This window comes from Gemmatimonadota bacterium (assembly GCA_009692115.1).
GTDB lineage: Bacteria > Gemmatimonadota > Gemmatimonadetes > Gemmatimonadales > GWC2-71-9 > SHZU01.
The window spans coordinates 1-55,869 of the sequence record SHZU01000009.1 but is presented as its reverse complement, the minus strand read 5'-3'; the positions used below and the strand labels follow the sequence as shown (position 1 = coordinate 55,869).

Sequence of the window (55,869 nt, the reverse complement as noted above, 5' to 3'; positions counted from 1 at the left end):
ATATCGGGCCCGAGGGACGCCTCTTCCTCGATGCGGTGAACCGCGGGTTCGTCCCGAACACCCCTGAAGGCCTCGGGACCCTGCTGACCTACCTCTGGATGGGGTCCGCCGCCACGGCAGCCCAGCCGGCCAGGCCGGCCGCCATCTCGCAGTATTTCGGGGCCTGGTTCTCCCGTGGGGCCGTCAACGTCTGACCCCGAACACCATGACCTGACGAAGCGGCCCCGCCCGGTACGGCGGGGCCGCTTCGTTGAGGGAGATCGGGACAACGCGGGGCCTCAAATATCCCGATCCCCCCGAAAAAGACGAGCCCCCGCCTTTCGACGGGGGCCCGCTCACAACACTGCCCTGATCGGTTATTAGCTTGGATCCGAGAAGAGTACCGACAGGAGAACGGCGTTGCCCTTCACACCGCCGACGTACCAGTCAGTGGCGCCGTAGCAGTCATCGCCGTCCTCCGGTTCAGCGACCGAGTACTGCCAGGTGCGGTAGACACCGTTGTCCGCCATGGTCGCCGTGCCCATCGAACCGCAGTTCACCAGCTCACCGCTGAGGACACCGTAGAGGGTCACGGAAGTGAAGTACGCTGCGGTGACGCCGAGGCCCGTCCTCTGCGTCGCGACGAGATTGTCGCCACTAACCACACCCGACCAGGTGCGATTAGAAGCAGCATCGAAGATGCCCGAGGTGAGCTGCCAAGCCGCCACCGTTTTCGCCGAGAACTGCGTCAGCGAGTCGAGGGCGATGCCGATCGGGGTGGCGTCCACCTGAGAGCCCACGTCACGCAGGTTGGCATACACCGAGTCCGGCGCGGCCTTCCCGCCAGTCGCGTAGCTGGCAAGGGCGAACGGGAGGCTATCGGTTACGTCCACCGAGTCGACCCGCCCGATCAGGGACGCAATCGTCAGCTCCGAGCCGGTAATAGTCGTGGTGAGGCTAGCGTTCCACCGTGTCCCAATCGGGAACAACGAGTACGGATAGCGGATGGAATGCTCAACAGTCCCGTCGTTGTCGTTGTCGTAATTGACGAGGAGGCTGCCCTCGATGACTTCGAGGTCATCCGAGCCCCAGACCTTGAAGATGGCCGCCGCGCCCGGCGTAAGGGTCGCCTGGCCCAGCGCGAGGGCGGTGATGTTGGGCCGCGCCAGGTCGTCCTTGGCGAATTCCCGGGTAAAGGTGCTGCTCACGTTGCCGGCACGGTCGGTCACATACCCCGACCAGGTGTAGTAGCCCAGCGTCGTGGCCGCATTGTCGCTGCAGTTCGCGTCGGCTTCGACCGACCGGATGTAGCTGTCGGCCAGCACGGTCGGCAGCGTCGCATTGCCCACCGTACAGGTGGTCGCGGCGGCGGCGGCGGTGTTGAGGCGAGTCCGGGCCATGGTCGTCGGGAAGCCCACGACGGCGCTGCCCTGGTGGAAGCCGGACCTGCCGTCGATCGCCTCAATGGCGAATATGTTGGCGGTGGTGTGGGTGGACCCAATTTTGTAGATCCTGGTGTCCGCGGTGTCGGTTCCCGTCGAGATGGAACCGGACGTCGCCGGGCTCGCGGAGGTCACGTACCGGGCGGTCGGCGCAGTCTTGTCGACGCCAAAGAAGGCGAGGCCGGGAATGAGCTCCGAGGTGTTCCCAAGGCTGTCCGCCCCTTGGATGCAGATGGAGTAGCCGGACTCATCGTCCGACGTCGCGGTCTCGGCAAGGTCAGCGCCCGTGGAGACCGCGGTGGTCGCCAGGTCGCAGTCATCCATGACGTCAATGGCGGCGGCGCCAGCGAAGGCCTTCCTGGTCGATGCCTTCGCGCCAGAGCCGCCATCCGTAAACGAGGCGAACGCGTTAACGAAGTCGTACGATGCTTTGATCCACTTATAATCGGCGCCGGCGTTGAACCGCACCTGGGCCGCTGTGACGGTCGGCGCCTTGAGGTCGATGTAGACGGTGTCGCCGTAGGCGAGCGACCCTTCGCTGACCAGGTTGTACCGCGAGGTGCCGTCGACCGTGTACGCAGAACCAACCAACTCGGTCTCACCGACTTCGTGCGCGACATAAACGACGTCACCGGGAACGGTCGGGTCGGTGCCCTTTGTCACGTGGAAGCTATCGATCGAGACGGCGTCCTCGAAGGCATCCTCGCCCTCGCAATCGAACTCCCCGCCGAGGGCGTAGCCGGTCAAGTGAGTGCCGGTCAGATTGCTGCCATCCGAACCACAGTTGTTCGAGAAAGCCTCGATTGTCGGGGTCCGCGGGAAGAATGAGACGTAGTTCGGTCCACCCGTCCACTCGACGTTGCCCGTGTACCACGTGATATCGCTCCCGTCGTCGGCGGTGTCCGCGGCGGACGGGGTCGTCGACAGCGGGGTCAGGACCGGGTCCGACCCTTCCGTGAACGCGTCCTTGTTCCGGAAGGTGGCGGTGGCCGCGGCCGACGAAATCGGAGCCGTGATGCCCTCCACGTAGATCCGGGCGGTGATCGAGTTCGGGCCGTTGAAGACGAGCGGCACAGGTTTGTCGCTGACGAGCTTAACCTGCCGGGTGTTCACGCTCAGCACGATCGTCGACGGGGCCGCTTCCGGCGCCGCGTTGGCCGATCCAGAAGCGAAGGTCTGCTCGGCGAGGACGGTAGCGCCGTTGACCAAAACCTGGGCCTTGGTGATCGTGTACGCGCCGTTGTCGACGTTCAGAGTGACTTCAATCTGGCCGCTGACGGAGCTGAGGGTAACCGGGGTGTTGAGGCCGCCGGTGGTGATCGACTGGATCGAGATCGTCGCGGGCTGCGGCGTGGCGACCGTCACCGACAGGGTGCCGGCGATCGACGAGTTCGCGTTCGAGGTTGCCTTGATGACGGCAACACCGGTTGCCACGCCGGTCACGACGCCGCCCGCGGTAACCGTGGCGATGCTCGAAGCGAGCGAGGACCAGGTCACGGCCTGCGACGGGCTGTTGGTGCCCTGGACGGTCGCGGTGGCGGTGATCTGCTGGCCGATGACGAGGGTCGCGGCCGACGGCGTCACGGTCACATCGGTGACCACGGCAACCGGGGAGGCCACCACGGTGACGGTCGCGACACCGCAGACCGACGTGTTGACCGTGGAGCAAGCCCGGACCCCGACGGCGCCAACCGCGACGCCTGTGACGACGCCCGTGGCACTGACGGACGCCTTGGTGGCGTCGCTGGAGGTCCAGGTGACCGTGGTGGCCACGCCGGCATCGGCGTTGACGGCCGCAGTCATGTTCAACGTGGCGCCAACGGTGACCGACGCGCCGTCAGGACCGACGGTGATCGAGCGGACCGTCGGGGCGGGCGGCGGCGTCGGCGGCGGCGGCGGCGGCGGCGCGGTGATGGTGACATCGTCACCACAACCAGCCAGAACCGCGGCGAGGCTGCCGGTCAGCAACAAGGAACGGTAAAGCTTGTTCATTCACTCCCCCTATGATCGATGAACCTGCGAGGACAAAAACCCGTGTGCCTGCAATACTCTGCAACCCACCTGAATCCACTGCTTCGACACTACGATAGCGGCAAGACCATTCGGCCGCTGTGAGCCAGCGCACATTCGCGCCGCCCTCGCCGCCGACTTCCCGGTCTCGCCGCCCTGGTCCGGGGCCTCATGATGTCAATGCCGAGGAGTTCCGGCTTCGGGCAAAAACCCCGAAAACCCAACCCATCAGCCCAGGACAACCGAGTGACCCGACTGGAAAATAACGTATCAAGTTAGCCATTGCTCGCCTTCAGGTCAATACCTAAACCTTGTTCCATCCTTGGGTTGGACCCTCCGGGGCCGATCAACCATCTCCGGTGATTCAAAACCGTGCAACTTCGGTCGAACCCGTCAGGGCCTCGGCCGCTCGCCGAGCAACCACCGTGCCGGAACTGATTGGGGCAGCGCAAGTTGCTGATTCTCGCATCGTTGCGGGCTGGGTCGCGGAATCGACCGGCACCGCCGCCAGCGGGCCGGAGACCTGACCGCAAGGACTTGAGGAGGTTCGCCAGCCCGAAATTGCGTCACTGGCCCCTGGCCCCGAACAGGAGCCGTAACTCACCGGGCGATCGCCCCGGCCACGGCTAACCACCATTTGCCGTCGGCCATGGTGGCGAACCGCTCCAAGGCTACCAAGGTCCCGTCGTCCGCCGCGACCACGATCGTCCAGCCCAGATCCCGGTCGCTGACGCCGAATTGGCGATGGACCCGGCCCCCACTGTCCGTCAGGACTTTGAGCGACCCGCCCAGAGACCCGCTCAGCCCTTGAACCTCAGACATCCCGGCTCGCGCCACCCCGACCAGAACGATCCGCGGGCTCTTGAGCGAGTCGGCCCGCCTCGCGAGCGCGGCCCAGTCGATCCGAAGGGCGGGTTCGGGCCGCCCGCCAAAGGCGAGGACCACGACCCGGCCGAGTTCGCTGGTGCTTCGGAACTCGGCGCTCGGCATTGGGGGTGGGATATGGGATAGGGGAGAACGATGGCGGGGGCGGGGCGGCCGGGACGGGGGGCGCCCATCAGTTTGGCGCGGATCGGTTCCTGCGACTGGGCCGCGGAAGGCAGGCAGATCAGGGCGGCGACCAGCCACATGACGGACTTCATCGGGGGATGGCCTTGGCCACTGCGGCCACCAGGTCTTGGTCCGAGCCGGAGCCGGTGTAGACCACTGTGCCCTTGGCGTCGAGGACCACAATATAGGAGGTGATTGGGACGTCGAAGGCCCGACTACTGACCCCGGTGTCGTCATAGAGGGCCAGGAACGGCGGCTTGTGGACCCCCAAATACCGGCGGACCCGGTCGCGGGAGTCGTTGACCGTGACGTTGACCCCAATCATCTGAACCCGGTCACCATATCGTGTCCGAACCGCCTCAAGCTCCGGCAACAGGTCCTGACAAACCGAGCACCACGTGGCCCAGAACTCGATCAGCACCGGCTGCTTGCCCACCCAGGCCCCAAGATCAACCGGCTTCCCGTCCATTCCATTGACCGCAATGACCGGCGCCTTGGTCCCGATCGGAATCCCCGCATCAAACTGCGCCGCCACCGGCCCCCCGAACCCCACCCCCAGAACGATCAACCCGCACCTGCCGAGTGCCGAGCTCATATCACCTGCCCCATCTTGACGAAGTAGTATTCGGCCATCGCGAGCATCAAGACGCCCGCGGCCCATTTGATCCACCCAGTCCACCGCCCCGGCTTCGGTAGCGCCGCCACCGTGCCGGAAAAAATCCCGATCCCGATCAGCAGCGCCGTCATCCCCAGACTGAACACGAAAAGATACAGGAACCCAAGCCCGGCACTCTGAGTGGCGCCGACGAAGGTCAGGACGGCGGCAAACGCGGGGGCCCCGCAGGGCGCCGCCACCAGTCCGGACGTGGCGCCCATCAGAAACACCGCACCTAACGATTGGCTTCCGAACCGGCCGGCCCAGGTCAAGAATCGCTCCGGTACCAGGATCGGAATCGCGTCGAGCATGGCGAGGCCGGCCAGCAGCAGGAGATTGCCCATCGCAAAGTAGGCCCACGGGTTCGAGCTGATGGTCCCGAAGAGGGTTCCGGTCAGGCCTGCTATCAGGCCGAGCGACGCATAGACGGTGGCCAAGCCGAGCGCATAGACCAGACTCATGACCACGGTTCGGCCCCGCGACCGTCCAACGGCACCGGCGCCGCCCAAAACCCCAGCCGTGATCGGAATCATCGGATAAATGCAGGGAGTCAGGCTGGTGACCAGGCCGGCGCCGAAGAGCAGCGGGAGCGCGGTGAGGGGGCTGCCTAGGAATTCGGCGCTCGGCACTCGGCACTCGGCGGGAAGCGGGTGGCGACGTAGTCGTCGAGGATGGCGAGGAACTCGGCGACGATCGCATCGCCTTTCAGGGTCTTCCGGAGGGCGCCGTCGACGAAGACCGGGGCTCGGGGGTCCTCGGCGGTGCCGGGGAGGGAGATCCCGATGTTGGCGTGTTTGGACTCGCCGGGGCCGTTCACGATGCACCCCATGACCGCCACCTTCATCGTTTCGACGCCCGGTCGGGTGGTTTTCCACGCCGGCATTTGGTCGCGGAGGTAGTCTTGAATTTCCTGGGCCATCGACTGGAAGAAGGTGCTGGTGGTGCGGCCGCAGCCGGGGCAGCTGGTGACCTGGGGCAGAAAGCTCCGGAGACCTAACGATTGGAGAATCTGCTGGGCCACCCGGACCTCTTCGGCCCGGTCGCCGCCGGGGGCCGGAGTCAACGACACCCGGATGGTATCACCGATGCCCTCCTGCAGGAGGACGGCGAGGCCGGCGGTACTGGCCACGATACCCTTCATGCCGAGGCCGGCTTCGGTCAAGCCGAGATGGAGCGGGTAGTCCGACCGGGCGGCCAGCATTCGGTACACGTCGATGAGATCCTGAACCCCGGAGACCTTGGCTGACAGGATGATCCGGTCGTGCGCCATCCCGAGTGACTCGGCCTGGGCCGCGGAACGCACCGCGCTTTCGACCATCGCATTCATGGTCACGTCGCGAGCCTCGAGCGGGTCGGGCCGGGCGGCGTTCTCATCCATCAATTGAGTCAGGAGCTGCTGATCGAGGGAGCCCCAGTTGACCCCGATCCGGACCGGCTTGTCGTTGGCGAGGGCAACGTCGATGATGGCCTGGAAATGTTCGTCGTGGCGCTTGCCGCCGACGTTGCCGGGATTGATCCGGTACTTGGCCAAGGCCCGCGCACATGCCGGATACCGGGTCAGCAGCAGGTGGCCGTTGTAGTGGAAATCACCGACGATCGGCACGGCGAGCCCCAGCCGGTCGAGCTCCTCGACGATCGCCGGGATCGCGGCCGCCGCCTCGTCGTTGTTGACCGTGACCCGAACGACCTCACTCCCGGCCCGGGCCAGCACGGCAACTTGCCGGACGGTGGCCAGGACGTCGGCAGTGTCGGTGTTGGTCATGGACTGAACCATGACGGGATGGGCGGAGCCAACCGGCGCCCCGCCGATAACGACGGTCGGGGTGACTCGGCGGGAGGCAATGGCCATTGGGCGACCTACGAAAGGATCAAGCCAGCCCGAGTTGCTTGACCAGCCGCATCCAATCAGTGTCCGTCACCGTGCCGTCGACCTTGAGGGGCGTCAGGGTGGCCATGATCTCAGCCCTGGTTCCGGAAATCCGCCGGTCGCGGAGTTCGGAGATCATCCGGGAGAACCGGTGCTCGTACTCGTTCTCATTGAATTTGCCGGCCTTCCGCCCATCGCTCAGCGCCTTGAGTTCTTGGGCCACGCGGGCGGGCGCGATCGGGGTCTCGTTTTCGTCAGCCATCGGGTTGGTCAACTCCATCACTCGTGAGGGTAGCGGATCGCTCGGGTGCCGGAGGTCGGCGGGCCCAGCGAGGGTGTTACGCTCGCGCCATTGGCGGCGTTGCACAAGTGGTCGGAGGCAGGGCCGGTTCGACTGGGTCCTCCGTTCGGGGGGACCCGGCATCTAGGCGCTGAACCAGGACCTCCGTGACCATCTCGGAAAAGGCCCGGACGATCTCGGGGTCGAGCTCCCGTCCGGCCTGCTCGAAGAGGTAGGTCAGCGCCTGTTCGGGCTCCCATGCCTGGCGATAGGGCCAGTCGGGACAGAGGGTGTCGTAGATGTCGCAGGCATGAACGATTCGGCTGGCATAGTGGCAGGCCCGGGGGAACCGCATCGCGGGATATCCCTCGCCGTTCAGGAAGATATGATGCTCGTACGCCACCACCGCGGCCAGACCGAGCCCCCGTTCCCGCTCGAGAATCAGCCGGGCACCGTCGATCGGATGCCGTTGGACGATGGCCCGTTCTTCGTCGGATCCGCGGGCGGCGTATTATCGATCGGATCCGGCGTCTAGATCGGCCGGCTTCAGCCGCATTCACTAAAGCCGCAGACATGGCACTTCGCGCACCCCTCGGCATACTCGAGTTGCGACCCGCAGTCCGGGCAGGAACCAGCCAACGTCTGGGGCATTCCTCCCAGCGACATCTGCTCGTTGCCGACGACGACGGACTGACTGACCGGCTCCGCCATCGAGCCGGCGGCCGGCCCCGGGAGCAACTCCTGTTGAATGCCCTGTTTTTCCTGCATCCAGCGTTCGAGCGCAATCCCGACGGCATCGGGCACGGACATTACCTTGTTGGCGCCGAGGCCCATCGTCCGGTCGGAGCTGATGCCCCGGAGCTGACGATGGATTTCCTTGATCGGAATGCCCGACCGGAGGGCCAACGAAATCAGCCGGCCGAGTGCTTCGACGTCGGCCATCAGGGCGCCGCCCGCTTTTCCGAGGCTCATGAAGACCTCGAACGGCTGATTCTTGTCGTCCTCGGTCAGGGTGACGTAAAGGGTGCCGAGGGGCGTTTCGATTCGGCGGACCGAGCCTTTGAGCAACTCCGGCCGAGACCGTTTTTGGCGCCGTTGGAGATTCTCGGACTCGAGCTCGTGCACCAGTTTCCGAAGCCGGTCGTTTTCCGCTCGGATTTCCGCGAGTTCACCATGGAGGTCGGCGCTGTCGATCCGCGGGCCACCGAGGTTGACGACCGCGGTGGCCGCCGGTTGTTCGGCCGTCAGCATCATGGCGTTGAGATCGCCGCGGGCTTGAGCTTTACCGGACTTGGTGGCGTCCTCCTGAACTTTCTTCGCGGTGGAGCCGGAGGAGAGCACCTGCATGTCGCGGCTCCCGTCGCGATAGACGGTCACACCCTTGCAGCCAAGTTCGAACGCCATCCGATAGATCTGCGCCACCTCGGCTTCGGAGGCGTGATTCGCAAAATTGACGGTCTTGGAAATGGCACTGTCATTGGCTTCCTGGAACGCGGCCTGCATCCTGACATGCCACTCGGCCCCGATGTCGTTGGCGGTAATGAATACCCGCTGCCACTTCTCGGGCACTTCCGGGTGGCGGGCATGACCGGTCTCGGCCACCCGTCGGAGCAATTCGTCGGTGTGCCAACCCTCTCGCTTGGCGATGGCCACGAAGTCTTCGTTCACGTCGGGCATCAGGACGCCGGCCTGATTCCGCATGAAGGCGACGGCAAACAGCGGCTCAATGCCGGAACTGCAGCCGGCAATGATCGAGATCGTGCCGGTCGGGGCAACGGTGGTGACGTTGCAGTTGCGCAACCGGCGCATCGGCCGAATTCGCTTGCCGTCGTGGTCGCGAGCGCAGGTGGCATCCGGACCCCAGATGCTCCGCTCCCATTCCGGGAACGCGCCGCGCATGGCGGCCAGCCGCTCGGACTCGACCTTGGCCTCGTTGTCGATGAAGCGCTGAATCTTCCGGCCCAACTCGACCGCTTCGGCCGAGTCGTAGGGCAATCCGAGCCGGACAAAGACATCGGCGAGCCCCATGACGCCAAGACCGATCCGGCGGATTTTTTGGGCCAGCGCGGTGATGTCCGGCAGCGGGTAGTGGTTGGCGTCGATTACGTTTTCGAGGAAATGGGTGCAGAGATGCACCACCCGGCGGAGCTCCACCCAGTCGAGATCGTCGTCGGCCACGAACTCGGCCAGGTTGACCGAACCGAGATTGCAGACGTCATACGGCAGCAACGGCTGCTCGCCGCAGGGATTGGTGGCTTCGTACAATCCGAGGTGCGGCACCGGGTTGTAGTGGTTGGCCCGGTCAATGAAGAACACCCCGGGCTCGCCGGTCTTCCAGGCGCCGTGAATGATCCGATTCCAGACGGTGCGGGCGCTGAGCTTGCCGGCCAGCTTGCGGGTAGCCGGGTGGAAGAGCTCGTACTCCTCATCCAACTCGACGGCCTTCATGAAGGCATCGGTGACGGCCACCGAGATATTGAAATTGGTGACCTTGGTGGTGTCGTCCTTACAGGTGACGAAATCCATGACGTCCGGATGATCGACCCGGAGGATGCCCATGTTGGCTCCCCGGCGGGTGCCGCCCTGTTTGACCACGTCGGTTGAGGCGTCGAACAAGGTCATGAACGACACCGGCCCGGAGGCTACGCCCATGGTCGAGCGGACAATGTCGTTCTTGGGCCGGAGCTTCGAAAAGCTGAAGCCGGTGCCGCCGCCCGACTGATGGACCAGCGCCATCGCGGTCAAGGTATCGTAGATGCCGCTCTTCCCATTGGAGAGCGCGTCATCGACCGGGAGGACGAAGCACGCCGAGAGCTGACCGAGCGGACGCCCGGCATTCATCAGCGTGGGGGAGTTCGGCATGAACAACCGTTTGGCCATCAGTTCGTAGAACGCATCGGCCAGCTCTTCGACGGCGCCATCCGACGCCCCGTAGCCCCGATCGGCAGTCGCGATGGTCCTGGCAACACGCCAGAAAAGTTCTTCAGCGGGTTCCGCCGGCTGGCCCAATTCGTCCCGGATCAAGTAGCGCTTTTCCAGGACCGTCATGGCGTTGGGCGACAGTTGTAGCGGAACCCGTGGCGTGGCAGAACCCATGGGCAACCCTCGACGGCTTGAGTTGTGGTTGCTAAGAGAACGAGTGGAACTTCTCAAGTTGTCCCGCACTTCAGTTTCAACCGTTGAGACTGAAGGCGGGAGGAATAAAGTAGGGGGTTTTCGAGTTGAGCACAATATGCTGCAAACTCAAGGAACGACGGCACTAAGGCGTATTCACATCACAAATCTGATCGAGTCACTTTTCGTCGTCCGTCACCACGAACCGGACCACCCGTCGCGACACCTCCCGAACCCCATCCACGATCCCGACCTCGACCTCCTGGAGCCCGACCCTGAGTTTCCGAAGCGGCAAGGCAAGCGCCAATCGGACCCGGCCACCCGCGCCATGAGTCCACCTTACCGTCGGAGCGCACCGAACGAACCCGAACTCGGGCTTCGGTTGGGACCGACCCGGCCCGGTCGTCCGACACGGTGCCGGTGATGACCGTGTCGACCACCACCGCCGGCACGCCCAGGGAATCCCACGCCACCGCCCGAAGCCGGACCCGCCGGGTGCCCTCGGGTACCGACCCGCCACTATCGGTCGCAAACAATGGGGATGGCAAAGATACGGTCAAGGTGGTTGATTTGGAGATCGCGAAGGTCGGCACCGGAGACGGCGCCCAACGGGTGACCCGGACCGGCCTCGTGGTCGGGACGCCGGCATGCATGAGTCCCGAGCAGCTCTCGAGCGACGAAATTGACCGGCGCAGCGATCAGTACTCGCTGGCGGTGCTGTTCCTTCGGATGCTCACCGGTTCCTTGCCCTTTGCGGATGCCGCCGCCGCGGCGCTCGCGCCCGACGGTTTCGAAACCGAACCCTCCCTGCCCCGGACCGAGGTGGTGGCGTCGAAAGCCCGGTCGTGGCGGGGGGCGGTTGGAGCGGGGGGCGGACTGGCACTCGTGGGCGCGGCCTTGCTGGTGTGGCGAACGTCCGGCGGACCGGCAGTGAGTCCGGCCATCCCGGCCCCGAGCCCGCCGAGTTCCCAGGCAGCCGGCAATGCGGCACCTCCGTCCGATTCGGCAGGCCAGGTCGCTCCGCCCCCAGGGGCCCCGTCGCGGGCCATCCCGGAGCCGGCGCGGGCATGCCGAGGCCGTGGCGGTTGCCCGCTCGGCCAAGTATGGTGATGCTCTGCGGGCCGAGATGGGAGTGCTCACCGCGCTGCACCTCGCCGACACGGACCAACGGGCCGAAGCCGCCACCGCGGTGCGACCCACCTGCGGCCTCTACCGGCTGACCAGCTGTGACCGCCTGCTGGCTCAGAATTATAAGGATGTCCCATGAGGGCCAACCGTAATGTGATCGTCCGGGTTTCGGCTCAGACCGACGTGGGCCGGACCCGAGATCACAACGAGGACACGTTCCTGGTCGCCGACCTGACGAAAGGCACCACCGACTTTCTCGATGGCGGCACCGCCACGGTGGGTCCGAAGGGGTCGCTGTTTCTCGTCGCCGACGGCATGGGCGGCGCGGCGGCCGGTGAAATTGCGAGCGCCATGGCGGCCGACGCGGTGTTCCAGCATCTCCGCTCGACCTGGACCGCGTCGGGCACCGACTCCCCCGATGACTTTACCAGGCACCTCAGGGAAGCGGTGGAAGTCGCCAACGAGCGGATTTACCGGTATGCGCTCGAACATCCCGACTCCCGGGGGATGGGAACCACCGCCACCGTCGTCGGCGTGTTTGGCGGACGGCTCCATTTGGCGCAGGTGGGAGACAGCCGCGCCTACTTGGTTCGCCAGGGTTTGGCGGTCCAGCTCACCAAAGACCAATCGCTGATTCAACGGCTGATCGACGCCGGCGAGCTGACCGAGGAGCAGGCTGCCCAGAGCGAGCGGCGGAACATCATCCTGCAGGCACTGGGACCGGACGCCACGGTCCGCGTTGACGTCACCTACCAAGACATCCGGCGCGGCGACTTACTCATCCTCTGCTCCGACGGCCTCTCGGGGCTCGTGAAGCGCGACGAGATCGCCGCAGTGGCCACCGGGCAGCCGGACGTTCAGGCCATCGGAAGCCGGCTCATCGGCATGGCCAATGAACGCGGCGGCCCGGACAACATCACGGTCGTCGCGGTTCGCTTCGAGGGTCCGGGCCTGGCCGAGCCCGATGGCGTGGCCGACCTCGGCTACCACGCGTACCCCGTGCCGGACGCGGAAGCCCCGGGCGAAGTCGCGGCGGTCGAGCCCCCGGCCGACGACCTTCCGCCGGCCAACGATCCGGCCGAGACCGCGATCGACCCGGTCGTCCGGCGCACCGGGTCCCCGGTCGTGATGGCCGCGGTCGGGATCGGCATCCTTCTGATCCTGCTTGCCCTCTTCCTCCTGACCCCGTAACGTTAGGCGTCCATGTACGCCCACTTCCGATACCGTGACGGGCCCCGGCAGGGCGAGACCGTGGTCGTGCCGCACGACTTTGCCACCATCGGCCGCCATCCTTCATCCGACCTTCCCTTCGACGCCACCGACGAGATCCGAGTCTCCGTCCGGCACGCCGCGGTGTTCAGGCAAGGCGGCGGCTTCCTGGTTCGGGACCTCGGCAGCACCAATGGCACCTATCTGAACAGCAAGCGGGTCCGGGGCGACCGGCCGCTCGAGCCGAACGACATCCTCCAATTTGGACCAACCGGTCCGACAATCGAATTCACCCTCGTGGCCACCCTCCCGGCCGGGTCCCGGATCCGACCGGCGGTCGCCAATCCGGCCCCGGCCTCGGACATCATCCGCCCCTCCGGCCGAACGATCGAGCGGATCCGGGCCGAGGTCGTTCGTCAGACCAAGCCGTGGCGATGGATCGCCGCGGTGGCGGTGGTCGTGGCCGGCGGCGCCGGTGGGTTAATGGCCTGGCAGTCGTACCAACTGCGGCAGGAGCTCGAGCAGGAACGGTCGACCCTGCTGGCCCGGGTCGACGGCCTCTTGGCGCGGATGGAGCAAGCCACCGGGCCGATCGCCGGCCTCACGACGGCGCTGTCGGACGCTCGACGAGGAATCGACTCCCTGAAACAACGGATCACGTCGGAGCGGGTATCCGGAGCCGCACTCGACTCGGTGACCCGGACCCTTGCCGCGGCCACCGGCCGGCACGAAGCACTCCTCAACGCCGCCGCGCTCGACCCCGCGGCCGCGGCCCGGGCCAGCAGCGGCGCCGTGGCGGTGATCGTCGCGGAGTTCGGGAGCGGCCGGGTCACCTCCGGAACCGGATTCGGGATCCGGCGGCAGGGCGACACCGTCTGGGTCGCCACCGCCCGTCATTTGGTGGAAGATTCGCTTGATAGTCCGGCCACCCGCATTGCCGTGATCTTCAACGGCACCGGCCAGGCGTTTCAAGCCCGAATGGTCCGGCGGCACGATAGCGCGGATGTGGCGGTCGTGGCCGCCTGGATTCGGGGCGGCAGACTGGTGGTGGCGAGGCTCTCCGATTCCGCCAAGGTCGGCGACCCGGTGGCCATCACCGGGTTTCCCTTCGGGCTTGATTCGTTAGGCGACTGGCGAACGACCGGGACCGCCGCCACCTCGGCGACCGGAACGATCACCGAGTTCGGTCCCGATCTGCTGAGCGTGGACGGCTATGGGACCCACGGATCAAGCGGCAGCCCGATCTTTGCCCCAAACGGAACGGTCGTCGGACTGGTTTCGGGTGGGGGTCGGCTGGCGACTCAGCGATTGATCGCGGTGCCGGCCCGCCACCTCGCGGCGCTGCTCCGGCCCTAGTTGCCCCTGGGGGGCTTGGCCTCGACTTCCGTTACCCCTCCCGCCACCAACCACTCGGCCACGGCGTCCTGCATCAAGCGTTGGCGGTGCCAGGCCTGAATGACGGGAATGCCGGCGGGGAGTTCCGGACGAAGCCGGGGATGCCCGAACAACACCGCCGCATCGGCCCGAGTGGCTGGATCCGCGAAGATGCTCCGGCACCGGGGTCCGAACCCGGCCCGGCCCTTCGAGGCCCTCGGCTCGGCAAAGGCCAGCAGCAGCCGACTCCCCCCCGCGCCTAACGCGAGGCCCGCCGCCCGGAGCGCGTCTTCGAGGTAACTATTGGGAGAGGGCGGATAGGCCCCGTCCTGATCGTCATCGGCGACGATGAGTTCGAACGGTTCCTTGAGGGCCATCGGCTCGGCGCCCGCCATCACCAACCGGCGGGCAATCTCACCGGCCACCGCCCGATCGAGCGGCCGCCCGACCGCCATGGTCGTGGCCCGGGCCAGCGCCCGATCATAGCGGCGGAGTGACTCCGCCAACCGATCGGCCCCGGCGGCGTCATCGCCCGCGGCGTCGAGGGCGGCGACCACGGCCGCCACATCGGGGGGGTAGAGCATCAGGTCCACCCCGGCAAGGAGGGCGACTCGGGAGGCCTCCGCCGCGCCAGCGGCCGCCGAAAAACCCTCCATGATCATCGCGTCGGTCACCACCAGTCCGTCGAACCCCATCCAGATTCGAAGCCGGTCCAGAATCAGCGCGGACCCGGTGGCCGCGCGGCCGCTCGGATCCAGGGACGGGAACGCCACGTGACCGGTCATGATCGCGTCGGTACCGGCCGCGATGGCCGCCCGAAACGGGACCCAATCGGTGCGCTCCAGTTCCGCCGCCGAGGTGGTGACCACCGGCAACCGGTCGTGGGAGTCGGCCGCTGCCCGGCCGTGTCCGGGAAAGTGTTTGGCACAGGTCAACACCCCGGCATCGTGGGCCCCACCAATCCACGCGGTGACCTGCTCGGCAACCCGGGCCGGATCGGCGCCGAACGATCGGGTCTGGACGATCGGGTTGTCCGGTTCCAGATCGAGATCCGCCACCGGGCCCAGGACCCAGTTGATCCCGACGGAACGGGCCTCGGCGCCGGTCAACTGGCCGGCCGCCCGAGTCGGCCCGAGGTCGCCTAACGACGCGAGCGCCCGGGGCGGCGGCAGTTCGGTGAGCCCGGCCACCTGCTGGCCGGCCCCGCGTTCGAGGTCGGCCGAAATCAAGAGCGACCGACCCGCATCTTCTTCGAGCCGCTCGGTGAGCCGGGCAACCGCCTCCCGGGTCCCTCCGAACACAATGAAGCCCCCGACCCCCAACTCCAATGCCCGGTCGATCGGACCCCGCTCCTGCTCAAAGCCGGGACCGGCCTGCCACCGAATCGCCGGCATGACCAACCGGGCGGCACTCATGCCGGCGTCACCGCCCCAAGCACCCGGGGGCCCCGCGCGCCCGTGGCGGCGGGCAGGTTGCCGGGTTGGCCGTGAATCGTCAGGTAGCCAAGCAGCGCGAAGGCCACCGCTTCCTTGGCATCGCCGGAAAAATAGAGGTCGTCGAACAACCGGACGGTTCGTTGGGCGCCGAGGTGACGCCGGAGCGAGGCCATCACCCCCGGATGGTGCCGGCCACCGCCGGACACCAGGACCTCGGTGCCGGCAGGGGCCCACCGGTCGATGGAGCGAGCAATACTCTGGGCCGTCAGTTCGACCGCCGTGGCCACGCCATCCGGGCCCGGGACCCGAGCCGCCAACTCGGCCGAATAGGCCGAGCCGAATCGCTCCCGGCCAGTGCTCTTTGGCGGTGGCGCGGCGAAGAACGGATCGCCTAACAGATCGGCAAGTGCGGCCTGGTTCGGCACTCCCAGAGCGGCCAGCCGCCCGTCCCGGTCGAACGGCAGGGCGGGATCGACCAGGCGGGCCACCGCGTCGACGACGGCCATGCCGGGCCCGGTGTCGAAGGCCACCGCGCCCCGCTCCTCCGCGCGATGCGGCACGAACGTCAGGTTGGCCATACCCCCGAGATTGAGGAGGATCCGCGGATGATCGGCGCCGAAGAGGAGGACATCGGCCACCGGCACCAGCGGGGCGCCCTGCCCGCCCGCGGCCACGTCTCGGGTCCGGAAGTTGTGTACCACCCGGACACCAAACGCCTCCGCCAAGACCGCCGGTTCCCCGAGTTGCCAGGTGACCGCCGGCGGCTCATGCCAGATGGTCTGGCCATGAAACGCAATGAAGTCGAGTTCGGACGCCTTGCGATGTCCGAGGGCCAACGCTTGCTGGGTGGCCTCGACCGCCCAATTCGAGAGCGCGACGTTGAGCAGCGCCAGTTCCCGGGTGGTACCCTGGGTCATTGCATGTTCGAGCTGATGGCGGAAGTCCGCCGTGTACGGGAGGTGGGCAAAGGCCACCAACTCGACGCGGGTGGGCCCGGCCAACCGGACCAGGGCGGCATCCATCCCGTCGAGGGACGTGCCCGACATCAAGCCGATCGCCAACGTGGGTCGTTCCGTCATGAGTTTCGCACCGGTGGGGGATCGCCAAGGACCGCGCGAACCCGGTTGTCGTTGGCAGCGAGCAGGGCCATCGCTTGCTCGAACCCGTTTCCCGTCTTGATCATCACAATCGCGGCGCGGACGCTCCCGGCGGCGGCATCGATCGCGGCCCGGGCGGCGGGGCGATCGACACCCGTCACTTCCATCACGATCCGATCGCCCCGGTCCACCAACTTCCGGCTCCAGGCCTGGAGGTCCACCATCAAATTGCCATAGGTCTTGCCCAGCCGAATCATCGACGCTGTGGTGAGCGTGTTCAACACCAGCTTGGTGGCCGTGCCTGCCTTCATCCGAGTGGAACCCGTGACGACCTCGGGACCCGTGTCGATCACAATGCTCACGTCGCAATTCGCTCGGACCTCAGTCGGCGGCTCGGCGCAGGCCACCAGCACGGTCTTCGCTCCGATGGCACGGGCCCGTCCCAAGGCCGCTCGAACATAGGGGGTGCCCCCGCTCGCCGTGATGCCGACGACCGTGTCGCGGTCCGACACCCCATGCGTGTCGATGGCCGCCGCGCCCGCCGCCAGGTCATCCTCGGCGCCTTCCGCCGGGCTCATCAACGCCGCGGAGCCTCCTGCGATGATGCCGACCACCAGGGCCGGCACCGTCCCGAACGTCGGGGGACACTCCGAGGCGTCAAGCACGCCCAACCGGCCGCTGGTGCCGGCTCCGACGTAGAGGAGCCGGCCGCCCCGACGGAACGACGCCTCGATCAAGGTCACCGCCGCGGCAATGTCGTTCCGGCACGCGGCGACGAGCCCCGGCACGGTGGCGTCTTCCGCGTTGATAATGTCGACCAGGGTCAACGGATCGGCGATATCGATATCGGCCGAGCGGGGGTTGCGTCGCTCGGTGGGCCGGAGCGGCGGTGCTGACAGATCGGGTTCGGCCATGTCGTCGTTCGAACGGAGTTGGTTAATTTAGACTGGTCCCCATCAGCCATGGCAACTCCCGCGAGGCTCCCGGAATGCGACTCGGCATCGTTTTGGTCGGTTTCTGGCTCCTCCGGAGCGCCAGCCTGCCCGCCCAGGAGGGTCTGAATCCCGGGTGGCCGCTCCGGGACTCGATCCGAACCGTCGTCGGCTCCCGCGCCATGGTCGTCTCCGGTTCGCTGCTCGCCAGCCAGGTCGGGCGAGACATCCTCGAACACGGCGGGAACGCGGTCGATGCGGCCGTGGCGGTCGGGTTTGCGTTGGCGGTGGTTCACCCCGAGGCCGGGAACATCGGGGGCGGTGGGTTCATGCTGATCCGACAACCCGACGGTTCGGTGTTCTCGCTCGACTACCGGGAAACCGCCCCGGCGCGCTCGACCCGGTTGATGTTCGTCGGGCCGGACGGCAACCCGACCGACCGGAGTTGGACCGGCCACCTGGCGTCGGGGGTACCCGGCGCCGTCGCGGGCCTCGTCGAAGCCCATCGGCGGTTCGGAAAACTGCCGTGGGCCGCGCTGGTGGAACCGGCCATTCGGTTGGCCCAGCACGGGTTTCTGGTCGACGAATACCGCCATCGATCGATCACGAGTGACTCGAGCCGGCTCTCCCGGTTCCCGGCGTCGGCAGCCCAGTTTCTTCCTGGTGGCCGGGCGCCGATGCCCGGAACGACCTGGACCCAGCCCGACTTGGCCTCGACCCTCACCGCCGTCCGGAACTCGGGGCGGCGGGGCTTCTATGGGGGCCGGGTAGCCGATCTGATCGTGGCCGAGATGCGGCGCGGCAGAGGGATCATCACCAAACGGGACTTGGCGGGGTACCGGGCCGTGTGGCGGGAACCGCTCAAGTTCGGGTACCGGGGCCACACCGTCTACTCGATGCCGCCGGTATCGTCCGGCGGGGTGACCCTTGCGCTGATCATGAACATCATGGAAGGCTTCGACCCGCTGCCGGCCTTCGGATCACCGGCGCTCCTCCACCGCGAGGCCGAAGCGATGCGACGGGCGTTCATGGAACGGAACGCCTCGTTAGGCGACCCGGCGTTCGTCACAAATCCGATCGCCCGGATGACCAGCCAAGCCCACGCCGACCGGCGGCGAACGGAAATCGACCCGGCCCGCGCCACCCCGACCAGCGGGGTTCGGATGCTCAAGGACGGCCCCTCGACCACCCACTACTCCATCGTCGACCCCGAGGGCGCGGCCGTCAGCGTCACGACCACCCTCAACAACAGCTTCGGCAGCGCGGTGACCGTTCTGGGGGCCGGCTTTCTCCTCAACGACGAGATGGATGACTTCACGACCGCGCCCGGCAAGCCCAACAATTATGGCCTGGTCCAAGGCGCGGCCAACGGAATCCGGCCCGGGAAGCGAATGCTCTCCGCCATGACCCCAACCATCGTGCTGGATCAGGACGGGGGCCTCTTGATGGTGGTCGGCACCCCGGGTGGCCCAACGATCATCACCCAAGTTTACCACGTCATTTCCAATGTGATCGATCATGGCATGTCGTTGGCGCAGGCGCTTGCCATGCCCCGCCTGCACCACCAGTCGCTCCCGGACCAGATCAGTCTCGAGCGCGACGGCTTCTTGCCCGAGACGATCCAGGCGCTCGAATCGATGGGCCACAAAATCTTACTCCGAGGCTACATGGGAGACGTCGAGGCGATTATTCGAACACCCGCCGGTTGGCTTGGTGCGAGCGACCCCCGCCTCGGAGGCGGCGGGGCCGGGAGCAACTAGGCGGACGCCCTAGCTCTTGGCTTCGAACAGCGATTTGAGTTTGAGGATGATCTTCGACCCGACCGAGACGACGACGACGCGATCGGCGGAGTTGACGGCGACGGCGGTGCCCGCGGCGGCACCGATGACGCCACCGACGACCGTTCCCTTTTTCTTGCCGCCGAGGATCCGGCCGACGATCGCACCCGCCGCCGCGCCAGCGCCGACCTTGGCGGCATCACCGGCCTGAACCCCGCGACCCTTCAGGGTATGCTCAACCTCGGTGGTCACCCCCTCGAGATCGTAACTCGCGCCGCCGAACGACACCGAGGTGGCGTTGAGGACCACCTTGCCTTTGTCGTCCTTGTTCTCCGACACCACCAGCTCGGCGATCGTCATGGTCACGGTCGCACCGGCCGGGATGACGACCCGGCCGTTGGCGTCGGTCACATCGGCCGACACGGTGGCCGCCACCTTCTGGCCGACCTTGTGGGGCTTGGTCGAAAACTCGATCGCGGCACTCATTGCCAGGTTGGTCCCTGCGACGAGCACCGGGGCCGGCGGCGGGGTCGACGCCGGCTTGGCTGGTGACGCAGCGGACGGCCGATTGGGCGGCGGGGCTTGAAGCGGCGGCGGCGCCGTCACCGAGGCGCTCTCGGCGGCCGCCTAGGCCACATCATTCAAAGGAGCCCCGGAGTCGACCGGCGCCAGCGAGAGATCCCGACCGGTGGAGTCTTGCCCGGCCGCCCCTGCCCCGTCTTTCTTGCCGCAACCGGCCAGCAACACCGCGGCGGCCGCCACCAGCCACAGATTTGGTCTCATGCCTCACTCCTCCTCTAGATGCGTGAACTGAAGCCCCTTGGCCCCTACCTCAAAAAATACACCGGCACCTATGCCGCCGGCTTAGCCTGCGTCATCGGGTCCAACCTGCTCAATACCCTGGCCCCCAAATTCCTGGCTCAGGGCATCGATGCGTTGGACGGGCCCGACCCGGTCCGGCAGGCCCGGCGGGCCGCTCTCCTGCTAGTCGGGGCCGCGGTGCTCGGCGGCCTCCTGCGATACGGCATGCGTCAGTTGCTCAACAGCGTGAGCCGCCGGGTCGAGTTCGACCTTCGGAACGATCTGTTTTCGAAATTGATGGCCCTCCCGGCGTCATACTACGATCGCACCCCGATGGGCGATCTCATCGCCCGGTCGACCAACGACCTCTTGGCCGCCCGGATGGTGGCCGGTCCTGCGCTCATGTACGTGATCGACACGATTACCCGCGCCATCATTCTGCTGCCGGCCATGGTTGCCGTCCATCCAACCCTGGCCGGCCTGGCGCTGGTCCCGCTGCTGGCGCTCCCGGCGTTGGAGGGCTGGTTGGGCCGGCGGATTCACCAACGATCCCTGGCCATTCAGGATCATTTCGGCGTGGTCAGCGAGTTCGTCCGTCAGCATCTCACGGGAGTCCGGATTGTCCGGGCGTACAATCAGGAGACGCCGGAGGCGGCCACCTTCGCACGGCTCAACCGGGAATATGCCGAGAAGAATTTTGTCCTGGCCCGGGTCCAGGCTGCCCTCGACCCCTCACTGTCGCTGATGGGGGGACTCAGTTCCGCCATCGTGCTCCTGGTCGGGGGCCGACTGGTCATGGTCGGCACCATCTCGACCGGCACGTTCGTCAGCTTCTTCGTGTACTTGGCGCTGCTGATCTGGCCCCTGGTGTTCCTCGGTTGGGCCATCAATCTCGGGTTCCGGGGCTCGGCGGCAATGTCCCGAATCAACGAAGTGTTCCGGGCCCCGAATCCGATCGCCGACCCCCCCGCCCCGCGCCGGCTGCCGCCGCACCGGACGGCCCGGGCCGTCCGGTTTGAAGGAGTCTGGTTTCGGTACCCCGGAGCCCCCGACCGGGACTGGGCGCTCCAGGATGTGACGGTCGACGTCCCCGCCGGCCAATCGTTAGGCGTGGTGGGCGGCACCGGGGCCGGCAAGACCGCCCTGATGGAGCTCCTGGTTCGCCTCTATGACCCCGACCAGGGCCGGATCACCATCGACGGCGTCGACATCCGGCAGCTGACCCTTCGGGAACTTCGTGACGCGGTCGGCTTCGTGCCGCAGGAGACGTTCTTGTTTAGCGATACCCTCCGCGCCAATGTCCTGCTCGGGCTCCCCGACGAGGGGCGCTTTGAGCGCGCGGCCCGGGTGGCCGAGCTCGAGGTACCAGCCGACACCATGCTGGGCGAGCGGGGCATCAATCTATCGGGCGGCCAGAAGCAGCGGGCTGCCATCGCCCGGGCGCTCGCCAAAGACCCGCCGATCGTCGTGCTCGATGACGCGATGTCGGCCCTCGATGCCCAAACCGAGGCTGCGATCTTGAATCAATTGCGAGGAGCGCTGGTGGGGAAGACCTGCCTCGTGGTGTCGCACCGCGCGGCGGCGGTCCGGTTGTCGCACGAGATCGTGGTGCTCGACCATGGCAGGATTGTCGAGCGGGGAACCTACGACGCGCTCCAGAAGCGCGAGGGCCGCTTCGCCGACCTGGTCCGAGCCCAGGTCATCGAAACGGAACTCGAGCACATATCCGCTACATCCACCGAAGCAGAAAGTCCGGCGTGAGTTTCTGGAGATAGCCGGCCAGGCGGGTGAACTGGCCGGTGGCGATCAACAGCCCGACGGCAACGAGCAGAACCCCGCTGATTTTTTGGACCAGTCCAAGATGGCGGCGGAACCGCTGGAACCAGTCCAGAAACGACTCCACCGCGTAGGCGGCCACCAAGAACGGGACGGCCAAGCCGGCCGAGTAAGCAACCAGCAACGTCATCCCGCGGGACAGGTCGGCCTCAGTCGCGGCCAAGCTCAAAATGCCGCCCAGGATCGGGCCGATACAGGGACTCCACCCGGCCCCAAACGCGATCCCGACCAAGACCGATCCGAGATAGCCGACCGGCTTCCGCTCCAGGTGGAGACGCTTCTCTTGAGTCAGGAACCCGAGCTTGACGATCCCCAGACAATACAGGCCAAAGAAAATGATCAGGATCCCGCCCCCGCGCATGATCCACTCTTTGTAGAACCGGAGGGCGGAGCCTAACGCCGTGGCACTGGCACCGAGCAGCACGAACACCAGCGAGAACCCGACGACGAAGAGCGTGGCGTGGATCATCGCGAGCCGGCGACGGTTCCCCATTTCCTCCACCGTAAAACCGGTGATGAATCCGAGGTAGGACGGGACCAGCGGCAGCACGCAGGGGGAGAGGAAGCTCAATATCCCCCCGAGAAAGGCCACCACCGGTCCCAGAACGACGGCGTCGCTCACGAGACCTCCCGGCGGCCAGCGATCCCGCCCAAGTCACGACCCCGGCACGCCGCGCAGACACCGTGGATTTCGGCCCGATGCCGTTCGTACTGGAAGTGGTGTTCATCCGCCGTCATTCGGAGCATCCGTTCGAGCCGGTCGTTGCTGAATTCGACCACCGCGCCGCACCGCCGGCACACGAGATGAGCATGCTCGCTCCGGTCTTCCGACGGTTCGTAGCGTTTGAATCCTTCGCCGAAGTCATGCTCGCGGACCAGGCCGCTTTGGACCAACGCTTCGACCGTGCGGTAGAGCGTGGCCAACCCGACATGCTCGCCGCGTTCGACCAGGCGCCGCCGGAGGACCTCGACCGACGGATGATCCCGGCTTTCGACCAACACCTCCGCCACCAGCACCCGTTGCCGGGTGACCGGAAGCCGGCGCTCCCGGAGATACCGCCGGAACCGCTCGACGAGGAGCGCGCCGTCAGCCGACGTCAGCAACGACGTCCGCCTCCTTCTGGAACCACCGCTCGGCCGGGGTCGGCGTCGGCGGTTCCTCGTCCTCGGATCGCTTGGGGACCAAGGCCAGCAACTCCGCCAACGCCTCCAGCGGGCCACTTCCGACCTCGGCGATGGCCGATTCGAACTGGCCCCGGCTCTTTCCTTTGACCGTGAGGATGAAGCTCGCGGTATAGATCCGCCGCCGGTCGCCGTCGATCCGCGAGAGAATGGCGGTCCCGAAGTCGCGGGCCTGGTGACGAATCGTTTTGAAAACCCACACGCCATCGATCTCGGCGACCGGGAGGGCCAGGCCGATGGCCTCGACCAGGCGGGTCCACCCTTCGCTGATGCCCGGGCCGGACGGTGTCACGGTAAGTGGCGACATTTCTCCACGTAGTAGCGAAAGACATGCATGAAATCCTGGGCATTCGTCACCACGCCATACGCTTGGTGGGTGCCCCGGTCTTTGAGTTTCGTCACGACGAACTCGGTCTGGTCAACACAAATCGTCATCAGCGGTTCCGGGCCGCCCCGGTGGCAGTGGAAAGCTGGCAGCATGTTGCCGACCGCAATGGCGTGCAACGCCGTCGCGATGAACACCGCCCCGGTGGCCTTGACCGTGTGCTCCCGCATGGCGTCCTGGGCCCGGGTCGAATCGGCCACCACCCCGGGCAACGGACCATCGTCCCGAATCGATCCGGCCAGCACGTAGGGAATCGCCCGGGTCACCAAGGCATACATGATCCCGTTGGTCACGATCCCCTGCCCGACCGCCGCTTCGATCGAGCCCGCGGCCCGAATTCGGTTGATGGCCCGCATATGGAGACCGTGCCCGCTGGCGGCCGCCTCCCCAGTGCTGGTCATCCCGAGCGTCGTGCCGAAGATGGCGGCCTCGATATCGTGAACCGCAACCGCGTTGCCGACCAGCACGGCGTTGACGTACCCGTTGGCGATGAACCACTCGAAATCGGCCCGGGCCCGGGAATGGACCAGGGCCGGCCCGACCACCCACACGAGATAGCCGCCCCGGCGGCGTTCGGCCTCGAGCCGCTCGGCGAGTTCTTCGTAGTTGACCGGGCGCTCCCGGCTCACTTCGGTCGACATGAACCGGAACTCGTTGGCGCTCGCGACCCCGCCCAGAAATCCCTCGCCGTGGACCACCACCCCCTGGGATCCGTCCTCGGCAAGGCCAACCGCTACCATCTCGCCCCGGACGACTTTTCGGGGTTCGACCGTCTCGAGCCCGGAGCCTCGCCGGACGATGACCCCATCCATCCGGGGCCTCATCGGCATGATCCAGTCGGCGCCGACCTTGACGTAGGTCGGGAGGTTGGACGTCGTGAAGAAGTCCTCCGGCATGACGCCGTCCGACGGAGCCGGGACGAAGGTGGCTTCGGGTGCCCCGACAAAGGGGGGCCGGGCAAAATCGGGCAAGGAGCCGGTCATTGGGAGGCTAAAAGTAGGGGACCCCCCGACTCGGTATCAAGCAGGCTATCCTTCGGACATGCTTGGGTTTATGGGAATACTGGCGGGGGCCGCCCTGGTGGCGGCGCCCCAGGACACGTCCGGTCGGCGCGATCCAACCCCAGTCACTCGGCTCGACCCGCTCGAAGTCCGAGTCACCCGCGGGACCGAGACCCGCCAGAAGGCTCCGGTCGCTCTCGGCGTCATCGACAGCACCGCATTCCGGGGCGGGCAACTCCAGAACGGCCTCGACGAAACGTTAGGCAGGTTGCCGGGAATCTACGTGGCCAACCGGTTCAATCCCTCGCTCGACCAGCGGCTGGCAATCCGGGGAGCCGGGGCTCGGGGCAATTTCGGGGTCCGGGGCATCAAGATCCTGCTTGACGGGATCCCGCAAACCCTGCCCGACGGGCAGAGCCAGTTGACCAACGTGGACTTGGGATTGGTGGACCGGGCCGAGGTCTTGATCGGGGCCTCCTCCGCCCTCTACGGCAACGCGGCCGGCGGCGTCATTGCCCTGAGTTCCGCACTCCCGACTGAGCCGGCAGCGGCCCGGCTCCGAACCTTGGCCGGGAGCTTCGGGACCAGCCGGGTGGCCGGTCAGCTATCCGGCATGGCTGGGCTCTGGAGCGGCAGCGTTGGCGTCACCCGGTTCCAATCCCGCTGGGCCCGGCAACAGAGTCGCACCCTGACCACCCAACTCAGCCTGGGGGTCAACCGCATTGTCGCCGGCCGCTGGCTCGTCAAAGGCCGGTATTACCTCGCCGACAGCCCCCGGGCGGAGAACGCCGGGGCCCTGACTCAAGCGGAGTGGCTCCTCAATCCGGACAGCGCCGCAGCCAACAACCTGCTCCGCGGGGCCGACAAGTCGGTCCGCCAGCACCAAGCCGGTCTCACGGTCTCCCGAGCCGACGGCAACGGCAACACCTTCGACGCAACGGTCTTCGGCCTCTGGCGCGACCTCGCGAATCCCCTGGCCACCGCCCCGCCTGGCCCGGCCGGGCCGGCGGTCGGGACCTACAGCGCCATCGATCGGAAAGCCGGCGGCGCCCGGTTCGCGCTCCAGCGCCGTCTGTCGGCACGCCTCCGGCTCTCGGGCGGCGCCGACTTCCAGACGATGCGGGACGACCGCCTCAATCAACGAGCCCGGGGCGGCGTGTCCACCGACACCACGGTAGCCGACCAGCGGGAAGCCGTGACCGAGATCGGACCGTTCTTGAGCCTTCACCTCGAGCCGACGGAACGCCTGACGGTCACCGGCACGACGCGGTACGACCGGATCCGGTTCCAGGTGGCCGACCGGTATCTCCTCGATGGCGTCGATCAGAGCGGCGCCAAGACCATGGCCAGCGGCAGCGGGAGCCTCGCCGCGAGCTACACTTTTGGCCGGTCCGGTGCGGTCTACGGGTCGCTGGCCAATGCCTTCGAAACGCCAACCACGACCGAACTGGTCAACCAGTCCAACGGCACCATCGGCTTCAATCGAGATCTCGGCCCGCAGCGGACCGTCACGACGGAACTCGGGTTTCGGACCGGGGGCGCCGTCGCGATCACGGCGGCCCTCTACCGTTCCTCGATTCGCGATGCGCTGGTCCAGACCCGGGAGCGAGACGGGCGGGCGTTCTTCGAGAATGCCGCCCGCCTCGTCATTCGGGGACTCGAGGCCGGGGCAACTTGGCGGCGGGCGGCGGGCCACGCTATCCAACTCGTCTACAACCATACCGATGCGACCTATCAGCGGTATGTGCTCAAGAACGGCGCCGCCATTGATACCCTCAACGGCCGCCAGGTCCCCGGCATTCCCCGCCATGTCGTCCGCGCCGTCGGCACGGCCACGGTCGGGATCCTCACCGCGGAATGGGACCAACAAATCATTTCCCGGTTCTTTGCCGACGACCGCAACACCATTCCGATCGACGGCTGGAAGGCGGGGGTAACGTCGGTCCGGCTCCAGAGTCGCTGGCCGATCAAGACCGGCGGCGGCCGAACCACCATCATGCCGTTCGTGGCCGTCAACAACCTCTTTGACCGCCGGTACGTGGCCGCGGCGACCGTAAACGGGTTCGGCGGCCGGGTGTTCGAACCGGCTCCGGGACGGTGGGCGTATGTCGGGGTCGATCTGAGCGTCGGACGGGGCGGCTGATTAGAGCAAACTGACCGGATCGCGATCGATGGCCAGCCGAACCTCCCGGCCGGCATCGAGCCGGGTCGCCGCATACCGCACCACTCTACCTAACGCCTCGGCGGGCCCCTTGATCAGGAAGTGCCACCGAAACCGGTCCTTGACCTTCTCGATCGGACAGGGCGCCGGGCCCAGCACGAGGACCGGAATCGCGTGGCGCTCTGCCAGCGCCACGACCCAGTTGGCGGCCTTGGCGGCCTCCCTCGACACCGCCGCTTCGTTCGGGCCGGAGAGGACAATGTTCACCAACGACACCTCCGGCGGATACGGAGGGTCCTTCCGAGCCGCCCCCTCAGCCGCCCAAAACCCCTCGGTGTCATGGTGGCTCGCCAGCCGTAACGCCGGGTGTTCGGGACTCTGGGTCTGGACCAACACTCGGCCGCCTTTGGGCCCCCGCCCCGCCCGCCCGGCTACCTGGGTGATCAACTGAAAGGTCCGCTCCGCCGAGCGGAAGTCGGGAAGATGGAGACCGGTATCGGCATCGATGACGCCGACCAACGTCACATTCGGAAAGTCGATCCCCTTCGCCACCATCTGGGTCCCGATCAGAATGTCGACCTCGCCCCGCCCCACCCGGTCGAGGATCCGGTGGTGCGACCACTTGGTGCCCGTGGTATCGAGATCCATCCTGGCAATCCGGGCGCCGGGCACCCGCTCCGCCACCACCTGTTCCACTTGCTGGGTGCCGATCCCCCGGGCCCGCGACACCGCCGTGCCACACTTGTCGCAACTCGGATCGGGGGACGCGGTGTAGCCACAGTAGTGGCATTTGAGCCCCGCCGGCGAACGATGGACCGTGAGCGAGATGCTGCAGTGCGGGCACATCTTCACTTCGCCGCAGGTCGGGCATTGGAGAAACGCGGCGTATCCCCGGCGATTGAGCAGCAGCAACGCCTGCTCGCCCCGGGCCACGGTCTGCCGAAGGGCGGCATCGAGCACCTCACTCCACGGCACACTCCCGATCTCCCGAATCCGGGGAGCCGTCTTCATGTCGATCAGCTCGACCGGCGGAAGCGGCCGGGAGCCGACCCGGTCGGGCAACCGAATCATCGTCAATCGGGCGCCGACCTCGGCCGCACTTTCGAGACTCGGCGTCGCGCTGCCGAGAATCAGCTTGGCTCCTTCGAGCCGGCACCGAACCCGAGCCACGTCGCGGGCATGATAGCGAGGCGCCTCGCCATTCTTGTAGGTCGCCTCGTGCTCCTCGTCCACGACCACGAAGCCCAGCGGAGAAATCGGCGCGAACACCGCGGAGCGAGGGCCGACCGCCACCAAGCGCTCCCCCCGGCGAAGGGCCCGCCAGGCGTCAGCCCGCTCGCCATCGGACAAGGCACTGTGGAGCACGGCGACCTTGTCCCCGAAAACGCCCCGCACTCGCGCCACCGTCTGGGGCGTCAGGCCGATTTCCGGCACCAAGACGATGGCGCCATGACCCGATTCAACCGCCCGGCGAATCGCCTCGAGATAGACCAGCGTCTTCCCGCTGCCGGTTACCCCGAACACCAACGCCCCATCGCCGGGGGCGACCGCCTCGATGGCACTGACCGCCGACCGCTGGGGCCCGGTGAGTTCCGGCGGCGGAACCGAAATCTCGTGGTCGGCAAACGGATCTCGATATCGCTCCACGTCAACCAAACGGGCCAGACCCCCGGCAACCAACCCGTCAACGACGCTGGTGCTGACCTTGATCCGGTCCCGGATCTGATCCAGTCCAAGCGTGCCCTCGGCCTGTTCCAAGGCTTCGTAGAGGGCGCGCTGTTTGGGTTTCCTGGCAAAGCGCTCGTCCCGCTCGAGCAAATTGAGGCGAGCCACCAATTCGAGGACCCGGGACGTAGCTCGGTTCCCATCGGTGGTGGCCGGTTCGACCTCGATCGTGAGGGCGTCGACCCGCTGGAGTCGGTCGGCGACGGCCCAGAGCGGCTTCTTGAGCGCCCGCTCCGCCATCCGGATCGACGCCCGCCCCCCGCGCCGCTCCAACCACTCCGCCAAGGCTCCAGCCGTGCCGCCCCCGACCCGGGCACCCCGTCGAAGCGAGAGGAATACCTCCGACTCACCCCAAAGTGAGGCAGGAAGCATGGCCTTGAGCGTGGTGCCGATCGGAGCCCCGTAGTATCCCGCCACCCACTCGGCCGTCTTAAGGAGCGGACCCGGCAACGCCGGTTCGAGGTCGGGAGCCACCAGCACTTCTTTGGCCGTCATCTCGGGAGCGGCATCGTCGATCCCCACGACGATCCCGACTAGTTCGCGGCGACGAACCGGCACCACCACCCGGGCCCCGGGCACGATCCGGTCGGCGAGGATCTCGGGAATCGCGTAGGTGTAGGGTGTCGCCAACGGGAGGGGCAGGGCGACGTGAGCGAAGCGGGGTGACGACATTGTCGGAATGTAGTCGGCCCCGGACCGGTCAAACGGCGGATCAGGGCCGAACGGTTACCCCGAGCCCCGGACTGGAGGGCAGCGCGATTTGGCCATTGGCAATGGTGGCACCGACGTACGGGTCGCCTGCCAACAGGGCCGCGCCGTCGAGATCCGCAATGTCGACCAGGGGAGTGAACTGGGCCGCGGCCGTAATCCCGATCGAACTTTCAATCATGCATCCGACCATCACCATCAGGTGGTGGGCGCGGGCAATCGCGATCATCCGAACCGCTTCCCGGAGGCTGCCGGTCTTGGCCAACTTGATGTTGATGCCGTCCACCAGCCCGACGAGCCGCGGAATGTCCGTCGCGACGAGGCAGCTTTCGTCGACGATCACGGGAATCCGCGAAGCTCGCGCCACCGCGGCCAGGCCTTCGAGGTCCTGGGCTACCAACGGCTGCTCCAGCACCGTCACCCCGAACTCCTCGAGCACCGGCAACATCCGGATCGCGTGTTTCCGGGTCCACCCGCAGTTGGCGTCGACCCGAAGCTCCCGATCGGTTACCTCCCGAATGGCTCGGAGAATCTCGAGGTCGTTGTCGAGGCCAAGCTTGATCTTGAGCACCGGATATTGCGCCGCTTCAACGACCTTCTTCTTGATCATCTCCGGCGTGTCGATCCCGATCGTAAAGGTCGAGATCGGCGCCTTCGCCGCGTCGAGGCCCCAGAGTTTCCAAATCGGGACCCCGAGACGCTTGCCGACCAAGTCATGCAGCGCCGTGGAGAGCGCCGCCCGCGCTGAGTTGTTGCCGATCATCGCTTTTTCGAGGGCTCGCTCCGCGTCTTCCAGGTGGAACGCGTCGGTCGGCATGACCGTCGCATACGCATCGAGCGCGGCCAGGACGGTCTCGCAGGTCTCACCGTAGAACCGCTGCGGAGTCGCCTCGCCCCAGCCTTCCATTCCGTCGTGGTCGATAACGCGGACCAAGACGGTCCGAAAGGTGTCGTGACTGCCGCGGGCGATTTTGAACGGGTGTTTGGTCTTGAGGGTCAGGATCTCGGCTTCAATTCGGAGGCGATTCGACACGGGAACCTCGTTGAATGGCATTGTATACAATTTAGACTGCGGATTATAGCTCACTGCCGCGGCCGGGCCAAGAGTCGTCAGGCCAGCGCCTTGGCGACCGCAACGACCCCATCGGCGAGACGGCTCGGGACATATCCACCCTCCAGCACGACCGCGAGCGGCGTGGCCGGAAACGCTGTCCGGAGCCGGAGAATCCACTCGGCGTAATGTTCGGGCTCCAGGGTAAAGCCGCCGAGGGGGTCGCCAAACATCGAGTCGAACCCGGCGGACACCAAAATGACATCGGGGGGCCACGACTCGGTGGCGACGGCAACGCCGGACCAGAAGGTCTCGAGATATTGGCTGGGCGGAAGTCCGGCCCGCATCGGCCGATTGAAGACATTGCCGGCGCCGCGCTCGTCGGCGGCGCCACTGAAGGGCCAGTGGGGCCACTGATGCATCGAAAGGAATCGGATCGTAGGATCGGCTTCAACCAGGGCCTGGGTGCCGTTGCCGTGGTGCACGTCCCAATCCAAGATCAGCGCCCGCCCGGCGCCCCGGGCTTGGGCCTCCCGGGCGGCGACGACCACGTTGCCGAGCAGACAAAACCCCATCGGAGCGGCGGCCAGGGCATGGTGGCCTGGCGGGCGGGCCGCCGCGAAGGCGGGCACCCCGGAGAGCGCCGAGTGGACGGCGGCCAACGCGGCGCCGGCGGCGCCTAACGCCGCGTCCCAGCTTCGGTCGTTCATGCCGGTATCGGGATCGAGCTGGCCACCCCCGGCGGCCGCGGTGGCCGCGAGTTGGTCGAGATACGATCGCGGATGGACCCGCTCCAGCGAATCAAAGGAGGCCCCGGTCACTTCCCGGAGCGCGTCTGGATCGAGGGACCGGACTCGGTCCAGAATGGCCCGGAGGCGGGCGGGACTTTCCGGATGCCGGGGGCCCGCCGAATGCTCGTGGCTGGCCGCGGAGAAGAAGACGGGCCCCATCGGACTGGCCACCTGGCGAACTACCGGACCGGCAATCGCGCCCTCGCGAGGACGATCAGCCCGGCGTTCGCCACTACCCCGGCGTCGGCGATGGTTTCCGGTCCTTCCGCCAGTTCAGCGCCCCGGAACTTGACGAGGTATTGATCGGCCGGGCGCCGAACCCGCGCCGCCTGGAGAGCCTGGATCTTGAGGTCGCGCACCAGCGCCGTCGGGGCGAGGTCGAGGCGGATCTCATCCCAGGCGTCGAGCACCATCACGCGAACCGGAATCGGATTCATTGCGGATTCGTCGGGAGGGTCGACAAGAACCGGCTGACGGCTTGGTCGAACAGCAGAGTCGACGCCCGAACCCGCTGGCCGTCGGCGTTGCCGAAGATCGCGATGGCGATTTCTTCACCGCCCTGCCCCCGCAACGTCAAGAACCCCTGCCCCTCTTTTTCGGGATAGGCGGCGTTGTGGGGCACCCGATCGGCGAAGAACGTCTTGGCCCGGGCGATCACATCCGCGGAGGACAGCGTCGTCGTGATTTCATGTACCATGGCGGCTCTTACAGCTTGAGGATGGTGACGCCGGTCGGCTGCGCCGGGATGGCGATCGAGCTGGCGACTTTCCGGGTGGCCAAATCCACGACATCGATGGCCCCGGGGTCCGAACCGATCGATTCCTGCGACACGTACGCGTACCGGCTGTCGGGGGAAAAGGCGATCCCGTGGACGATCTTCTTGGCGGTCTTGATCCGGGCCACTTCGGCCAAGGTCTTGAGGTCGATGATACTGAAGCTCTGATCCTTCTTGTTGGTCACGATCGCAATCGAGCCGTCCGGCGCGGGTTCGACGTTGTACGCCCCGGGCCCGACCGGAATCTCCCGCGTCAACGACAGCGAGGCGGCATCCCAGACCTGGACCGTGTTGCCGTAGTTGCAGGCCACGTACAGGGTCTTGTCGTCCGCGGACACCGACACGAACGTGCCGGCGCACTCTTTGTCCGCGAGGGTGGCCGGGGCCTGGTGCTGGGCATGCGCCGGGCCGGCGGCCATTTTGTTCATGTCGTGGCCCTTCCCGGTCTTGACCCGCCGGGTGATCGCGAAGGTCCCGATATCGACTTCAAGAATTTCATCGCTGTTCATGCAGGACACATACGCGAACGTGCCCGCGTGGTTGACCTTCACGCCGTGCGGCATATCGCAGGCCGGCAGGTCGGTGATCTTGGCCATCGTCGGCACGTGGACGATCGAGACCACATTGACCCGCGGACGATCGCCATGGAAGTCGGAGTTGGCCACGAACGCAAACTCGCCGTCCGGGGTGATCGCGATCGTGGTCGGAAAGAGCTCGACGGTGGCCTTGCCAATCAAGGAATCGTTGCCGGCATCCAGCCGCCACAGCGTCCCAAACGGCACCCCGTGGGCAATCGTGATGAAATAGGACTTCATGTCCGGCGCGACGGTGATGTTGTGGGGGCCGTCGATATCGGCCGGCATGATGCCGACCGGTACCACCCGGTCCACTACCAAAGTCGCACCAACCGGCTTCAGCCACGTCACGATGTCACCGGACTCGCTGACAACCCCGACTCGGTACTTCTGCTCTTGCGCGACGGCCGCCGGGGCGAACGCTGCCGCCGCCACCAGCACCAGCCAACGGATCTGCATCAATTCGACTCCTCCAAGAACCGCCATTACTGTTCCGCTTCCGCCCAAATTTCTCGCTGATCGACCTCCGGGGTGCGAAGCACATCCATCAGCTTCGGCGGCCGGACCACCACGAGGACGAGTTCGCCGGCCGGGGGCGCCTCAACGCCCTGCACCGACAGGAAGGCCGGCAGCCGGAGATCGCCCGGCAACTCGACCCGGTACCGCCCTCCAGCCCACGGGAACCGCACCACCCCACCGGGCCCGTCTCGTTCCACCTCGACAAAATAGTCGTCTTCGACCCGAAACACGCCTCCGGGCACCGACTCCCCGTCCCGGTAGAACGTCGGATCGAACGGCTCCCCCGCGAGCCGGGCAAAGTTGTGTTCGGTCGCCTCGTCGAACGCCTCGAGCGCGGGTTCCTGGGCTCGCCACTCCACGTGGTGGCGAATCTCGTGGGTCAGGGTTTCCCAGACCTCGTGGTGCCAGTCGAAATCGTCTTGGTCCCGCGCCAAGGCCTGGAAGGAACCATGGTAGAGCACCACCCGGCTCCGCAGGGCATCCGGGTCGTCCGAGGTGGTCGGGAGCGGGATACACTCCCCGAGGGTAAAAATCTCTTCCCGCTCCGGATGGGCCACCGTCCGCGGCGACACCACAATCTCCGAGATCCCGTCCAAAAACTCCTCCGGAATATCCACCGCCAACCGCCGCACCAAGTCCTCAAACCCCGAAAGCTCCACGCCGTCAGCCGAGCGCCGAGTGCCGAGCGCCGAGTGCCGAGCCGAGATACCCGAGCACCGCGCCAAACGCGATCCGTTCCTGGGCCATCGAGTCGCGGTGCCGCACGGTGACCTGACCGTCCTCCGCCGATTGGCCGTCGACCGTGATGCAAAACGGCGTCCCCACTTCATCCATCCGCCGGTACCGCCGCCCGATGGCCCCGCTGTCGTCGTAGAAGCACGGCAGGTGCTTGCGGAGATCGTTGAACAACTCGGTCGCCTGCTCGGGCATCCGCTCCCGGTTCATCAAGGGCAGAACGGCCGCCTTGATCGGCGCAACGGCAGGGTGGAACCGCATGACCACGCGGGTTTCACCCTCCACCATCTCCTCGTGATAGGCGTCGGCCATGACCGTGAGCGCCACTCGGTCGGCCCCGGCTGAGGTCTCGACGATAAACGGAACGAACCGTTCGCCAGTGGCATGCTCGAAGTACTCGAGCTTCTTGCCCGAGGCCTCTTGATGCCGCTTCAGGTCGAAGTCGGTCCGATTGTGAATCCCCTCGATTTCGTGCCACCCGAACGGAAACTCGTATTCGATGTCGTAGGCCGCCCTGGCATAGTGCGCCAACTCGGTCGGTCCATGCTCATGCCAGCGGAGCTTGGCCGGGTTGAGCCCGAGCTCGTGGTGCCAGGCCATCCGGAGCGCCCGCCACCGTTCAAACCACTCGGCGTCCGTGCCCGGTTTCACGAAGAACTGCATTTCCATCTGCTCGAACTCCCGGGTCCGGAAGATGAAATTCCCCGGCGTAATTTCGTTCCGGAAGGCCTTCCCGATCTGGGCAATGCCGAAGGGCACTTTCTGCCGCGAGCTGTTGAGCACGTTCAAGTAGTTGACGTAAATGCCCTGGGCCGTTTCAGGCCGGAGGTACACCACCGAGGCTTGTTCTTCGACCGGGCCCATGAAGGTCTTGAACATCAGGTTGAACATTCGGGGCTCGGTCAGGTCGCACGTCGAGTGCTCCCCCGGTCGTTTCGACGGCTTCTGGGGACACTGGCCATCGCTGATCTGGTCGGCCCGGAACCGGGCCTTGCAGGTCCGGCAGTCGACTAGAGGATCGCTAAATCCGGCGACGTGTCCGGACGCCTCCCAGACTTTCGGGTGCATCAGAATTGCCGCATCGAGGCCTTCAATATCGTCCCGAGACCGAACCATCGCCTGCCACCAGCGATCCTTGATATTTCGTTTTAGCTCGACCCCAAGGGGTCCGTAATCCCAAACCGAGCCCAAACCCCCATAGACCTCCGAGGATTGAAATACGAACCCGCGGCGTTTGGCGAGGGAAGCGAGCTTGTCCATGACAGTCGGGGTGGCCATGCGAAACCAGGGTCAGAGATCGAGGGCGGCCGGGGCTGAATGCCACCGCCAAGATCAAAGGTACCGATGGCCTAACTTGCGGGCAAGCAACGATTTGCGCTCATGGCAACCTGCCCTTTTCGGGGCAAGCCGGGAACCAGACGGTGATGCACGGATGCCACAGCGTGAGCAATGGCAACAACTTAAGAGGGGTCCGATTCTGGCTTGGACTTTGCTTCTCTCATTGTCCCTAGAGCAGGCTTCCCCTCGAAGTCGACTGGTGACATCGGGCCGAGGCGCCGGCGTGGAGGTACCTGATGCAACTTCGTTCAGTCCGATCCGACCGACGAGGCTACTCCCTCGGCGAGCTCCTCTGGGTCATCGTGATCCTCGGGATCATGGCGGCGCTGGCCATCCCGCGCCTCGATTGGATGAAATACCGGCTCAACGCGGAAAGCCGGAACATGTCGCTCCAGATGACCTATGCCCAGCGACTGGCGGTCAGTCTCCAGCACAACGTCCGGGTGACCATCGACCCCGCCCAGCGCCGGCTGATCGTCGATGAGGACGCCAACAACGACGACACCTATACCGCGGGCGAGCGGCGCCGAGTCTTGCAGTTGGATGACGGCCTCAACTTCGAGAAAAACGGGGTGGCCGACCTTCCCTCGCCGTCCCCGACCAAGGAAGTGACCCAGGTCATTTACCGCCGGGACGGCAGCGCCGACCAGGCCGGCGTGATCTTCCTGAACACCATTCGCGGGGTGGCGATGAGTTCGAACCAAGACGCCCGGGCGCTCGAGATTGCCCGGGCCACGGGGCGGGCCACGATCTACCGTTACCTGAACAGCACTTGGATAAAGGGGACCTGAATGAACCGCAAAGGTTTCACCCTGATCGAGGTGCTGATCGCCGTGGTGCTGCTGAGCATCGCGGTGGTCAGCCTGGGCCAGTTCATGGGCAAGTATCAGAAGGCCACGGCCAACGCCACGATGCTGTCGACGATGACCTCGATCGCCAAGGAGCGGATCGAGTTGGTCCGGGGCGACCCTCGCTACACCACCATGACCGCTCGGTACGGCGCCGGCGCCAGCGCCGACACCACCGGTTTTCCCGGCTATTCGATGATTCGCCGCCGGACCTTCGTGACCCGAGATCAAACCGGCGCTCCCGCCCGCGACCGGACCACCGTCACGGTTCGGGTCTTTACCACCACCGCCATCGTCAAGGACACGGTCAGTCTGACTGCCGTGATTGCCAGGCCATGAAGAAACCCACTCGGCCCCAAGCCGGCTTCTCGCTCGTCGAGCTGCTGGGGACCCTGGTGGTGCTCAGCATGATCATGGGCACTACGGTCTTGTTCTTTCAGAACCAGAACAACAGTTTCATCAAGGGCAGCGAGAAGATGGACCTGCTCCAGAACGCTCGCTACACCGTGAGTCACATGGAGCGATTGGTGCGGACGCTCGGCGCGGGCGTAACCGGCCAGCAGCCGATGATGGTCTACGGGGGCGACGACGTCATCGCCTTCAACAGCGACTATCTCGAAACCGACACCACCAACTTCCGGTGGGCGGTGAACTTCAATCCGAGCATGACGGCGGCCCTCGGAACCGCCTGGACCGTCGGTACCGCCGGAACGATCCCGAACACGGCCTACACCTACCCCGCGCAAACGTTCCTGCTCGGGAATGGTTCGCCGAGCCCGGCCGAGACCAAGATGTTCTGGTTTGTGCCGGACTCGGCCACCTCGCGGACCGATGACTATGCGCTCTGGGAGCGGACCAACGCCGGCACGGCCGAGTACATCGCCCGCAACATTCTGGCGTATCCGGGCCGGCCGTTCATCCAGTACTTCTTGGCCCGGCGGTTGGGCACCGGCCTCGACACCCTGATCATCGCGAGCGGGGGGCTGTTGCCCCTCAAACGGCTGGTCCTCCAATCGTCCTTCACCTCGTCCGACACCGCCAACGCAGTACGGCCGGACAGCGTCAAGGCCGTGCGGGTCAACATCAGGGTCTCCAATGGCAAAGTCGGATCCGAAGAGCGATACCGGGACTTCTCCCAGTTGCTCCAGGTCCCAAACAACGGCCTACCCTCACCGAACGTCTGCGGCCGGTCGCCGTTTCCGCCGACCACCTTCACGGCCACCCAGGACACCGTACCGGGGTCCGGCGTTCTCACACTGGCCTGGAATCGGTCGCCCGATCACGGGAGCGGCGAGTACGACATTCGCCAGTACATCCTCTATCAGCGGGATGACACCGCCACCGTGTGGATCGACCCCTTGATAATGGTCCGGGCCGACACGACGACGGCGTACTCCGTCATCCTGGGCGGCCTGATCCCGGGTGCCTCGTATGACTTTGCCGTGGCGGCCCAGGACTGTACCCCCAGCCAATCGACGTTGTTCTTCGTTACCCAGAGTGCGCCATGACGCAACAGGAGCGTTCCATGACCCCGATCGTCCAGAACGAACGAGGCGTCGCGTTGGTGCTGACGCTGCTGATCACGCTGGCCATCGCGGCGCTCGCGATCGGCGGCGTCATGGTCGCGGGCAGCGGCACCCTGACGGCTAAGTTCTCGGCCAAAGAAGCCGCGCTCCATTCGCTCTCTGACGCCGGCCTGGAGTTGGCCCGAGACTCAATCAACCGGGTCCCGACGATCCTGCCGGACACCGGCTACATCCAGATCGTTCCGGCCAGCACGATTATCGACGCCCAAGGCAATACCGTCTCCGGCTATACCCGATCGGTGTACGCGGGGAAAACCGGCGGGCGGACCGGCGGGCCGGCCACGGCGGGCCAGTACGGCAACAACTTCATGAGCATTGTCTCGGTGATCAACGATCCCCGAGGATCCGTGGCGGCACGACGCGGGCTGTTTACCCAGGAGTCCTGGTCTCGCTTTGCCGTCGCGATCAACCTGTGGAGTAACGGCGGCGTCGTCTACGGGTGCGGGGAGTCGATCGCGGGGCCGTTTCACTCCAATCACAATCTCCAGCTGCAAGGCGGTTGCACCACCCCCAAGGTTGACTTCTTCGGGCCGGTGACGGTCACGGGCACCATCTCCAACACTGGTTCCGGCAACTTCACTCAGGGATCGAGCACCGGCGCGAGCGTATTGGCTTGGCCGACCGCCGCCCAGTTCGGCACCATGCAGCAGTACGCCCAGGACGCCGATGTGGCCGGGGGCGACTACGACATCACCGGCGGCAACACCGGCACGAACCGGCCCTGCACCCGGCTTGACTTTCAGGTGCTCGACTCGAACCGGGACGGCATCATTCAGTGGGACGAGGGATACGTCAGGGTCTTCAAATGCCTCAACACCAGCGACAGCTCGCTGGCGTATGTTACCGCTCGGCGGTGGCCGACCGTCCCACCCTTGGCGGTCGGGGCGACCGTGGCCGACGACCCCAACTTGGTTTCACCGAATTGCGGACGGCCCGGCGTCGGGGTCTTCGAGTCGGCTCGGAGCCGGTACCTCGCCTTCGCGCCCGCCATCGGGCGCGACTCGGCGCGGGCGGCGCTCCTGGCGGCCAACCACCGCTGCTACTTGGGCGGAGACCCACGGCTGTTTACCGCGATGACGGGGGACACCTTAGTCGCCGACTCGGCTACGGTGAACGCGAACCTCGACGTCCTGACCGGCGGGAAGTGGATTCGCCGCCGGTCCGGGGCCCACTCGTCGGTTACCCCGGTTCGAAATACGATTGCCACCGGCGGCGACGCCGAGTACTGGATCCCCCTTGGCAAGAACCCGAATTTCAAGGGCGTCATCTATGTGGCCGGCGACGTGGCGCTGAGTGGACGACTCAGGGGACGGGTGTCCGTCGTGACCACCGGCAACATCGTGTTGGCCGACGACTTCCAGTATTGGACGGCGCCCGGCTCCAACTGCAGTGAGACCGGTGACATCTTCGGGGCGATTAGCGCCACCAACGTGTTGATCGAGGACAACAACGTGCAGGTGCCGTTTCGGTCGCGCAATGTCGGGTCGGTCGCGGGGACCGGCACCTACCGTGGCGGCTTCGACGACACCCCCGCCGATGAGAACTACCACATGTTCATGATCATGCTCGGCAATTGGGGCGGCGATATCCCGGGCATTCCCGTTTACACGGGGCCGGGTAGCCCCGGGATCCCCGGCACCCTTCCCGACCGCTGCGCCGACGCGGCCGCTGGCTGCGTTCGCGTCACCGGCGGGATGGGCTTGGGCCGGATCGAATGGTGGACCTATTGGCCGGTCGGCCACGGCAATTCATCGGGGTGGGCCGAGCGCCAGGCCTATGACATCTGTGGCGCCACGAATCCGCCCCCGTACTTCCCAACCACGGGCCGGTACATCGAGAGCCGGTACTACGAACTCGACCCCGTCTGGCTCACTCAAACGACGATTGCGGGGTATTATCGGGAGTTGCAGAGTAGGTAGGACTCGGCGCTCGGCGCTCGGCGCGGCTAGATCTCGATGATTTGGTCGCGGCGGGTACCGACGCTGACGTAACGGATCGGGGTGTCGGAGAGGGATTCGAGACGGGTCAGGTAGGCCCGGGCGTTGGCGGGGAGATCGGCCAGGGTCCGGGCGTCGGCCGTTGAGGTCCTCCACCCTGGGAGGATCTCGTACACCGGCTTCAGGCGCTCAAGTACGGACACGTCGGCGGGCATCTCGTCGATGGCGTGGCCGTCCAGTTGGTAGCCCACCGCGACCGGAATCTGGTCGAATCCATCGAGCACATCGAGTTTGGTCACCGCGAGGGCGGTGAGGCCGTTGACCCGGGCCGCGTAGCGCGCCACGACCGCGTCAAACCACCCACAGCGGCGGGGACGGCCCGTAACGGCCCCGAACTCATGACCGACCCGTCTGAGTTCCGCCTCCTCGGCATCGGCCGCCAGGGTGGGCAGCGGGCCGTTTCCGACCCGGGTGGTGTAGGCTTTCACCACCCCCAACACTCCGTCGATCATGGTCGGCCCGATTCCGGCTCCGACCGAGGCGCCACCAGCGGTGGTGTTGGATGAGGTTACGAACGGGTAGGACCCATGATCGACGTCCAGCAGGGATCCCTGCGCCCCTTCGAGGAGGACCCGTTTCCCGGCCTTGAGGGCGCGCTGGAGATGGACCCCAGTGTCGGTCGTCAGGGCCCGAAGCCGGGGCCCGATTGTCCGGATGAGCGCGACATGTTCTTCCAACGAGGCCCGCTCGGTCATCCCAGCCAAGGCCAGCCATTGGTTCGCTCGCTCGATCCGGGCCGGCAGCAGCGCCTCCAGTGCCGTCAGATCGCCAACCAGGCCGACCCGGAGCCCTCGCCGTCCGTATTTGTCCTCATAGGCGGGCCCGATCCCCCGCTTAGTGGTGCCGATGTTCTGGCGGCGCTCCTCGGCCAAGTCGAGGAGTTTGTGATAGGGGAGCACCAGATGAGCCCGATCGGACACCAAGATCCGTCCGGTGGTTGAAATCCCCCGTTCTTCCAAGCCATCGAGTTCGGCAAAGAAGCTCTCCGGATCAATCACGACGCCGTTACCTAACAGGCACGTCGTGGTCTGATGGAGCATGCCGCTTGGAATCAACCGGAGGACGAACTTGGTCTCCCCGATGACGACGGTATGGCCGGCATTGGCCCCGCCTTGGTAGCGGACGACCAGGTCAGCCCCTTCGGACAGCACGTCGACGAGCTTGCCCTTGCCCTCGTCACCCCACTGAGAGCCGACCACGACCAGGCACCGCAACTTGGAATCGAACATCAGCGTTTGGTCCTTGGGGCAAGCACGGCGCTCTCACCGTCGGTCGGGTCAAGCGCCCGGGCGGTCTGCGCGGACACCTCACCGGCCTTGACCAACTCGGCCACGTGTTGCTGAAAGGTCTGCATCCCGGACTTCCCATACCCACGCGTCATCAAGTTCTTGACGTCCATGATCCGGGCGGGGTCTTTGATCGCATCGCGGACGGCCGGCGTCGCGATCAGAATCTCGGTCGCGAGGATTCGCCCGGGCCCGGCCTTTCGCGGCAGGAGCCGCTGCGACACGATGGCCGCCACCGCTTCTGAAAACCGAACCAGTCCGATTTCCCGCTCCTCGGAGGGGAACATCGCGATAACCTGGCCGATCGTCGTCACCACGTCGGGGGTCGGCATGGCGCCGATCACCAAGCGGCCGGTTTCCGCCGCCTTGATGGCCGTGCCGAGGGTCTGGATGTCGGGCACGTCGCCGATGACGATGACGTCCGGGTCCTGGCGGAGGGCGGCCTTGATCCCGACCGCCACCGACGGCGTATCGATCCCAACCTCGCGCTGGGTCACCGAACAGCTGATATCGCGGTGGAGAAACTCGATCGGATCTTCGATCGTGACGATGTGGCGTTGCTGAGTCTGGTTCATGTGGTGCAACAACCCGGCCACCGTCGAGCTCTTGCCGGAGCCGCTGGCACCGGTCACGAGCACCAGGCCGCTCCGAGCCTCAGCCAGCGCCTGCACCGCCGAGGGAACGCCGAGGTGCTCGAGCGTCGGCACCGTAAACGGAATGACCCGCATCACGATCATGAACGACGATCGCTGGCGGAGCAGGTTGACCCGAAACCGGCCCACTGATGGAAGCCCCCACGAGCAATCATGATCGGTGATCTGATCGAGCCGGCTCCGGTCGAATGCGGTCCCGATCAGTTTCTCGGCAACGGCCCGCGTCTGGTCGGGCGTGAGCCGCTGCTTGGTGAGCGGAACCAACTTGCCGTCGATCCGGGCCCGGAACACGTCACCGGCCTTGATGTGGAGATCGGACGCCCCCCGGTCCACCGCGGCCTTGATGATCTTTTCGATCGGAACTCCCGACACAGTCAGGTTCTTTTCAAAGGAAGAAATCCCATTCGCTGCTCGACCCCGGCAATCGTCTCGGACGCCAACGCCCGGGCCCGTTCCGCTCCCCGCGCAATGGCCCGATCGACGGTCCCGGCATCGGCTCGGAGTTCTTCACCCCGGATCCGGATCGGCGCCAACTCCGCCGTGACATTGTCGGCCAATACGCGCTTGCAATCGATGCAGCCCCACCCCGCCGTCCGGCACTTGCTAGCGACCTCCGCCACGGTGGCCGGCGGCGAGAAGTGCTGATGCAACGTGAAAAGATTGCAAAGCTCGGGCGTACCCGGATCCTTCTTGGTCTGTCGCGCCGGATCGGTCTTCGCGGGCCGGAGCTTCTCCCAGATCTGCTCCGGCGTCTCGAACACCCCAATGGTGTTGCCCAGGCTCTTCGACATCTTGGCCTCGCCGTCGAGGCCGAGAATCCGCTTGGCCGGGGTCAGCAGCGCCTTGGGCTCCGGGAGGAACGGAGCCGCCGGCGAAAACGCCGCGTTCCACGACCGGGCAATTTCCCGCGACAGTTCGAGATGCTGGACTTGATCCTCGCCGACCGGCACCACATTGGCCCGGTAGAGCAGGATGTCGGCGGCCTGCAGCACCGGATACATTAGCAGACCGGCGGGCACCCGTTCCATCCGTTGGGACTTGTCCTTGAACTGCGTCATCCGCTCCAGTTCGCCGATCCCGATCACGTTGGTGAAGAACCACATCAGCCGGGTGTGTTCGGGAACATGGGACTGGGCAAAGATGATCGAGCGCTCCGGATCAAGACCGGCCGCCATCAGGCTGACCAGCATGTCCCGGGTCCGCTCGGCTAACTGGGCCGGATCGTACTTGACCGAGAGGACATGGAGATCGACGACGCAGTAGAGGCACTCGTGCTCGGCCTGCAGCCGAACCCAATTCTTGACGGCACCCAGCCAGTTGCCAAGGTGCAAATCGCCGGTGGGTTGGATGCCGGAAAAAACTCGATCCATGGCTCGTTCGCTCGGGTTTAACAGGACGCAACGAGCAAGCTAGCCACCCGAAAGGTCACTCGCAAGATGAACTCCTCGTTGAACTTAACGCAGCTGGCGACGACCGCGGCGGCGCGGGCCTCCGACTACCTCCGCCAGGTCGAGCGCCCGGTCGACCCGGCCGTCTGGACCCCCAAAGGTCAGCACGACTTCGTCACGATCTGCGACCGCGAAGCGGAGTCCATCATCGCCGAGGTCCTGCTTCGAGGCGAACCCGGGTCGGTCGTCATGGGGGAGGAACTCTCCCCCGAACGCCAGCGGGGCAAGCTGACGTGGATCGTCGATCCCATCGACGGCACCACCAACTTCATCCACGGTTTTCCAGCCTACGCCGTGTCCATTGCCGCCGAGGTGGACGGGGTGCTCGAGGCGGGCGTGGTCCTCCATGTCGGACCGAACCGGCTCTATCACGCGGCCCGCGGCCACGGAGCGTGGTGTGACGACATGAGGTTGGGGGTGTCGGCCATCGACTCACCGGGATTTGCGCTGATCGGCACCGGTTTTCCGTTCAAACATCCGGAACACCTCGCCGCGTATCAGCCCCAGTTTGCCAGGATCGCCATGGCCACGTCCGGGATTCGCCGGGCCGGCTCGGCGGCACTCGATCTCTGTTGGGTGGCGGCTGGCATGTTCGACGGGTTCTGGGAGCTGATGCTGGCCCCCTGGGACATGGCGGCCGGCGTGCTCCTGACCAGGGAAGCGGGCGGGCGGGTTACTGATCTCAGTGGCCGAGACATCGGAGCCGCGCATGCCGCCGTCGTCGCGGGAAATCCCTCGATCCACGCCTGGCTGCTCGAAACTCTGGCCTCGGCGGCCGGTCCTACCCGGCCTGGGTCAGAATCCTCGGCCCGGCCGCAGTGACCGCCACGGTGTGCTCGAAGTGCGCCGACAGCGAGCCGTCGGCGGTTACCACGGTCCACTTGTCGGCCAGGAGTTTGGTCTTGTAATCGCCCATGGTAATCATCGGCTCGATCGCGATGGTCATCCCTTCGAGCAGCCGTTCACCCCGTTTGGGCCGGCCGTGGTTCGGGACCTGGGGATCCTCGTGCATCTTGGTTCCAACCCCGTGCCCCACCAATTCCCGAATCACACCGTAACCACCGGCCTCGGCCACCGCCTGGATCGCGTGGCCGATGTCGCCGATGTGGTTCCCGAGCCGAGCCTGTTCGATCCCGGCGGCGAGGGCCCGCTCGGTCGTTTCCAGAAAGACCAGCGTTTCAGGAGCTACCGCCCCGATCGGAACGGTAATGGCACTATCAGCGTGGAAGCCGTCAACACAGACGCCGCAGTCGATGCTGACAATCCCACCCTCCCGAAGCGGGCGCTTCGGTGACGGGATCCCGTGGACGACTTCCTCGTTGATCGAGATACAGAGGCTCTTGGGGAACCCGTAGAGGCCTTTGAACGACGGCTTGGCGCCCTGGTGGCTTCGGATGAACTTCTCCGCTTCCCGGTCGAGGTCCTCGGTGGTAATCGAAGGCTTGACGAGACCCCGGCACAACTCGAGCGTGGCAAACACGATGGCCCCGGCGCGGGCCATGGTGTCGATTTCACGGGGCGATTTGAGGGTGACCATGGGAGACAGGGCTATCGGCCGACCGCGGCTTCCGCAGCCGCGGCAATCGACTCGACCGGCCCAACGGCCGGAATCTTCGTCACCCCACCCCGGGCCTCGTACCAAGCCACCACCGGCGCTGTTTGGTCGCGGTAGGCGGTGAGTCGCCGCTGGACGGCGGTCGGGTCGTCATCCGCCCGGCCTTCGATGGTGCGGCGCTTGGCGATCCGGGCCAGGATCTCCTCGTCGGTCACATCAAAGAACAACACCAGGTCGATCTTCCGGCCCAGCCCGGCGAGCAGCGCGGCCACGCCTTCCGCCTGAGGCATCGTCCGGACCACCCCGTCGAAAATGACCCCGCGGCTACTCGCCGGCTTGGCAATTTCTTCGCCGACGATCCCCATAATGATGTCGTCGCTGACCAACGCCCCGGATTCCATCACCGCCCGGGCCTTCAGTCCCAGCGGAGTGCCAAGCTTGACCGCCTCCCGGAGCAAATCCCCGGTGGCCACCTTCGGAATCCCGAGCCGCTCGGCCAGAATCACCCCTTGGGTCCCCTTGCCCGCCCCAGGCGGCCCCATCAATAGAATATCCACCGGCCCCCCTTTCCTAAAAACAAGGGGCGGGCTTCCGCCCACCCCGAGTGCCGACCGCCGAGTGCCGAGTGCCGAGCCCTAAATGAACCGCTGCTGCCGGCCCCTGAACTTGACCCGACCGGTCTTCATGAAGCTATCGTACTTCCGGACCGTCCGGTGCTGCTCGATTTGCGCGATCGTGTCGAGCAAGACGCCGACGACGATCAGGATCGAGGTCCCGCCGAACGCAGACTGGTAGTTGAATTGCCGGGCCACGATCGTTGGGATGATCGAGATCAACGCCAGGAACAGCGAGCCCGGCAGCGTAATCCGACCGAGCACTTGGTCGATGTAGTCGGCCGTGGCCGCGCCCGGCTTCACGCCGGGAATGAACCCGCCCTGCTTCTTCAGATTTTCCGACAAGTCGACCGAGTTGAAGATGATCGAGGTGTAGAAGTAGCTGAAGAGCACGACCATGACGGCAAAGACGATGTCGTAGGGCAACTCGCCGGGCGTGAAGAAATTGGCGATGTCCTTGAGGGACTCGCTCTGGGTAAAATTGGCAATCGTGCTCGGCATGATGATGATCGTCTGGGCAAAAACGATCGGCATGACGCCGGCCGTGATCAGCCGGATCGGGATAAAGGTCTTCTGGCCCTCGCGGACCCGACCGCGTCCCATGACTTTTCGAGGGATTTGGATTGGGATCCGCCTGGCGGCGATGGTCATCGCGACCACCGCGGCGATGGCGCCGACCGCCAGGGCCACCACGATGAAGGCCCCGCCGAAGCTCACGCCGCCAACCCGGACTTGATCGATCAACTGGAAGGTCGAGGGCCAGAGCCGCTCGATGATCGACACGGCGATCAGCAAACTCATCCCGTTCCCGATCCCTCGTTCGGTGATCTGCTCACCGAGCCACATCATGAAAATCGCGCCGACGGTCAACGTAAACCACATCGTCAGCCGGGCCGCAAAGCCAGGATTAGCGATGGCGCCCGGAATCGACTCCGTGAACGCGGTGAAGGTGATCGCCTGCGAAAAGGCGATCACGATGGCCATGTACCGGGTCCACTGAGTGAGCTTCTTCTTCCCTTCCTCGTCCTTTTGCATCTTGCTGACGGTCGGGAAGATCCCGCCGAGCAGCTGGAAGATGATGGAGGCAGAGATATACGGCATGATCCCCAAGGCGAAGATCGTGGCCCGGTAGAGGCCGCCGCCCAGGGTGTCGTAGAGCTGGAAGAAGGTGCTGGTGCCCTGATTGCTGTTGATGAACGCCTGGAGCGCATCCACGTTGACCCCTGGCGCCACAATGTGCGCCCCGATCCGATAGATCAGGATCGCGATCAGGGTAAACGACAGCTTGCGTTTGAGTTCCTCGTCAATCCCAAGCGAGGGGAGACCTTGGGCCGGACTCGTCACCTTACGCCTCGACTTTTCCGCCGGCCGCTTCGATCTTGGCCTTGGCGTTCCCGGAAAGTGCCACGCCCCGAACCGTGAAGGCCCGCGTGACGTCGCCTGTGGCCAACAATTTGACGATGTCGGTGGCCTTCTTGATCAAACCGGCCGCCGCCAACGTTTCAGGCGTGATCTCATTGCCGCTGACCTTCTCCAGACTGCGAAGGTTGACGGCCTGAGCGGTCTCTTTGAACGGGTTGGTAAAGCCCCGCTTGGGCAGCCGCCGGTACATCGGCATCTGGCCGCCTTCGAACCCGGGATTGGTCGAGCCGCCGGTCCGGGCCTTGTGACCCTTGTGACCCTTACCCGACGTCTTGCCAAGCCCGCTGCCGACGCCACGACCAACCCGGCGGCGCGCGACATTGCTGCCCTTGGCCGGCTTCAGGTTGGAGAGAGTGATCTTGCTGGTCATCCTGCGTTCTCCGCCTTGCTCACTTCGACCATGTGCCGAACCTTGAACAACATGCCACGAATCGAGGCATTGTTGACCACTTCGACCACGGCCTGATGTTTAAACAACCCGAGCGATGCCAAGGTCCGGCGCATCGTCTCGCTGTGGCCGATCGACGACCGGATCTGCTTGACCCGAACGCGGGCCGCGTCTTTTTCGGCCGGAATCGTGGCGGCGTAATAGACCGGTCCCTGCCGGAAGACTGCTGGATTGCGTCCCATCGCTGCTACCCCTCCTGCCGCGGCTTATACCCAAGGGTCTCGACCTCGACCCCGCGTTCCCGGGCCACCTGCCGGGCCGACACCAACGAACGGAGCCCATCGATCGTCGCCCGCACCATGTTATGCGGATTGTTCGACCCGAGGCTCTTGGTGAGAATATCGCTGATCCCGACGCACTCGAGCACGGCGCGGACCGCACCACCGGCAATGACGCCGGTACCGGTCGCCGCCGGCTTGAGCAGCACCCGGCCCGCGCCATGGTGGCCGAGGATTTCGTGCGGAATCGTGGTCCCGGTCCGGGGCACTTCGGTCATGGCCCGCTTGGCCGCCTCAACCGCCTTGCGCACGGCTTCGGAGACTTCGTTGGCCTTGCCCGTGGCAAAACCGACCCGGCCCTTGCCGTCGCCGACCGCGACCAGCGCGTTAAACGAGAACCGCCGGCCGCCTTTGACGACCTTGGCCACGCGATTGATGTCCACGACTTTCTCGATGAACTCGCTCGGCGCTTCCCGGTCCCGCCGGCCACCATCGCGCCGGCCCCGCTCGCCGCCACGGCCGCTCCCACCTCCACCACTCGCCCCGCGACCACGACTCCGACCCCGGCCCGCTTCGGCCGGTGCTTCGGTCGGTTCTGTCGGCTGCACGTCAGGTTCGGTCATTTAGAACTCCAATCCGCCTTCGCGAGCGCCGTCGGCGACCGCCTTGACTCGCCCATGATATCGGAAACCGGCCCGGTCGAACACGACCTTGGCGATCCCGGCTGCTTTGGCCTTCGACGCGAGCAACTTGCCCGTGGCCTTGGCCCGCGCGACCTTGCCGGTCCCGTCGAGCTCGATGCCTTCGCTCCGGTCCGCCACGCCCAGCAACACCACGCCCTTGTCGTCGTCCACCAACTGGGCATAGATGTGCTTGATCGACCGGAAAATGACCAAGCGCGGACGCTCGGGCGATCCGGAGACTTTCTTCCGGACGCGCAGGTGCCGGCGATACCGCCGCTCTTCGCGCGTCTTCGGTGCATGAATTGAACGCATGGGTTACTTCGCTCCCGTCTTGCCGGCCTTGCGGCGGACCTGCTCGCCTTGATAGCGCACACCCTTGCCCTTGTAGGGTTCGGGCGGACGAATCGAGCGGATGTCCGCGGCGACTTGGCCAACCAGTTCCTTGCTGGGCCCCGAGATCTTCACGACGGTGTTGTTCTCCACCACCATCTTGATCCCGGCGGGGGCGTCGTACTTCACCGGGTGCGAGAAGCCCAAGCTCAAGTTGAGTCCCTTGGGCGACACCTCGGCCTTGTAGCCGACGCCCTGGATTTCGAGGACCTTCTCGAAGCCCTTCGAGACGCCTTCGACCATATTGGCCACCAAGGTCCGCGACAGCCCGTGCAACGCCCGATGCATCGGTTCGTCGTTCGGCCGGCTGACGGTCACCTCACCGTTGTCCATGGCCAGCTTCATCGTCGGGTGAATGATCCGAGAGAGTTCTCCCTTCGGACCTTTTACCAGAATCGAGTTGCCGTTGATCTGGACGGTGACATCCTTCGGCACCGGCACTGATCTCTTTCCAATCCGCGACACGGTGGGCCTCCTACCAGACGACCGCGAGGAGTTCACCGCCCAAGTTCGCGGCTCTGGCATCACGGTCGCTCATCAACCCCCTGGGGGTTGAGACGATCGCCATACCGAGCCCGTTCTTGATCCGGGGAATCTCACGGCTCTTGACGTAGCGGCGCAGGCCGGGCGTGGACATTCGCTTCATCTCTCGGATCACCGGGCGCTCGTTATGATAGCGCAGGGTGATTCGAATGACGCCGCGAGGACCATCCTCGACCAACTTGAAATCCGCGATGTAGTGGTTGCTGTGGAGAATCCGCGCCACCTCGGCCTTGAGCCGTGATGCGGGGACTTCCACTCGGCGATGCCCAGCGGCACCCGCATTGCGGATGCGGGCGAGCATATCCGCCACAGGGTCTGTCATGCTCATGCGCGATCCCTTCCCTTACCAACTCGCTTTGCGCACGCCGGGGATGTGTCCCCGAAGCGCGAGTTCTCGAAAGCACATCCGGCAGAGGCCGAATTTGCGTAACACCGCCCGTGCCCGGCCACAGCGCTGACAACGCCGAACCGCCCGAGCCTTGAATTTCGGAACTCGCTTTGCGCGCTCGATCCAACAGGTCTTGGCCATAGTTCCTTACATCCCCCGCTTACACGGTCCGCTTCGGGGTTTCGCCCCGGAACGGCCAGCCGAATTCCCTTAACAACGCCATGGCCAGGTCATCGCGGCCGGCGGTCGTTACGATGGTGATGTCCATCCCGTGGATCTTCTCGACCCGATCGTAGTCGATCTCGGGGAACACCAACTGCTCCTTGATCCCGAACGAATAGTTGCCGCTTCCATCGAAGCTCCGGTTCGGGAGCCCCCGGAAGTCCCGGATCCTCGGCACCGCGAGCGAGATGAACCGATCCAAGAACTCGAACATCCGGGGGCCCCGGAGCGTCACCATCACGCCGACCGGGACACCCTGACGGAGCCCGAAATTCGAGATCGCCTTCTTAGCCCGGGTCACCACCGGCCGCTGGCCGGTGATCAACCCCAACTCGTCGACGACCGCGTCGAGCGCCTTCGGATTCTTGCTCGCCTCGCCGAGGCCGACATTCAGCACGATCTTGACGATCCGCGGAATCTGCATCGGGTTAGTCAGACCGAATTGCTGCTTCAGACGCTCCCGGACCGTGTCCAGGTAGAACGTCAACAGCCGGGGAACGCCGACCGCCACCTTCGGCGCCGGATCGGTGGCCCCTTGCGGCGCCTTCGCGCGCTTGCTGGTCTTCGCCGGCGGGCCGCCCTTGGGCGTCTTCGCGGGCTTGGTTGCTTTCGCTTCAGCCATCGTTACCGGTTCCTCACAATCGACTGCCCGGACTTCACGGCGATCCGCTCAACGGTGCCGTCCTGGTCCCGCTTCCGCCGAACCCGGGTCGGCTCGCCCGTTTTGGGATCGATCAACATCATATTGGAATGATGGATCGGCGCCGGACGCTCTACAATTCCCGACTGCCCGTTGGGGGTCGTCGCCCGAAGGTGGCGCTTGACCATATTCAGGCCCTCGAGGGTGACCCGGCCGGTCTTGAGATGCACTCGCAGCACCCGGGCCCGCTTGCCCTTGTTGGCGCCCGAGATCACCTGGACCATATCGCCCTTGGTGATCGGCATCGAGACTCGGACCACAGGACCCGGTCCGACCTTCCGACGGGCCTTCCGGTGTTTCAGAATCCGCATGGTTAGATGACCTCCGGCGCCAACGATACGATCTTCATGTATCGCTTATCGCGCAGCTCCCGGGCAACCGGCCCGAAAATTCGGGTCGCTCGCGGTTCGCCCTGATCATTGATGAGCACGACCGCGTTCTCATCGAAGCGGATGTAGGAACCGTCCTTGCGACGGGTCTCCTTCACCACTCGGACGACCACCGCTCGCGCGACGTCCCCCTTCTTCACCTGGCCGGTGGGAATCGCGTCCTTGATGGCCACGATCACCACGTCACCGAGCCCGGCATAGCGGCGCTTGGAGCCGCCCAACACGCGGATCACGAGGGCCTTGCGGGCCCCGCTGTTGTCCGCGACTCGAAGTATCGTCTCTTGCTGAACCATTTGGCCTCCCTACTTCGCCTTCTCCACGATCTCAGTCACGCGCCAGCGCACAGTCTTCGCCAGCGGACGGGTTTCCATCACCCGAACAGTGTCGCCGGTCTTCGCCCCGAGATCGTTCCGGGCCTTGATCGTCTTCTGCCGGGTAATCCGCTTCCCGTACACCGGATGGGCAAACCGCCGCTCCATCATTACGGTCACGGTCTTCGTCATCTTGTCGCTCTTCACCACGCCGGTCCGACCCTTCCGCCGGTTCCGAGGTGCCGCGGTCGCTTCCGTCATTCTCAACCTTCCTTCTGCCGCAAAACCGTCTTGATCCGGGCAATGTCACGCCGACGGGTTCGGAACTGGATCTGATTCTCGACGGCTTCGGTCGCCGTTCGGAACCGGAGCCGGAACTGCTCTTCCTCGATCTCGCCGAGCTTCGCGTTGAGCTCCTCGACCGTCAACTCGGCGAGCTCGGCCGCTTTGAGCGCCTTCATTTAGTGCTCCTCCCGCTTCACGAACCGAGTCTTGACCGGCAACTTGGCCGCCGCCAACGCAAAGGCCTGGCGTGCCACCAGCTCGGTCACTCCCTCGACCTCGAACAGAATCCGGGCCGGCTTGACCACCGCCACCCAGCCTTCCGGGTTACCCTTACCCTTACCCATTCGGGTCTCGGCCGGCTTCTTGGTAATCGGCTTGTCCGGGAACACCCGGATCCACATCTTGCCGCTCCGCTTCATGGCTCGAGAAATCGCGATCCGCGAGGCCTCGATCTGGCGGTTCGAAACCCAGCCCGGCTCCATCGCGGCCAGGGCAAAATCCCCGAACGCCACGGTGTTACCCCGCAAGGCCAAGCCTCGCATCTTCCCCTTGAATTGCTTGCGGAATTTGATCCGCTTCGGCGCAAGCATTGGTTAGGCTCCCGTGCTGTACGTCTTGCCGGTCACGTCTTCGACTACCTCGCCACGGAAAATCCACACCTTGATCCCGATGGTGCCGTAGGTCGTCTTGGCCGTGCTCGTCGCGTAGTCGATATCGGCCCGCAGCGTATGCAGCGGAACCCGACCCTCGTGATACCCCTCGGTCCGCGCGATTTCCGCCCCGCCCAACCGACCGGAGACGCGGACCTTGATCCCCAAGGCCCCCATCCGCATCGCGCCCTGGACCGCCCGCTTCATCGCCCGCCGGAAGGAGATCCGCTGGATCAACTGATGCCCGATGTTGTCGGCCACCAACTGCGATGACGTCTCGGGGTGCTTGATCTCCTCGACGTTGATCGCCGCTTCCTTCGACGTGAGCTGCGCGAGTTCGTCACGGAGCTTGTCGACTTCGGTGCCCTTCTTCCCGATGACGACGCCCGGACGCCCAGTGTGGACCGTCACGGTCACTTTCCCAGGACGGCGCTCGATATGGATCTCGGCGATGGCCGCATGACCGAGCCGCGTCAGCAAGTACTTCCGGATCAGCTCGTCTTCCTTGAGGAGCGCCGGCATTTCCTTGGTCGCGTACCATCGGGAAACCCACGGCTTGACGATCCCGAGCCGGAACCCGATCGGATTGGTTTTCTGACCCATCGACTACTCCTTGCTCCGAACGTGGATCTCAACGTGGCTCGTCCGCTTCTTGATCGGCGTCGCCCGGCCCTGGGCCGCGGCGTGAATCCGTTTCAGCGGCGAACCGCCATTGACGATCGCCTTGGCGACCATCAGTTCGTCGGCGTCGAACCGCTCGTTCCCGGCCATCGCCTTCTGCTCGGCGTTGGAAACGGCGCTCTTGAGCGTCTTCGCGATCTGCTTGGCCGCGTTTCGCTTGTTGAACTTGAGGATCGCCAACGCCTCGTTGACGTCCTTACCCCGGATCAGGTCGATCACCAGCCGCATCTTCCGCGGGCTTTGGCGAACGTTGCGCTGAATTGCGTGTCCAAGAGTCATGATCACTCCGGCTTCGCCTTCTTGTCGGCTACCATCTTGCCGCTGTGGCCCTTGAAGATCCGAGTCGGCGAGAACTCACCGAGCTTGTGACCCACCATGTTCTCGGTGACATGCACCGGCACGAACTTGTTGCCGTTGTGCACCGCGAACGTGTGGCCCACGAACTCGGGGAGAATGGTGCTCGCCCGGCTCCAGGTCTTCACGACCTGCTTCGTGTTCTTCCCGGTCAGGACTTGGACCTTCTTGAGCAAGGCCTCCTGAACGTACGGTCCCTTCTTGACGCTCCGTCCCATGGATCAGTTCCCCCCGCCGGTCGCCTTACCACGCTTGCGGCCGCGGATAATCAGTCGATTCGTGGCCTTCTTCGGAAGCCTGGTCTTGACGCCTTCGGCCTTACCCCACGGCGAAACCGGCGGACGTCCACCCGAGCTCTTCCCTTCACCACCACCCAGCGGGTGGTCGACCGGATTCTTCGCGACACCACGGACTTTGCCACGGCGGCCCAACCACCGGGTCTTGCCGGCCTTGCCGCGCGACAACAACTCGTGCTCGGAGTTGCCCACTTCGCCGATCGTGGCCAGGCAACGTCCGTTGACGAGCCGGGTTTCGCCGGACTTCAACTTGAGCGTCACGTATTGGCCTTCCCGCGCCATCACTTGGGCGTACTGACCCGCGCTCCGCGCGATCGAGCCACCCTTGCCGATCTTGAGCTCAATGTTATGCACGTTGGTACCCAACGGGATTTCACCCAGCGGCAGGGCGTTGCCGTTCCGGGCATCGGTCCCCGGCCCGCTCAACACCGTGTCACCCTGCTTCAGGCCGACCGGGTGGAGGATGTATCGCTTCTCGCCATCAGCGTAGAAGAGCAACGCAATCCTGGCGGTGCGGTTCGGGTCGTATTCGATGTGCGCAACCTTGGCCGGAATCCCGAACTTGTTCCGCTTGAAGTCGATGATCCGGTAGTGCTGCCGGTGCCCGCCACCGATCGCCCGCATCGTGACGTGGCCCTTGTTGTTCCGGCCACCCGTCTTCCGAAGGGGGGTGAGCAGCGACTTTTCCGGCGTATCGCGCGTGATCTCCGCGAAATCGGACACCGACCGGAACCGGGTCCCGGCGGATGTCGGACGATATTGACGATTGGCCATGTTAGCCCTCGAACACGGCGATTGAGTCGCCGTCCTTCAGAGTCACCAAGGCCTTCTTCCAGGCCTCGGTCTTGCCCCGGGTCCGCCCGCGGGTGACTTCGATCCGGCGCATCTGCATGGTCCGGACCCTGGTCACCGTCACGCCGAAGAGCTTCTCCAACGCCGCTTTGACATCCCGCTTTGTCGCCCGCGTCGCTACCTGGAAGGCGTATTCCTTCCGGTTCTGATACGCCGCCGAGCTCTTCTCGGTGATCAACGGCTTCACCACCACATCATGCAGGGCAGCCATTATTTACCGTCCTTCGGCTTGGGCGCGGCCTTCTTGGCCCGCGCCTTCTTTTCGGCGGCCGGCTTGGCCGTCTTTTTCACGGCCGGCGCTTTGGTAGCCTTCTCGGCTTTTGGGGCCTTTGGGGCCTTCGGCGCTTTGACCGCGGTCTTCTTCTTCGGTGCCGCATCCGTGTCGGCAGCCTCGGACTCGATCGCTTCGCCGGTCAAGGCGCCGCGCTCAACCACCACGGCATCCGACCACAGGACGTTGTAGGTCGCGACGTCGCCGTATGGCATCACCTCGAGCAGCGGAATGTTCCGCCCGCTCAAGTAGACGTTTTTCTTGATCCCGTGGGTCAGCAGCAACACCTTCTTGCCGGTCAACCCCATCGCCTTGAGTAGCGCCGCCAACTGGGCCGTCTTCGGACCGCTGAAGTCGAGACTCTCGACCAGGGACAGGAACCCCTCGCGGGCCCGGGCGTTCAGCGACGAGCGCCGAGCTAACTGCCGGACCTTCTTGGGAATATCCTGGGTGTAATCGCGCGGGTGCGGACCGAACACCGTGCCGCCGCCGGGCCACAACGGCGACCGCGTCGAACCGGCTCGGGCGCGGCCGGTGCCCTTTTGTTTCCACGGCTTCTGGTTACCACCCGTAACCCACCGGCGAGTCTTGGTCGCGTGAGTGCCCTGGCGCTGATTGGCCAAAAAGGCCTTCACCGCTTGGTGCATCACCGGCTCGTTGACCGTGCCGTCGAAATAGTCAGCCGGGAGCGCAACGCTTCCGCTCGGCTTCCCGTTCGGTTGAAACAACGGGGCCTCAATCATGACGGCTTCTCCCTCCCTGCTTCGCCACGGTCACGATCCCGTTCTTCGCTCCCGGGACCGCTCCCCGCACGAACAGCAGATTACGCTCGGCATCGATCCGAACGACCTGGAGGCCGAGTTCGGTGTGACGGCGGTCGCCCATGTGACCGGGCATCCGCTTGCCCTTGATGACGCGCGACGGATCGGTGCCGGCGCCGACCGAGCCAGGCTTCCGGTGCCGCGTGTTACCGTGCGACCCGGGCCCGCCACCGATCCCGTACCGGTGCACGACGCCCTGGAATCCGCGGCCCTTCGACTGACCGGTGACCTTGACGGTCTCACCAGCCGCGAACATGCCGACGGTCACGGTATCACCAGGCTTCGGGGCGTCACCGTTCAACTCGAACGTCCGCACCACGCTCGGCGCCGCATCGAGACCCGCCGCCTTGGCGTGCCCCAACTCTGCCTTGAGAGTCCGCTGCGCCCGCTTCTGACCGAAGCCAAGCTGCACGCCGCTCCCGCGAACCTGGAGGACCCGACACGGGCCGGCTTCGATAACGGTCACCGGCACCGAGGTGCCACCGTCAAGAAACACCCGGGTCATCCCCACTTTGCGTCCAATCAATCCATCCGTCATCGTGCTACTCAACCTTGATTTCGACGTCGACGCCAGCCGGCAAATCGAGCTTGGTCAACGCGTCCATCGTTTGAGGACGAGAGTCGTTGATGTCCAAGAGCCGCTTATGGGTCCGGAGCTCGAACTGCTCCCGGCTCTTCTTATCGATATGCGGACTCCGAAGTACCGTCCACCGTTGGATCTTGCTCGGCAGCGGGATCGGCCCTGAGACCTGCGCGCCGGTCTTTTCGACCGAGCGAACGATGTCAGCAGCAGCCTGATCCAATACCGCGTGATCAAACGCCTTGAGACGGATACGAATCTTACTGGCCATACAATCTCCTTCTGTCCGCCGCGTTACTTCAGAATCTTGGTAACGACGCCGGCGCCCACCGTCCGGCCGCCCTCACGAATCGCGAACCGCAACCCCTCATCCATCGCGATCGGCGTGATCAAATCAATCTTCATCTGGATGTTGTCCCCCGGCATCACCATCTCCACCCCGGC

63 protein-coding genes and 1 pseudogene (1 of these 64 only partly in view) are annotated in these 55,869 nt (G+C 65.5%); 13 read left to right on the top strand and 51 right to left on the bottom strand.

All coding sequences use genetic code 11. The features are described from left to right. Positions 1–194: the 3' portion of a hypothetical protein gene (locus EXR94_11360; protein ID MSR03317.1), read on the top strand. Its footprint begins 202 nt before the window's first position; 194 of the gene's 396 nt are visible here — the last part of the coding sequence; its start codon lies off the left edge, out of view; its stop codon occupies positions 192–194. A gap of 165 nt (positions 195–359) precedes the next feature. On the opposite strand, the gene EXR94_11355 is transcribed toward EXR94_11360, so the two are convergent. From EXR94_11355 to EXR94_11320, 8 genes are all read right to left on the bottom strand, one after another. After that, positions 360–3,413 (bottom strand): hypothetical protein, encoded by a 3,054-nt coding sequence (locus EXR94_11355; GenBank protein MSR03316.1) that lies wholly within the window; start codon positions 3,411–3,413, stop codon positions 360–362. Positions 3,414–4,031: 618 nt separating this feature from the next. Further along, the gene (locus EXR94_11350) at positions 4,032–4,421 is read right to left on the bottom strand and encodes a hypothetical protein (GenBank protein ID MSR03315.1); all 390 of its coding nucleotides are present in this window, start codon (positions 4,419–4,421) and stop codon (positions 4,032–4,034) included. Positions 4,422–4,569: 148 nt separating this feature from the next. Continuing rightward, a complete protein-coding gene (locus tag EXR94_11345; protein ID MSR03314.1) occupies positions 4,570–5,142 on the bottom strand; it encodes a TlpA family protein disulfide reductase in 573 nt (190 codons plus the stop codon). Beyond that, complete coding sequence (locus tag EXR94_11340) at positions 5,073–5,765, bottom strand: cytochrome C biogenesis protein (GenBank protein MSR03313.1); 693 nt, start codon at positions 5,763–5,765, stop codon at positions 5,073–5,075. The genes EXR94_11345 and EXR94_11340 overlap by 70 nt, the downstream gene beginning before the upstream one ends. Next, a complete protein-coding gene (locus tag EXR94_11335) occupies positions 5,744–6,985 on the bottom strand; it encodes a flavodoxin-dependent (E)-4-hydroxy-3-methylbut-2-enyl-diphosphate synthase (GenBank protein MSR03312.1) in 1,242 nt (413 codons plus the stop codon). The genes EXR94_11340 and EXR94_11335 overlap by 22 nt, the downstream gene beginning before the upstream one ends. 19 nt (positions 6,986–7,004) lie before the next feature. Next, a complete protein-coding gene (locus EXR94_11330; GenBank protein ID MSR03311.1) occupies positions 7,005–7,265 on the bottom strand; it encodes a hypothetical protein in 261 nt (86 codons plus the stop codon). Between the two features lie 76 nt (positions 7,266–7,341). Next, entirely contained in the window at positions 7,342–7,638 is a 297-nt protein-coding gene (locus EXR94_11325; GenBank protein MSR03310.1) for a hypothetical protein, read from the bottom strand. 191 nt (positions 7,639–7,829) lie between these two features. Next, positions 7,830–10,379, bottom strand: a complete 2,550-nt coding sequence (locus EXR94_11320; GenBank protein ID MSR03309.1) for a vitamin B12-dependent ribonucleotide reductase — start codon at positions 10,377–10,379, stop codon at positions 7,830–7,832. A 441-nt stretch (positions 10,380–10,820) separates the two neighbouring features. On the opposite strand from EXR94_11320, the gene EXR94_11315 reads away from it, so the two are divergent. From EXR94_11315 to EXR94_11300, 4 genes are read left to right on the top strand one after another with little or no spacing between them, the layout of a single operon-like run. After that, complete coding sequence (locus tag EXR94_11315; protein MSR03308.1) at positions 10,821–11,507, top strand: hypothetical protein; 687 nt, start codon at positions 10,821–10,823, stop codon at positions 11,505–11,507. Continuing rightward, positions 11,476–11,664, top strand: coding sequence for a hypothetical protein (locus EXR94_11310; protein MSR03307.1), 189 nt, complete (start codon positions 11,476–11,478; stop codon positions 11,662–11,664). Before EXR94_11315 ends, EXR94_11310 begins: the two co-directional genes overlap by 32 nt. After that, positions 11,661–12,716 carry a serine/threonine-protein phosphatase gene (locus EXR94_11305; protein MSR03306.1) on the top strand — a complete coding sequence of 352 codons (1,056 nt, stop codon included), beginning with the start codon at positions 11,661–11,663 and terminating at the stop codon, positions 12,714–12,716. The genes EXR94_11310 and EXR94_11305 overlap by 4 nt, the downstream gene beginning before the upstream one ends. 12 nt (positions 12,717–12,728) lie before the next feature. Beyond that, entirely contained in the window at positions 12,729–14,090 is a 1,362-nt protein-coding gene (locus EXR94_11300) for an FHA domain-containing protein (protein MSR03305.1), read from the top strand. Here EXR94_11300 and EXR94_11295 read toward each other — a convergent pair. From EXR94_11295 to murQ, 3 genes are read right to left on the bottom strand one after another with little or no spacing between them, the layout of a single operon-like run. Then, entirely contained in the window at positions 14,087–15,523 is a 1,437-nt protein-coding gene (locus EXR94_11295; protein ID MSR03304.1) for a hypothetical protein, read from the bottom strand. The genes EXR94_11300 and EXR94_11295 overlap by 4 nt on opposite strands. After that, positions 15,520–16,623, bottom strand: a complete 1,104-nt coding sequence (locus tag EXR94_11290; protein ID MSR03303.1) for an anhydro-N-acetylmuramic acid kinase — start codon at positions 16,621–16,623, stop codon at positions 15,520–15,522. The genes EXR94_11295 and EXR94_11290 overlap by 4 nt, the downstream gene beginning before the upstream one ends. Further along, positions 16,620–17,555: an N-acetylmuramic acid 6-phosphate etherase gene (murQ, locus tag EXR94_11285; protein MSR03302.1), complete on the bottom strand. Its 936-nt coding sequence runs from the start codon at positions 17,553–17,555 to the stop codon at positions 16,620–16,622. Before murQ ends, EXR94_11290 begins: the two co-directional genes overlap by 4 nt. Before the next feature lie 74 nt (positions 17,556–17,629). On the opposite strand from murQ, the gene ggt reads away from it, so the two are divergent. Beyond that, entirely contained in the window at positions 17,630–19,333 is a 1,704-nt protein-coding gene (ggt, locus tag EXR94_11280) for a gamma-glutamyltransferase (GenBank protein MSR03301.1), read from the top strand. Between the two features lie 9 nt (positions 19,334–19,342). Here the strand turns inward: ggt and EXR94_11275 are convergent, their stop codons facing one another. Then, positions 19,343–19,957 (bottom strand): hypothetical protein, encoded by a 615-nt coding sequence (locus EXR94_11275; protein MSR03300.1) that lies wholly within the window; start codon positions 19,955–19,957, stop codon positions 19,343–19,345. 195 nt (positions 19,958–20,152) lie between these two features. On the opposite strand from EXR94_11275, the gene EXR94_11270 reads away from it, so the two are divergent. Further along, entirely contained in the window at positions 20,153–21,913 is a 1,761-nt protein-coding gene (locus EXR94_11270; protein ID MSR03299.1) for an ABC transporter ATP-binding protein, read from the top strand. On the opposite strand, the gene EXR94_11265 is transcribed toward EXR94_11270, so the two are convergent. The 3 genes from EXR94_11265 to EXR94_11255 all read right to left on the bottom strand — a co-directional run bounded on the left by EXR94_11265 (position 21,882) and on the right by EXR94_11255 (position 24,538). Next, positions 21,882–22,592 carry a cytochrome c biogenesis protein CcdA gene (locus EXR94_11265; GenBank protein ID MSR03298.1) on the bottom strand — a complete coding sequence of 237 codons (711 nt, stop codon included), beginning with the start codon at positions 22,590–22,592 and terminating at the stop codon, positions 21,882–21,884. The two genes, EXR94_11270 and EXR94_11265, sit on opposite strands and share 32 nt — an antisense overlap. Positions 22,593–22,606: 14 nt before the next feature. Then, the gene (locus EXR94_11260) at positions 22,607–23,377 is read right to left on the bottom strand and encodes a transcriptional repressor (protein ID MSR03297.1); all 771 of its coding nucleotides are present in this window, start codon (positions 23,375–23,377) and stop codon (positions 22,607–22,609) included. Between the two features lie 81 nt (positions 23,378–23,458). After that, entirely contained in the window at positions 23,459–24,538 is a 1,080-nt protein-coding gene (locus EXR94_11255; GenBank protein MSR03296.1) for a hypothetical protein, read from the bottom strand. Here EXR94_11255 and EXR94_11250 point away from each other — a divergent pair. Next, positions 24,450–26,699 (top strand): hypothetical protein, encoded by a 2,250-nt coding sequence (locus EXR94_11250; protein MSR03295.1) that lies wholly within the window; start codon positions 24,450–24,452, stop codon positions 26,697–26,699. The two genes, EXR94_11255 and EXR94_11250, sit on opposite strands and share 89 nt — an antisense overlap. Here the strand turns inward: EXR94_11250 and priA are convergent, their stop codons facing one another. The 8 genes and pseudogenes from priA to EXR94_11210 all read right to left on the bottom strand — a co-directional run bounded on the left by priA (position 26,700) and on the right by EXR94_11210 (position 34,874). Then, a complete protein-coding gene (gene priA / locus EXR94_11245; GenBank protein MSR03294.1) occupies positions 26,700–29,114 on the bottom strand; it encodes a primosomal protein N' in 2,415 nt (804 codons plus the stop codon). It abuts the gene before it with no gap. 40 nt (positions 29,115–29,154) lie between these two features. Next, the gene (locus EXR94_11240) at positions 29,155–30,204 is read right to left on the bottom strand and encodes a dipeptide epimerase (GenBank protein ID MSR03293.1); all 1,050 of its coding nucleotides are present in this window, start codon (positions 30,202–30,204) and stop codon (positions 29,155–29,157) included. Between the two features lie 56 nt (positions 30,205–30,260). Then, the gene (locus EXR94_11235; protein MSR03292.1) at positions 30,261–31,151 is read right to left on the bottom strand and encodes a histone deacetylase; all 891 of its coding nucleotides are present in this window, start codon (positions 31,149–31,151) and stop codon (positions 30,261–30,263) included. A 20-nt stretch (positions 31,152–31,171) separates the two neighbouring features. Beyond that, positions 31,172–31,429, bottom strand: coding sequence for a hypothetical protein (locus tag EXR94_11230; protein MSR03291.1), 258 nt, complete (start codon positions 31,427–31,429; stop codon positions 31,172–31,174). Next, positions 31,426–31,689, bottom strand: a complete 264-nt coding sequence (locus tag EXR94_11225) for a hypothetical protein (protein MSR03290.1) — start codon at positions 31,687–31,689, stop codon at positions 31,426–31,428. The genes EXR94_11230 and EXR94_11225 overlap by 4 nt, the downstream gene beginning before the upstream one ends. 8 nt (positions 31,690–31,697) lie before the next feature. Then, positions 31,698–32,801 (bottom strand): hypothetical protein, encoded by a 1,104-nt coding sequence (locus EXR94_11220; protein MSR03289.1) that lies wholly within the window; start codon positions 32,799–32,801, stop codon positions 31,698–31,700. Between the two features lie 413 nt (positions 32,802–33,214). Then, a pseudogene (locus EXR94_11215) lies at positions 33,215–33,520 on the bottom strand (hypothetical protein). 4 nt (positions 33,521–33,524) lie between these two features. Continuing rightward, entirely contained in the window at positions 33,525–34,874 is a 1,350-nt protein-coding gene (locus EXR94_11210) for a glycine--tRNA ligase (protein ID MSR03288.1), read from the bottom strand. Between the two features lie 296 nt (positions 34,875–35,170). Between EXR94_11210 and EXR94_11205 the strand changes: the two genes are divergently transcribed. The 4 genes from EXR94_11205 to EXR94_11190 are packed head-to-tail and all read left to right on the top strand — an operon-like array spanning position 35,171 to position 39,287. Then, entirely contained in the window at positions 35,171–35,725 is a 555-nt protein-coding gene (locus EXR94_11205) for a prepilin-type N-terminal cleavage/methylation domain-containing protein (GenBank protein MSR03287.1), read from the top strand. Further along, positions 35,726–36,121: a prepilin-type N-terminal cleavage/methylation domain-containing protein gene (locus EXR94_11200; GenBank protein MSR03286.1), complete on the top strand. Its 396-nt coding sequence runs from the start codon at positions 35,726–35,728 to the stop codon at positions 36,119–36,121. Next, a complete protein-coding gene (locus tag EXR94_11195; GenBank protein ID MSR03285.1) occupies positions 36,118–37,290 on the top strand; it encodes a hypothetical protein in 1,173 nt (390 codons plus the stop codon). Before EXR94_11200 ends, EXR94_11195 begins: the two co-directional genes overlap by 4 nt. 17 nt (positions 37,291–37,307) lie before the next feature. Then, entirely contained in the window at positions 37,308–39,287 is a 1,980-nt protein-coding gene (locus tag EXR94_11190; protein MSR03284.1) for a hypothetical protein, read from the top strand. A 26-nt stretch (positions 39,288–39,313) separates the two neighbouring features. Here the strand turns inward: EXR94_11190 and EXR94_11185 are convergent, their stop codons facing one another. From EXR94_11185 to trpS, 3 genes are read right to left on the bottom strand one after another with little or no spacing between them, the layout of a single operon-like run. Further along, complete coding sequence (locus tag EXR94_11185; GenBank protein MSR03283.1) at positions 39,314–40,579, bottom strand: adenylosuccinate synthase; 1,266 nt, start codon at positions 40,577–40,579, stop codon at positions 39,314–39,316. A gap of 14 nt (positions 40,580–40,593) precedes the next feature. Continuing rightward, positions 40,594–41,703, bottom strand: a complete 1,110-nt coding sequence (locus EXR94_11180) for a PilT/PilU family type 4a pilus ATPase (protein MSR03282.1) — start codon at positions 41,701–41,703, stop codon at positions 40,594–40,596. Further along, positions 41,679–42,674, bottom strand: a complete 996-nt coding sequence (gene trpS / locus EXR94_11175; protein MSR03281.1) for a tryptophan--tRNA ligase — start codon at positions 42,672–42,674, stop codon at positions 41,679–41,681. Before trpS ends, EXR94_11180 begins: the two co-directional genes overlap by 25 nt. A gap of 66 nt (positions 42,675–42,740) precedes the next feature. Here trpS and EXR94_11170 point away from each other — a divergent pair, with 66 nt between their 5' ends. Further along, positions 42,741–43,574 (top strand): inositol monophosphatase, encoded by an 834-nt coding sequence (locus tag EXR94_11170; protein ID MSR03280.1) that lies wholly within the window; start codon positions 42,741–42,743, stop codon positions 43,572–43,574. On the opposite strand, the gene map is transcribed toward EXR94_11170, so the two are convergent. The 25 genes from map to tuf form a co-directional block, all read right to left on the bottom strand. After that, entirely contained in the window at positions 43,534–44,289 is a 756-nt protein-coding gene (gene map, locus EXR94_11165; GenBank protein ID MSR03279.1) for a type I methionyl aminopeptidase, read from the bottom strand. The two genes, EXR94_11170 and map, sit on opposite strands and share 41 nt — an antisense overlap. An 11-nt stretch (positions 44,290–44,300) precedes the next feature. Then, on the bottom strand, positions 44,301–44,864 hold the full coding sequence (locus tag EXR94_11160; GenBank protein MSR03278.1) for an adenylate kinase: 564 nt from the start codon (positions 44,862–44,864) through the stop codon (positions 44,301–44,303). A 78-nt stretch (positions 44,865–44,942) separates the two neighbouring features. Further along, the gene (secY, locus tag EXR94_11155; protein ID MSR03277.1) at positions 44,943–46,265 is read right to left on the bottom strand and encodes a preprotein translocase subunit SecY; all 1,323 of its coding nucleotides are present in this window, start codon (positions 46,263–46,265) and stop codon (positions 44,943–44,945) included. 1 nt (position 46,266) lies between these two features. Then, entirely contained in the window at positions 46,267–46,701 is a 435-nt protein-coding gene (locus EXR94_11150) for a 50S ribosomal protein L15 (protein MSR03276.1), read from the bottom strand. Between the two features lie 8 nt (positions 46,702–46,709). After that, positions 46,710–46,973 carry a 50S ribosomal protein L30 gene (locus EXR94_11145; protein ID MSR03275.1) on the bottom strand — a complete coding sequence of 88 codons (264 nt, stop codon included), beginning with the start codon at positions 46,971–46,973 and terminating at the stop codon, positions 46,710–46,712. Between the two features lie 5 nt (positions 46,974–46,978). Beyond that, positions 46,979–47,632 (bottom strand): 30S ribosomal protein S5, encoded by a 654-nt coding sequence (locus EXR94_11140; protein MSR03274.1) that lies wholly within the window; start codon positions 47,630–47,632, stop codon positions 46,979–46,981. Next, positions 47,633–47,995 (bottom strand): 50S ribosomal protein L18, encoded by a 363-nt coding sequence (locus EXR94_11135; protein MSR03273.1) that lies wholly within the window; start codon positions 47,993–47,995, stop codon positions 47,633–47,635. Positions 47,996–48,007: 12 nt separating this feature from the next. Further along, positions 48,008–48,547 (bottom strand): 50S ribosomal protein L6, encoded by a 540-nt coding sequence (locus EXR94_11130; protein ID MSR03272.1) that lies wholly within the window; start codon positions 48,545–48,547, stop codon positions 48,008–48,010. A 10-nt stretch (positions 48,548–48,557) separates the two neighbouring features. Continuing rightward, complete coding sequence (locus tag EXR94_11125; GenBank protein MSR03271.1) at positions 48,558–48,953, bottom strand: 30S ribosomal protein S8; 396 nt, start codon at positions 48,951–48,953, stop codon at positions 48,558–48,560. Positions 48,954–48,968: 15 nt separating this feature from the next. Further along, positions 48,969–49,154: a type Z 30S ribosomal protein S14 gene (locus EXR94_11120; GenBank protein ID MSR03270.1), complete on the bottom strand. Its 186-nt coding sequence runs from the start codon at positions 49,152–49,154 to the stop codon at positions 48,969–48,971. A 19-nt stretch (positions 49,155–49,173) separates the two neighbouring features. Then, positions 49,174–49,857 (bottom strand): 50S ribosomal protein L5, encoded by a 684-nt coding sequence (locus EXR94_11115; GenBank protein ID MSR03269.1) that lies wholly within the window; start codon positions 49,855–49,857, stop codon positions 49,174–49,176. Positions 49,858–49,859: 2 nt separating this feature from the next. Continuing rightward, on the bottom strand, positions 49,860–50,180 hold the full coding sequence (locus EXR94_11110; protein MSR03268.1) for a 50S ribosomal protein L24: 321 nt from the start codon (positions 50,178–50,180) through the stop codon (positions 49,860–49,862). 68 nt (positions 50,181–50,248) lie between these two features. Further along, on the bottom strand, positions 50,249–50,617 hold the full coding sequence (locus EXR94_11105) for a 50S ribosomal protein L14 (GenBank protein MSR03267.1): 369 nt from the start codon (positions 50,615–50,617) through the stop codon (positions 50,249–50,251). A 9-nt stretch (positions 50,618–50,626) separates the two neighbouring features. Beyond that, positions 50,627–50,896 carry a 30S ribosomal protein S17 gene (locus EXR94_11100; GenBank protein MSR03266.1) on the bottom strand — a complete coding sequence of 90 codons (270 nt, stop codon included), beginning with the start codon at positions 50,894–50,896 and terminating at the stop codon, positions 50,627–50,629. 2 nt (positions 50,897–50,898) lie between these two features. Then, positions 50,899–51,096 (bottom strand): 50S ribosomal protein L29, encoded by a 198-nt coding sequence (locus EXR94_11095; protein ID MSR03265.1) that lies wholly within the window; start codon positions 51,094–51,096, stop codon positions 50,899–50,901. Continuing rightward, on the bottom strand, positions 51,097–51,510 hold the full coding sequence (locus tag EXR94_11090) for a 50S ribosomal protein L16 (GenBank protein MSR03264.1): 414 nt from the start codon (positions 51,508–51,510) through the stop codon (positions 51,097–51,099). A gap of 3 nt (positions 51,511–51,513) precedes the next feature. Further along, positions 51,514–52,173: a 30S ribosomal protein S3 gene (locus EXR94_11085; protein ID MSR03263.1), complete on the bottom strand. Its 660-nt coding sequence runs from the start codon at positions 52,171–52,173 to the stop codon at positions 51,514–51,516. A gap of 3 nt (positions 52,174–52,176) precedes the next feature. Continuing rightward, positions 52,177–52,530, bottom strand: coding sequence for a 50S ribosomal protein L22 (locus EXR94_11080; GenBank protein MSR03262.1), 354 nt, complete (start codon positions 52,528–52,530; stop codon positions 52,177–52,179). A gap of 2 nt (positions 52,531–52,532) precedes the next feature. Continuing rightward, positions 52,533–52,823, bottom strand: coding sequence for a 30S ribosomal protein S19 (locus tag EXR94_11075; GenBank protein MSR03261.1), 291 nt, complete (start codon positions 52,821–52,823; stop codon positions 52,533–52,535). Between the two features lie 3 nt (positions 52,824–52,826). Continuing rightward, positions 52,827–53,675, bottom strand: a complete 849-nt coding sequence (locus EXR94_11070) for a 50S ribosomal protein L2 (GenBank protein ID MSR03260.1) — start codon at positions 53,673–53,675, stop codon at positions 52,827–52,829. Position 53,676: 1 nt separating this feature from the next. Next, positions 53,677–53,964 (bottom strand): 50S ribosomal protein L23, encoded by a 288-nt coding sequence (locus tag EXR94_11065; protein MSR03259.1) that lies wholly within the window; start codon positions 53,962–53,964, stop codon positions 53,677–53,679. Continuing rightward, positions 53,964–54,767, bottom strand: a complete 804-nt coding sequence (locus tag EXR94_11060; GenBank protein MSR03258.1) for a 50S ribosomal protein L4 — start codon at positions 54,765–54,767, stop codon at positions 53,964–53,966. Before EXR94_11060 ends, EXR94_11065 begins: the two co-directional genes overlap by 1 nt. After that, complete coding sequence (locus EXR94_11055; protein MSR03257.1) at positions 54,760–55,383, bottom strand: 50S ribosomal protein L3; 624 nt, start codon at positions 55,381–55,383, stop codon at positions 54,760–54,762. Before EXR94_11055 ends, EXR94_11060 begins: the two co-directional genes overlap by 8 nt. 4 nt (positions 55,384–55,387) lie before the next feature. Next, positions 55,388–55,696: a 30S ribosomal protein S10 gene (locus EXR94_11050; protein MSR03256.1), complete on the bottom strand. Its 309-nt coding sequence runs from the start codon at positions 55,694–55,696 to the stop codon at positions 55,388–55,390. Positions 55,697–55,719: 23 nt separating this feature from the next. Further along, the coding region (tuf, locus tag EXR94_11045; protein MSR03255.1) for an elongation factor Tu at positions 55,720–55,869 on the bottom strand (150 nt) is incomplete at its 5' end.

Bases quoted from the DNA above. Each gene is read 5' to 3' on its own strand.
- EXR94_11240 (MSR03293.1), bottom strand. From the start codon at position 30,204: ATGCCATTCAACGAGGTTCCCGTGTCGAATCGCCTCCGAATTGAAGCC.
- EXR94_11250 (MSR03295.1), top strand. From the start codon at position 24,450: ATGACGCCGTCCGACGGAGCCGGGACGAAGGTGGCTTCGGGTGCCCCG.
- EXR94_11205 (MSR03287.1), top strand. From the start codon at position 35,171: ATGCAACTTCGTTCAGTCCGATCCGACCGACGAGGCTACTCCCTCGGC.
- EXR94_11105 (MSR03267.1), bottom strand. From the start codon at position 50,617: ATGGTTCAGCAAGAGACGATACTTCGAGTCGCGGACAACAGCGGGGCC.
- EXR94_11255 (MSR03296.1), bottom strand. From the start codon at position 24,538: ATGACCGGCTCCTTGCCCGATTTTGCCCGGCCCCCCTTTGTCGGGGCA.
- EXR94_11145 (MSR03275.1), bottom strand. From the start codon at position 46,973: ATGGGACGCAATCCAGCAGTCTTCCGGCAGGGACCGGTCTATTACGCC.
- EXR94_11210 (MSR03288.1), bottom strand. From the start codon at position 34,874: ATGGCCACCCCGACTGTCATGGACAAGCTCGCTTCCCTCGCCAAACGC.
- EXR94_11200 (MSR03286.1), top strand. From the start codon at position 35,726: ATGAACCGCAAAGGTTTCACCCTGATCGAGGTGCTGATCGCCGTGGTG.
- EXR94_11345 (MSR03314.1), bottom strand. From the start codon at position 5,142: ATGGGCCGCGGGCGTCTTGATGCTCGCGATGGCCGAATACTACTTCGT.
- murQ (MSR03302.1), bottom strand. From the start codon at position 17,555: ATGGCCGAACCCGATCTGTCAGCACCGCCGCTCCGGCCCACCGAGCGA.
- map (MSR03279.1), bottom strand. From the start codon at position 44,289: ATGGTCACCCTCAAATCGCCCCGTGAAATCGACACCATGGCCCGCGCC.
- priA (MSR03294.1), bottom strand. From the start codon at position 29,114: ATGTCGTCACCCCGCTTCGCTCACGTCGCCCTGCCCCTCCCGTTGGCG.
- EXR94_11325 (MSR03310.1), bottom strand. From the start codon at position 7,638: ATGCGGTTCCCCCGGGCCTGCCACTATGCCAGCCGAATCGTTCATGCC.
- EXR94_11235 (MSR03292.1), bottom strand. From the start codon at position 31,151: ATGGGGCCCGTCTTCTTCTCCGCGGCCAGCCACGAGCATTCGGCGGGC.
- EXR94_11195 (MSR03285.1), top strand. From the start codon at position 36,118: ATGAAGAAACCCACTCGGCCCCAAGCCGGCTTCTCGCTCGTCGAGCTG.
- EXR94_11300 (MSR03305.1), top strand. From the start codon at position 12,729: ATGTACGCCCACTTCCGATACCGTGACGGGCCCCGGCAGGGCGAGACC.
- EXR94_11355 (MSR03316.1), bottom strand. From the start codon at position 3,413: ATGAACAAGCTTTACCGTTCCTTGTTGCTGACCGGCAGCCTCGCCGCG.
- EXR94_11350 (MSR03315.1), bottom strand. From the start codon at position 4,421: ATGCCGAGCGCCGAGTTCCGAAGCACCAGCGAACTCGGCCGGGTCGTG.
- EXR94_11335 (MSR03312.1), bottom strand. From the start codon at position 6,985: ATGGCCATTGCCTCCCGCCGAGTCACCCCGACCGTCGTTATCGGCGGG.
- ggt (MSR03301.1), top strand. From the start codon at position 17,630: ATGCGACTCGGCATCGTTTTGGTCGGTTTCTGGCTCCTCCGGAGCGCC.
- EXR94_11055 (MSR03257.1), bottom strand. From the start codon at position 55,383: ATGACGGATGGATTGATTGGACGCAAAGTGGGGATGACCCGGGTGTTT.
- EXR94_11170 (MSR03280.1), top strand. From the start codon at position 42,741: ATGAACTCCTCGTTGAACTTAACGCAGCTGGCGACGACCGCGGCGGCG.
- EXR94_11125 (MSR03271.1), bottom strand. From the start codon at position 48,953: ATGAGCATGACAGACCCTGTGGCGGATATGCTCGCCCGCATCCGCAAT.
- EXR94_11270 (MSR03299.1), top strand. From the start codon at position 20,153: ATGCGTGAACTGAAGCCCCTTGGCCCCTACCTCAAAAAATACACCGGC.
- EXR94_11050 (MSR03256.1), bottom strand. From the start codon at position 55,696: ATGGCCAGTAAGATTCGTATCCGTCTCAAGGCGTTTGATCACGCGGTA.
- EXR94_11095 (MSR03265.1), bottom strand. From the start codon at position 51,096: ATGAAGGCGCTCAAAGCGGCCGAGCTCGCCGAGTTGACGGTCGAGGAG.
- EXR94_11330 (MSR03311.1), bottom strand. From the start codon at position 7,265: ATGGCTGACGAAAACGAGACCCCGATCGCGCCCGCCCGCGTGGCCCAA.
- EXR94_11115 (MSR03269.1), bottom strand. From the start codon at position 49,857: ATGGCTGAAGCGAAAGCAACCAAGCCCGCGAAGACGCCCAAGGGCGGC.
- EXR94_11085 (MSR03263.1), bottom strand. From the start codon at position 52,173: ATGGGTCAGAAAACCAATCCGATCGGGTTCCGGCTCGGGATCGTCAAG.
- EXR94_11140 (MSR03274.1), bottom strand. From the start codon at position 47,632: ATGACCGAACCTGACGTGCAGCCGACAGAACCGACCGAAGCACCGGCC.
- EXR94_11120 (MSR03270.1), bottom strand. From the start codon at position 49,154: ATGGCCAAGACCTGTTGGATCGAGCGCGCAAAGCGAGTTCCGAAATTC.
- trpS (MSR03281.1), bottom strand. From the start codon at position 42,674: ATGGATCGAGTTTTTTCCGGCATCCAACCCACCGGCGATTTGCACCTT.
- EXR94_11320 (MSR03309.1), bottom strand. From the start codon at position 10,379: ATGGGTTCTGCCACGCCACGGGTTCCGCTACAACTGTCGCCCAACGCC.
- EXR94_11295 (MSR03304.1), bottom strand. From the start codon at position 15,523: ATGAGTGCCGCCCGGTTGGTCATGCCGGCGATTCGGTGGCAGGCCGGT.
- EXR94_11220 (MSR03289.1), bottom strand. From the start codon at position 32,801: ATGCAGATCCGTTGGCTGGTGCTGGTGGCGGCGGCAGCGTTCGCCCCG.
- EXR94_11090 (MSR03264.1), bottom strand. From the start codon at position 51,510: ATGCTTGCGCCGAAGCGGATCAAATTCCGCAAGCAATTCAAGGGGAAG.
- EXR94_11290 (MSR03303.1), bottom strand. From the start codon at position 16,623: ATGACGGAACGACCCACGTTGGCGATCGGCTTGATGTCGGGCACGTCC.
- EXR94_11065 (MSR03259.1), bottom strand. From the start codon at position 53,964: ATGGCTGCCCTGCATGATGTGGTGGTGAAGCCGTTGATCACCGAGAAG.
- EXR94_11075 (MSR03261.1), bottom strand. From the start codon at position 52,823: ATGGGACGGAGCGTCAAGAAGGGACCGTACGTTCAGGAGGCCTTGCTC.
- EXR94_11230 (MSR03291.1), bottom strand. From the start codon at position 31,429: ATGAATCCGATTCCGGTTCGCGTGATGGTGCTCGACGCCTGGGATGAG.
- EXR94_11315 (MSR03308.1), top strand. From the start codon at position 10,821: ATGACCGTGTCGACCACCACCGCCGGCACGCCCAGGGAATCCCACGCC.
- EXR94_11260 (MSR03297.1), bottom strand. From the start codon at position 23,377: ATGGCGTGTGGGTTTTCAAAACGATTCGTCACCAGGCCCGCGACTTCG.
- EXR94_11225 (MSR03290.1), bottom strand. From the start codon at position 31,689: ATGGTACATGAAATCACGACGACGCTGTCCTCCGCGGATGTGATCGCC.
- EXR94_11190 (MSR03284.1), top strand. From the start codon at position 37,308: ATGACCCCGATCGTCCAGAACGAACGAGGCGTCGCGTTGGTGCTGACG.
- EXR94_11305 (MSR03306.1), top strand. From the start codon at position 11,661: ATGAGGGCCAACCGTAATGTGATCGTCCGGGTTTCGGCTCAGACCGAC.
- EXR94_11060 (MSR03258.1), bottom strand. From the start codon at position 54,767: ATGATTGAGGCCCCGTTGTTTCAACCGAACGGGAAGCCGAGCGGAAGC.
- EXR94_11080 (MSR03262.1), bottom strand. From the start codon at position 52,530: ATGACTCTTGGACACGCAATTCAGCGCAACGTTCGCCAAAGCCCGCGG.
- EXR94_11070 (MSR03260.1), bottom strand. From the start codon at position 53,675: ATGGCCAATCGTCAATATCGTCCGACATCCGCCGGGACCCGGTTCCGG.
- EXR94_11100 (MSR03266.1), bottom strand. From the start codon at position 50,896: ATGACGGAAGCGACCGCGGCACCTCGGAACCGGCGGAAGGGTCGGACC.
- EXR94_11110 (MSR03268.1), bottom strand. From the start codon at position 50,180: ATGCCGATCACCAAGGGCGATATGGTCCAGGTGATCTCGGGCGCCAAC.